The 57671-nt window shown below is 62.1% G+C and carries 53 protein-coding genes and 2 pseudogenes (1 of these 55 running past the window's edge); 26 read left to right on the top strand and 29 right to left on the bottom strand.

Going from position 1 to position 57671, the window contains the following annotated elements:
• From CH271_RS09080 to CH271_RS09050, 7 genes are all read left to right on the top strand, one after another.
• Positions 1 to 2027, top strand: the 3' portion of a protein-coding gene (locus CH271_RS09080) for an MMPL family transporter (RefSeq protein WP_052069823.1). It extends 175 nt beyond the left edge of the window; only the last 2027 of its 2202 coding nucleotides appear in the window; its start codon lies beyond the left edge, outside the window; it ends in the stop codon at positions 2025 to 2027.
• A 55-nt stretch (positions 2028 to 2082) separates the two neighbouring features.
• A complete protein-coding gene (locus CH271_RS09075; protein ID WP_015586115.1) occupies positions 2083 to 3165 on the top strand; it encodes an alpha/beta hydrolase in 1083 nt (360 codons plus the stop codon).
• Between the two features lie 271 nt (positions 3166 to 3436).
• On the top strand, positions 3437 to 4408 hold the full coding sequence (locus CH271_RS09070; protein ID WP_015586114.1) for a ScbA/BarX family gamma-butyrolactone biosynthesis protein: 972 nt from the start codon (positions 3437 to 3439) through the stop codon (positions 4406 to 4408).
• Between the two features lie 2 nt (positions 4409 to 4410).
• Positions 4411 to 5112: an HAD family hydrolase gene (locus tag CH271_RS09065; RefSeq protein ID WP_052047793.1), complete on the top strand. Its 702-nt coding sequence runs from the start codon at positions 4411 to 4413 to the stop codon at positions 5110 to 5112.
• Entirely contained in the window at positions 5109 to 6752 is a 1644-nt protein-coding gene (locus tag CH271_RS09060; protein WP_015586112.1) for an MFS transporter, read from the top strand. The genes CH271_RS09065 and CH271_RS09060 overlap by 4 nt, the downstream gene beginning before the upstream one ends.
• Positions 6749 to 8410, top strand: a complete 1662-nt coding sequence (locus tag CH271_RS09055) for an FAD-dependent monooxygenase (RefSeq protein WP_015586111.1) — start codon at positions 6749 to 6751, stop codon at positions 8408 to 8410. Before CH271_RS09060 ends, CH271_RS09055 begins: the two co-directional genes overlap by 4 nt.
• Positions 8407 to 9405, top strand: coding sequence for an aldo/keto reductase (locus CH271_RS09050; protein ID WP_015586110.1), 999 nt, complete (start codon positions 8407 to 8409; stop codon positions 9403 to 9405). The genes CH271_RS09055 and CH271_RS09050 overlap by 4 nt, the downstream gene beginning before the upstream one ends.
• An 842-nt stretch (positions 9406 to 10247) precedes the next feature.
• Here the strand turns inward: CH271_RS09050 and CH271_RS09040 are convergent.
• Together CH271_RS09040 and CH271_RS28770 are read right to left on the bottom strand one after the other, a co-directional pair.
• Complete coding sequence (locus CH271_RS09040; protein WP_139278538.1) at positions 10248 to 10715, bottom strand: hypothetical protein; 468 nt, start codon at positions 10713 to 10715, stop codon at positions 10248 to 10250.
• Between the two features lie 101 nt (positions 10716 to 10816).
• Positions 10817 to 10981 (bottom strand): hypothetical protein, encoded by a 165-nt coding sequence (locus CH271_RS28770; protein WP_155289035.1) that lies wholly within the window; start codon positions 10979 to 10981, stop codon positions 10817 to 10819.
• 307 nt (positions 10982 to 11288) lie between these two features.
• On the opposite strand from CH271_RS28770, the gene CH271_RS29240 reads away from it, so the two are divergent.
• Together CH271_RS29240 and CH271_RS29235 are read left to right on the top strand one after the other, a co-directional pair.
• Entirely contained in the window at positions 11289 to 11912 is a 624-nt protein-coding gene (locus CH271_RS29240; protein WP_230591901.1) for a hypothetical protein, read from the top strand.
• Positions 11913 to 11950: 38 nt separating this feature from the next.
• Positions 11951 to 12316: a histone-like nucleoid-structuring protein Lsr2 gene (locus CH271_RS29235; RefSeq protein ID WP_015586104.1), complete on the top strand. Its 366-nt coding sequence runs from the start codon at positions 11951 to 11953 to the stop codon at positions 12314 to 12316.
• A 351-nt stretch (positions 12317 to 12667) separates the two neighbouring features.
• Here CH271_RS29235 and CH271_RS29230 read toward each other — a convergent pair whose 3' ends face one another.
• Both CH271_RS29230 and CH271_RS29560 read right to left on the bottom strand, forming a co-directional pair.
• Positions 12668 to 13003 carry a hypothetical protein gene (locus tag CH271_RS29230; RefSeq protein ID WP_230596322.1) on the bottom strand — a complete coding sequence of 112 codons (336 nt, stop codon included), beginning with the start codon at positions 13001 to 13003 and terminating at the stop codon, positions 12668 to 12670.
• A gap of 75 nt (positions 13004 to 13078) precedes the next feature.
• Positions 13079 to 13297, bottom strand: a pseudogene (locus CH271_RS29560) (TetR family transcriptional regulator); the annotation flags it as partial.
• A 311-nt stretch (positions 13298 to 13608) separates the two neighbouring features.
• Between CH271_RS29560 and CH271_RS09025 the strand changes: the two are divergent.
• Positions 13609 to 14130, top strand: coding sequence for a hypothetical protein (locus CH271_RS09025; protein WP_015586102.1), 522 nt, complete (start codon positions 13609 to 13611; stop codon positions 14128 to 14130).
• 78 nt (positions 14131 to 14208) lie between these two features.
• Here CH271_RS09025 and CH271_RS09020 read toward each other — a convergent pair whose 3' ends face one another.
• From CH271_RS09020 to CH271_RS09005, 4 genes are all read right to left on the bottom strand, one after another.
• Positions 14209 to 15228, bottom strand: coding sequence for an ATP-binding protein (locus CH271_RS09020; protein ID WP_032364995.1), 1020 nt, complete (start codon positions 15226 to 15228; stop codon positions 14209 to 14211).
• Positions 15225 to 16295: an ATPase AAA gene (locus CH271_RS09015; RefSeq protein WP_015586100.1), complete on the bottom strand. Its 1071-nt coding sequence runs from the start codon at positions 16293 to 16295 to the stop codon at positions 15225 to 15227. The genes CH271_RS09020 and CH271_RS09015 overlap by 4 nt, the downstream gene beginning before the upstream one ends.
• A gap of 63 nt (positions 16296 to 16358) precedes the next feature.
• The gene (locus tag CH271_RS09010) at positions 16359 to 16988 is read right to left on the bottom strand and encodes an RES family NAD+ phosphorylase (protein WP_015586099.1); all 630 of its coding nucleotides are present in this window, start codon (positions 16986 to 16988) and stop codon (positions 16359 to 16361) included.
• Positions 16985 to 17488 carry a hypothetical protein gene (locus tag CH271_RS09005; RefSeq protein ID WP_015586098.1) on the bottom strand — a complete coding sequence of 168 codons (504 nt, stop codon included), beginning with the start codon at positions 17486 to 17488 and terminating at the stop codon, positions 16985 to 16987. The genes CH271_RS09010 and CH271_RS09005 overlap by 4 nt, the downstream gene beginning before the upstream one ends.
• A 313-nt stretch (positions 17489 to 17801) precedes the next feature.
• On the opposite strand from CH271_RS09005, the gene CH271_RS09000 reads away from it, so the two are divergent.
• On the top strand, positions 17802 to 18422 hold the full coding sequence (locus CH271_RS09000) for a hypothetical protein (protein WP_032364994.1): 621 nt from the start codon (positions 17802 to 17804) through the stop codon (positions 18420 to 18422).
• 21 nt (positions 18423 to 18443) lie between these two features.
• Here the strand turns inward: CH271_RS09000 and CH271_RS08995 are convergent, their stop codons facing one another.
• The 3 genes from CH271_RS08995 to CH271_RS08985 all read right to left on the bottom strand — a co-directional run bounded on the left by CH271_RS08995 (position 18444) and on the right by CH271_RS08985 (position 19726).
• The gene (locus CH271_RS08995; protein ID WP_371828030.1) at positions 18444 to 18692 is read right to left on the bottom strand and encodes a type II toxin-antitoxin system RelE family toxin; all 249 of its coding nucleotides are present in this window, start codon (positions 18690 to 18692) and stop codon (positions 18444 to 18446) included.
• A 26-nt stretch (positions 18693 to 18718) separates the two neighbouring features.
• The gene (locus CH271_RS08990; RefSeq protein ID WP_230591632.1) at positions 18719 to 19006 is read right to left on the bottom strand and encodes a type II toxin-antitoxin system Phd/YefM family antitoxin; all 288 of its coding nucleotides are present in this window, start codon (positions 19004 to 19006) and stop codon (positions 18719 to 18721) included.
• 177 nt (positions 19007 to 19183) lie between these two features.
• Complete coding sequence (locus CH271_RS08985; protein WP_015586094.1) at positions 19184 to 19726, bottom strand: hypothetical protein; 543 nt, start codon at positions 19724 to 19726, stop codon at positions 19184 to 19186.
• A gap of 64 nt (positions 19727 to 19790) precedes the next feature.
• On the opposite strand from CH271_RS08985, the gene CH271_RS08980 reads away from it, so the two are divergent.
• Positions 19791 to 20090, top strand: coding sequence for a hypothetical protein (locus CH271_RS08980; RefSeq protein WP_015586093.1), 300 nt, complete (start codon positions 19791 to 19793; stop codon positions 20088 to 20090).
• A gap of 34 nt (positions 20091 to 20124) precedes the next feature.
• Here the strand turns inward: CH271_RS08980 and CH271_RS08975 are convergent, their stop codons facing one another.
• Complete coding sequence (locus CH271_RS08975) at positions 20125 to 21753, bottom strand: hypothetical protein (RefSeq protein WP_052049375.1); 1629 nt, start codon at positions 21751 to 21753, stop codon at positions 20125 to 20127.
• 110 nt (positions 21754 to 21863) lie between these two features.
• Here CH271_RS08975 and CH271_RS08970 point away from each other — a divergent pair.
• Both CH271_RS08970 and bcmE read left to right on the top strand, forming a co-directional pair.
• Positions 21864 to 22570, top strand: a pseudogene (locus CH271_RS08970) (transposase); the annotation flags it as partial.
• 241 nt (positions 22571 to 22811) lie between these two features.
• Positions 22812 to 24080: a thiamine pyridinylase gene (bcmE, locus tag CH271_RS08965; protein ID WP_032364993.1), complete on the top strand. Its 1269-nt coding sequence runs from the start codon at positions 22812 to 22814 to the stop codon at positions 24078 to 24080.
• Between the two features lie 636 nt (positions 24081 to 24716).
• Here the strand turns inward: bcmE and CH271_RS08960 are convergent.
• The 15 genes from CH271_RS08960 to CH271_RS08890 form a co-directional block, all read right to left on the bottom strand.
• Positions 24717 to 24905 (bottom strand): hypothetical protein, encoded by a 189-nt coding sequence (locus CH271_RS08960; RefSeq protein WP_015586087.1) that lies wholly within the window; start codon positions 24903 to 24905, stop codon positions 24717 to 24719.
• A gap of 9 nt (positions 24906 to 24914) precedes the next feature.
• Positions 24915 to 25535: a hypothetical protein gene (locus CH271_RS08955; RefSeq protein WP_015586086.1), complete on the bottom strand. Its 621-nt coding sequence runs from the start codon at positions 25533 to 25535 to the stop codon at positions 24915 to 24917.
• A gap of 55 nt (positions 25536 to 25590) precedes the next feature.
• On the bottom strand, positions 25591 to 27105 hold the full coding sequence (locus CH271_RS08950; RefSeq protein ID WP_015586085.1) for a hypothetical protein: 1515 nt from the start codon (positions 27103 to 27105) through the stop codon (positions 25591 to 25593).
• 1060 nt (positions 27106 to 28165) lie between these two features.
• Positions 28166 to 28789: a hypothetical protein gene (locus CH271_RS08945; RefSeq protein ID WP_015586083.1), complete on the bottom strand. Its 624-nt coding sequence runs from the start codon at positions 28787 to 28789 to the stop codon at positions 28166 to 28168.
• A 115-nt stretch (positions 28790 to 28904) separates the two neighbouring features.
• Entirely contained in the window at positions 28905 to 32567 is a 3663-nt protein-coding gene (locus CH271_RS29495) for a LysM peptidoglycan-binding domain-containing protein (RefSeq protein ID WP_015586082.1), read from the bottom strand.
• Positions 32568 to 32691: 124 nt separating this feature from the next.
• Positions 32692 to 33159: a pilus assembly protein TadG-related protein gene (locus tag CH271_RS08935; RefSeq protein ID WP_015586080.1), complete on the bottom strand. Its 468-nt coding sequence runs from the start codon at positions 33157 to 33159 to the stop codon at positions 32692 to 32694.
• Positions 33159 to 33617 (bottom strand): TadE family protein, encoded by a 459-nt coding sequence (locus tag CH271_RS08930; protein WP_015586079.1) that lies wholly within the window; start codon positions 33615 to 33617, stop codon positions 33159 to 33161. Before CH271_RS08930 ends, CH271_RS08935 begins: the two co-directional genes overlap by 1 nt.
• A complete protein-coding gene (locus CH271_RS08925; RefSeq protein WP_015586078.1) occupies positions 33614 to 34039 on the bottom strand; it encodes a type II secretion system protein in 426 nt (141 codons plus the stop codon). Before CH271_RS08925 ends, CH271_RS08930 begins: the two co-directional genes overlap by 4 nt.
• Positions 34040 to 34077: 38 nt before the next feature.
• Positions 34078 to 34308: a hypothetical protein gene (locus CH271_RS08920; protein WP_015586077.1), complete on the bottom strand. Its 231-nt coding sequence runs from the start codon at positions 34306 to 34308 to the stop codon at positions 34078 to 34080.
• Positions 34309 to 34477: 169 nt separating this feature from the next.
• Positions 34478 to 35401: a type II secretion system F family protein gene (locus tag CH271_RS08915; protein ID WP_032364991.1), complete on the bottom strand. Its 924-nt coding sequence runs from the start codon at positions 35399 to 35401 to the stop codon at positions 34478 to 34480.
• Positions 35398 to 36276, bottom strand: a complete 879-nt coding sequence (locus tag CH271_RS08910) for a type II secretion system F family protein (RefSeq protein WP_052047795.1) — start codon at positions 36274 to 36276, stop codon at positions 35398 to 35400. Before CH271_RS08910 ends, CH271_RS08915 begins: the two co-directional genes overlap by 4 nt.
• Entirely contained in the window at positions 36276 to 37298 is a 1023-nt protein-coding gene (locus tag CH271_RS29210) for a CpaF/VirB11 family protein (protein WP_254924256.1), read from the bottom strand. Before CH271_RS29210 ends, CH271_RS08910 begins: the two co-directional genes overlap by 1 nt.
• Before the next feature lie 638 nt (positions 37299 to 37936).
• Positions 37937 to 38761 (bottom strand): hypothetical protein, encoded by an 825-nt coding sequence (locus CH271_RS29205; protein WP_015586073.1) that lies wholly within the window; start codon positions 38759 to 38761, stop codon positions 37937 to 37939.
• A 3-nt stretch (positions 38762 to 38764) separates the two neighbouring features.
• On the bottom strand, positions 38765 to 39313 hold the full coding sequence (locus CH271_RS08895) for an SAF domain-containing protein (protein WP_230591630.1): 549 nt from the start codon (positions 39311 to 39313) through the stop codon (positions 38765 to 38767).
• Positions 39314 to 39481: 168 nt separating this feature from the next.
• Entirely contained in the window at positions 39482 to 40042 is a 561-nt protein-coding gene (locus CH271_RS08890; protein WP_139278540.1) for a hypothetical protein, read from the bottom strand.
• Between the two features lie 689 nt (positions 40043 to 40731).
• On the opposite strand from CH271_RS08890, the gene CH271_RS08885 reads away from it, so the two are divergent.
• The 10 genes from CH271_RS08885 (at position 40732) to CH271_RS08845 (ending at position 53298) form a co-directional block, all read left to right on the top strand.
• Positions 40732 to 41430 carry a hypothetical protein gene (locus CH271_RS08885; RefSeq protein ID WP_015586069.1) on the top strand — a complete coding sequence of 233 codons (699 nt, stop codon included), beginning with the start codon at positions 40732 to 40734 and terminating at the stop codon, positions 41428 to 41430.
• Positions 41431 to 42307: 877 nt separating this feature from the next.
• Entirely contained in the window at positions 42308 to 43222 is a 915-nt protein-coding gene (locus tag CH271_RS08880) for a ParA family protein (RefSeq protein ID WP_015586067.1), read from the top strand.
• Entirely contained in the window at positions 43219 to 43938 is a 720-nt protein-coding gene (locus CH271_RS08875) for a hypothetical protein (RefSeq protein ID WP_032364990.1), read from the top strand. Before CH271_RS08880 ends, CH271_RS08875 begins: the two co-directional genes overlap by 4 nt.
• A 460-nt stretch (positions 43939 to 44398) precedes the next feature.
• The gene (locus CH271_RS28765) at positions 44399 to 44569 is read left to right on the top strand and encodes a hypothetical protein (RefSeq protein ID WP_015586065.1); all 171 of its coding nucleotides are present in this window, start codon (positions 44399 to 44401) and stop codon (positions 44567 to 44569) included.
• 223 nt (positions 44570 to 44792) lie between these two features.
• The gene (locus CH271_RS08870) at positions 44793 to 50165 is read left to right on the top strand and encodes a telomere-binding protein (RefSeq protein ID WP_032364989.1); all 5373 of its coding nucleotides are present in this window, start codon (positions 44793 to 44795) and stop codon (positions 50163 to 50165) included.
• Between the two features lie 3 nt (positions 50166 to 50168).
• Positions 50169 to 50819, top strand: coding sequence for a helix-turn-helix domain-containing protein (locus CH271_RS08865; protein ID WP_015586063.1), 651 nt, complete (start codon positions 50169 to 50171; stop codon positions 50817 to 50819).
• Between the two features lie 103 nt (positions 50820 to 50922).
• Positions 50923 to 51048, top strand: a complete 126-nt coding sequence (locus tag CH271_RS29200; protein ID WP_254924250.1) for a hypothetical protein — start codon at positions 50923 to 50925, stop codon at positions 51046 to 51048.
• A gap of 6 nt (positions 51049 to 51054) precedes the next feature.
• Positions 51055 to 51693, top strand: a complete 639-nt coding sequence (locus tag CH271_RS08855; protein ID WP_015586061.1) for a hypothetical protein — start codon at positions 51055 to 51057, stop codon at positions 51691 to 51693.
• A 265-nt stretch (positions 51694 to 51958) separates the two neighbouring features.
• A complete protein-coding gene (locus CH271_RS08850) occupies positions 51959 to 52678 on the top strand; it encodes a CPBP family intramembrane glutamic endopeptidase (protein WP_032394817.1) in 720 nt (239 codons plus the stop codon).
• Positions 52678 to 53298, top strand: a complete 621-nt coding sequence (locus CH271_RS08845) for a DUF2637 domain-containing protein (RefSeq protein WP_015586059.1) — start codon at positions 52678 to 52680, stop codon at positions 53296 to 53298. The genes CH271_RS08850 and CH271_RS08845 overlap by 1 nt, the downstream gene beginning before the upstream one ends.
• A gap of 13 nt (positions 53299 to 53311) precedes the next feature.
• Here the strand turns inward: CH271_RS08845 and CH271_RS08840 are convergent, their stop codons facing one another.
• The gene (locus tag CH271_RS08840) at positions 53312 to 54313 is read right to left on the bottom strand and encodes a hypothetical protein (protein WP_072692241.1); all 1002 of its coding nucleotides are present in this window, start codon (positions 54311 to 54313) and stop codon (positions 53312 to 53314) included.
• 40 nt (positions 54314 to 54353) lie between these two features.
• Positions 54354 to 54881, bottom strand: a complete 528-nt coding sequence (locus CH271_RS08835; RefSeq protein ID WP_015586057.1) for a hypothetical protein — start codon at positions 54879 to 54881, stop codon at positions 54354 to 54356.
• A gap of 287 nt (positions 54882 to 55168) precedes the next feature.
• Between CH271_RS08835 and CH271_RS08830 the strand changes: the two genes are divergently transcribed.
• Together CH271_RS08830 and CH271_RS08825 are read left to right on the top strand one after the other, a co-directional pair.
• Complete coding sequence (locus CH271_RS08830) at positions 55169 to 56092, top strand: DNA processing protein DprA (protein WP_052047799.1); 924 nt, start codon at positions 55169 to 55171, stop codon at positions 56090 to 56092.
• Between the two features lie 352 nt (positions 56093 to 56444).
• Positions 56445 to 57440 (top strand): DUF4192 family protein, encoded by a 996-nt coding sequence (locus CH271_RS08825; protein WP_015586055.1) that lies wholly within the window; start codon positions 56445 to 56447, stop codon positions 57438 to 57440.
• The last annotated feature ends 231 nt before the right edge of the window (positions 57441 to 57671 follow it).

The following is a 57671-nucleotide window of genomic DNA, read 5'->3' as shown; positions in this document are numbered from 1 at the left end:
AGACCGGCACACCCAACATCACCATCCTCGTCACCGCGAAGACCGGCGACGTCGACAGCTCGGCCGTCGCCGCGGACGGGTTACGTCTGACCGAGTTCGTCGACACCTTCCCCGGCATCGACGACACATGGTCCTACTGGACCGAAGAGGTTCCGACCCTCGCCGCCGGGGACGGCAGCTCGGCGCTGATCCAGGCGTGGGCACCGGGCGACGCCACCGAAATCCGGCAACAGGTCCTTCCCGCTCTCGACGAGGCACTCAGCCGGTCGGCTACCTCGAACATCGACATCGCTCTCGGCGGCAGCGACGAGGTGTTCCGCTCCGTCGCAGAACAATCCAGGACCGACTTTCTCCGAGCAGAGCTGATCATCGCCCCGCTGGTGATCGCACTGTTGTGGGCCGTCCTACGGCGGCTCCGTCTCGCCGCAGTGGTCTTCGCAACCGGACTGTTCTCCGTCGTCGGCACCCTGGCCATCATGCGCGTGGTGGCAGCCTTCACCGAAGTATCGACCTTCGCGGCGAACATCGCGCTGGTGATGGGCATTGCACTCGGCGTCGATTACGGACTGTTCCTGATCTACCGCTTCCGAGAGGAAGCCCGCCGCACCGCTGACCTGACGTTGGCCGTGCAGCGAGCAGCGCAGGCAGCCGGACGCACCATCATGTTCTCCGGCGCCACCGTCGCCGCGTCACTGGCCGTTCTGCTGGTCTTCCCGTTCCCGTTCCTGGCCTCGTTCGCCTACGCCGGGATAGCCGTCGTCGCCACCGCCGTGCTCGCCGCTACGGTCGTACTCCCGGCCGCATTGGTGCTGCTCGGGCACCGCGCCTTACGGCGCAAGGAACCGGACACCGACGGAAGTACCGTGTGGCGGCGGATCACCGTGGCCACGACCGGCCGACCTGCAGTGTTCGCGATCGCCGGTGTGGTGATCTTGATACTGCTCGGAGCGCCGGTACTAGGCGTTCGGTTCGGCGCACCGGACGATCGCATCCTGCCGCAGTCGGTTCCGGTCCGCGCCCTGTACGACACCATCCGCGACGACTACGCCAGCGAGGATGCAGACGCAATTCTGCTCGTCGCACCGACCATCGCACCGGACGGCCTCGCTCGGTACGCCTCCGATCTCGCAGCACTGCCCCAGGTGCTACGAGTGGACAGCGCACTGGGCACCGTCGAACCCGACAGGGCGCTCACTGCTCCACCGAACGGCGCCGTCCGTTTCACTCCCGACACCGCAGGCAGCTACCTCTCGGTGGTACCGACTCGCGAATCACTGGACGACAGAGCCGGATTCGTCTCCGCGGTACGGTCGGTGGAGCCTCCCGGCCAGGTACTCGTCGGCGGCTCACCCGCGATGCTCGACGACTACACCGACGGCGTCACCGCCCGGCTCCCGCTCGTGGCCGTGCTCATTGCACTGATCACCTTCGCCATTCTGTTCGTGATGACCGGATCGATCATCGCCCCCATCAAAGCCACCATTCTGAATCTGCTGTCACTGACGGTCATGTTCGGTGTCCTGGTGTGGGGTTTTCAGAACGGCAATCTTGCTGGGCTGCTGGGTTTCACCCCTACCGGTGCCATCGAGCCGAGCATCCCCATCCTGATGTTCTGCATCGCCTACGGCCTGTCGATGGACTACGAAGTCTTCCTGCTCTCGCGCATCAAAGAAGAATTCGACCGTACCGGAGACAATCGCCAATCCATCATCGATGGCATCTCACGCTCCGCACCCGTCGTCACCGCAGCAGCTCTCATCCTGGCCGCATCCTTCGCCACCTACGCCACTTCCGGGGTGACCTTCCTTCAGCAACTCGGAATCGGCATGGCACTGGCGGTCCTGATCGACGCCACCGTCATCCGAGCGATCCTCGTCCCCTCCATCATGGCCCTGACCGGCCGCTGGAACTGGTGGGCACCGCGCCCACTGGCACGCCTGCACCAGCTCATCGGCATCACCGATGCTCCACGCGTCGATACACCTGGTACCGAAGTCGACCCTGGAAGACCCAAAACCCCTGTATGAGCACTGCACTCGCACGCTCCCAGCCACCACATCCCCGCCCCGATCGGAGTACCCCATGCTCGACAGCCGCCATCACCCCCTCTCACGGCTCCTCGCCGCGATTGCGATAACCGTCGCGTCGACCGCCATCTTTCTCGGTGGAACGGCCATCGCCTCCGCGCAGCCGACCCGATCGGACGTGATCGACGTACCGGTGTCCTTCACAGTCCGCAACACCAACGACACAGCCGTCCCGTGCACCGCCGACGGCGGAACCTACACCATCCGTGGCCATCTCACCGCTCCCGCAGAGGGTTTCGGCAACGCCATCACCCTCTACGAACACGGCATCGCAGCCGGCGAATGGTACTGGCGTCTTCCAGTCGAGGGATACCACCACACCTACGAAATGGCCGCTCGCGGACAGACCTCACTGACGATCGACAGACTCGGATACGACACGAGCGACGCTCCGGCAGGCGGGGCCATGTGCGTGGGGTCCCAAGCAACGATGGCCCATCAGATCGTCCAAGCGCTGCGTACCGGCACCTATCAATGGGATGCATCCGGAACGGCCCCCACCTTCGGGCACATCACCCTCGCCGGCCAGTCGAACGGCGGGCAGATCGTCCAGATCGAGGCCTACACCTTCGACGACGTCGACGCTCTCGTCGTCATGGACTGGGCCGATCGCGGACTGACACCCGAGGCCTACGTCAGATTCTTCGCCGCCACACCACGCTGCCTCACCGGAGGCTCGGCATCGGAAAACAATCCCGCCGCCAAGGGCTACACCTTTTACGACCAAGGAACCACTGAATTCGTGACAGGAAACTATGCCGATACCGAACAACAAGTAATCGATACAGCAGCGCCCTATCAGAACCAACACCCGTGCGGCGACATGCTTTCACAAGGCCCCGGAATTCTTCTCGACCTGGCCAAAATGTCGAGCATAGACATTCCAGTTCTCGGCCTCTACGGACAGGACGACGCACGCGTGCAATTCGGTGACGAACATATTGCATCGTTCACCGGAACATCGGACAGAAAGGCGATCACGATTCCTCACGCAGGCCATTACATGGGCCACGCACGGAACGCCGCCATCGTCTTCGACTCGCTCGACCAGTGGCTCGACGCCCGACAACCCCACTGACCGCATCAGATCGGCATCAAATAGCTGAACGCACTATTGCGAGCCTGTGCACTTAACCGTGTGCACAGGCTCACAATAGTGCTCGAATTACTGGCGGTATATCTGCGCTCGAACTGAAATTATATTGTTACGGGAATCACTTTCCGAACATTTGGAATTAACGTGAAAAGAATTGACTTATCGAAAACGTGGCGCTGTACTTGAAACCACGTACCGATCGGTGCGTTTCGCACAAAGCAGAAAATCTGCGACCACCTTCCTGGGGGAAGAAATGACTGTCACCACACCACCGTTCGATATCGCCAGTGAACTGACATTCGATCGCACTGTGCCGCGAAGCCTCGTCCACCGCGCAGCTGTCAGCGAGGTCTTCCTCACCGACGCTGCTGCGACGGGCGAGAACCGATTCGTCGTCGCCGCGCAGCTACCGCGAGGGCATGCCCTCTACAGCGACCGACTCGACGACCGGTACGACCCCATGATCCTCGTGGAGGCATGCAGGCAGGCCTCGATCCTGATCAGTCACCAGTTCTACGGAGTACCCAAGGACTGGGCGTTCGTCTTCCGCAAGGCCTCGGTGTCGGTGACCGACCTCGCTGCCCTCCAGGTCGGGGAAACACCGGGCCGGTTGGTCATCCGAGTCGAATTCGAGAAGCGGTTCCACGTCGAGGGGTACCTGACCGGGGCAGTCGGTAGGTACCAGACCGTTCTCGACGGCGTGCCTGTCGGCGAATTCGTCGGATCCCTGAGCTTCATGCCCAAGCAGATGTTCGCCGAGATGCGCGCGGCCGGGCGGGCAGCGAAGAACACCCCCGATCAGCCGTATACCTCTGCCGCCGTTCCGCTTCCGCCTGCACGCGTTGCCCGGCGGGACTCGAAGAACGTCGTCATCGCCTCCACCGGCACCGAACACCCCGACACGACGTACGAGGTCGTCGTCGACAACAACCACCCGTCGCTCTCCGATCACAAGGTCGACCACGTCTCGGGGATGCTCTTGACCGAAGCGTGCAGGCAGGCATCGGTGTGCGCCGTCCTCGACACCCACTCACTGCCGGAATCGTCGGTCGGTTCCCCGGTGCGCTACGACATCCAGTTCCTCGACTTCGCCGAACACGAGCTTCCTGTCTACTGCCGCTTGATCGACACCGCACCCACCGAGTCCGGGACTGGGATCGTCGCATCTTTCGAACTCGTCCAGGGTGACGTCGTCATCGTCCGCTCGCAGGTCGAGGTGGGATGACGATGTCCGACAACAGTATCGACACCGGTCCCCTCGTTCTCGTCGTCGACTACGGCGGCGTCCTGACCAACCCCATCGCCGACACCATCGCGGCGTTCACCGAGTACATGTCCGTGCAACCGGAGGACCTGATGGGTGCCCTGTTCACCGCGCACGATGACCCGGACGAAACGATCATGGCCCCGCTCGAACGCGGCGAAATCACCGAAGCGGCCTTCCTCGACCGAGTCGGATCGGCACTGGAAACCATGACCGGACGCGCTATCGACCTGTCACAGTTCCGGCCGGCATGGTTCTCCGGCCGGGTCCCCAACTCGGAACTTCTCGACTACTTGCACACGCTGAAATCCGAAGGACGAACTCTGGGACTGTTGACCAACAACGTCCGAGAATGGGAACCCGAGTGGCGAGGAATCGTCCCCACAGGCCTGTTCAGCGTCGAGGTCGTCTCCGCGAACGAAGGTGTCCGCAAACCCGAACCCGAAATCTACCGCCGGACGACCGAACGACTCGGCGTCCCTGCCGCTCGATGCCTGTTCGTCGACGACGACCTACGCAATTGCCAAGCCGCCCGAGCGCACGGAATGCAGATACATCACTTCACCGACACCGCGGGAGCCATCGAGGCAATCGACGCCTGGTTCGGACGCCAGCAGCCGGCCGCGCAACCCACCGCGGACGCGCTCCTCGAGGAGTCCGCATGAGCACCCCCGAACCGCTGCAGTCGGCCCCCGAACGCTGGTGGACGCTGACAGCGGTCTGCCTCGGAACATTCATGCTGTTCTTGGACCTCACCGTCGTCAACGTCGCACTGCCCGCGATACAACGAGACCTCTCGGCCAGCTTCGAGCAGTTGCAATGGGTGATCGACGCCTACGCCCTGGCACTGGCCGCGTTTCTGCTCACCGCCGGCTCGATCGCGGACAGACTGGGCCGCACCCGGATCTTCGCCGTCGGCGCGCTGGCCTTCACCCTCGCGTCCGTGGCTTGCGGTCTCGCTGGGTCAGCAACTCTGCTCAACGCAGCACGTGGAGTTCAAGGCCTCGGCGCGGCCATCATGTACGCCGTCGGCCCAGCGATGATCGCAGCGACGTTCCACGGCCGCCAACGAGGAACCGCCTTCGGCATCTTCGGGGCCACCTCGGGCATCGCCATCGCTGCGGGACCGTTGATCGGAGGCATCCTCACCGAAGTGGACTGGCGATGGGTGTTCTACCTCAATATCCCTGTGGGACTGATCATTCTGGCCGTCGTCGCTCTGAAAGTCCGGGACCACCAGACATCGACCGCGCGCCGCGGTCTCGACCCCCTCGGTCTGGCACTGTTCTCCGCAGGTCTGTTCGCGTTGATCTTTGCAATCATCCGGGCACCCGTCGTGGGATGGACCGACCCACGTACCGCGGTAGCGTTGGCGGTCGGTGTGCTCGCCCTCCTCGGCTTCGCTGTGGTCGAGCGCCGCGTCCGCAATCCCATGCTCGACATGGTCCTGTTCGGAAACCGTTCCTTCAACGGCCTGTCCGCGGCAACGTTTGCGATCAACTTCGCCGTCACGGCCACCATCTTGTTCTCGGTGCTGTGGATGCAAGGCGTGCTGGGCTACTCGGCTATCGAGACCGGATTGAGGTTCCTGCCGCTTACCGGCGTCCTGCTGATATCCGGTGCCGTGGGCGGAATACTGAGCGCCCGGATCTCGACATCGATTCTGATCGGAATCTCGCTGTTGTGCACAGGAATCGGGTTTCTGTTGTTTCGATTCGCGGACGTCGGTGACAGCTGGACGGCGTTGTTACCGGGGTTTGTGATCGCGGGACTCGGTATGGGACTACACAATCCACCCCGTGCGAGCGCGGCAGTGGCTCTCGTTCGGGCCGAAGACTCAGGGATGGGAGCTGGGATCAACGAGACATTCCAGCAGGTCGGTGCGGCATTGGGCGTGGCGGTACTCGGAGCTTTGGCTCATCGCACCATCGAATCCGAACTCGACACCGCGTACGGATCCGCCCTGACTCCGGCCCAGCTCGACGCCACCGTCGACGCCGTGGCCTCCGGGGCCGTCGCGGCGCTGCAAGAGACCGGGCAGGACGTTGGGGTGGCAGCAGAAATCGCGTTCATCTCGGCGCTGCATCAGGTCACGACGATCGCGGGAATCGTCACCCTCATCGGTGCGATCGCGGCATTCACCCTCATCAGACGCAAGGACTTCCTCGTCGACCCCGCGGCAGCAGACCCGCACGCAGCGGCCTCTCCCCTACCCCGCGACGCGCCGTCCACCGGATACGAGGACGTGATCTCGGCCGAACAATCCAGCCTCGCCCCGCCTCGCCCGTCAGGAGTCCGGACATGACCGAGCACACCGTCCTCATCGTCGGCGCGGGCCCCACAGGTCTGACGCTTGCTTGCGAGCTCGCCCGCAGGAACGTCGACCACATGATTATCGACGGCAAGTCGGGGCCCTCGACCGAACCGAAAGCCCTCGTACTCTGGAGTGCCGCCCAGGAGAGCCTGCGCATCCTCGGTGTCGATCCCGCGGTATTCGATGCCGGCGTCACTCTCGACCGAGCGTCGTACTGGTCGAAAGGGTCACAGATCGGCCACGTCGACTTCACCGGCCTCGACCAGCCCGGCCTGCACAAACCCCTGTCCCTTCCGCAGCCCCTCGTCGAGGCAGCTCTCCTCGAGCTCTACCAGGCGCTGGGAGGTACGGTCCGCTGGCGGCACAAGTTCCTCGGTGCCCTCGATCCGGACCCTGCCGGGCCCAGCGACGGGGCGAGGGCGTCATTGGTCGGTCCGAGCGGAATCCGCTTCACCACAACAGCAGAGTGGATCGTGGGCACCGACGGTGCACACAGCACCGTGCGGAAAACAGCGGCCATCGACTTCGACGGCGACAGCTACGACGACGCTTTTCTGCTGGTGGACGGCACCCTAGAAACCGATGGGTCGGTCGGGGAGGCTCAGTACCATCTCCACCCGGACGGGGTGACGGTCGTCGTCCCGCTCCCAGGTGGTGGACACCGGGTATTTCTCGGACACCGTCAGTCCGCTTCCCCTGCGCTCATACCGCCGACTCAGATCACCGATCGCGCCAACATCATGCTCGGCCAACGCGGCCTCGGCCGCTTCCGGGTCAGTAATGTGCTTTGGCAGAGCGACTTTCGAGTACACCGGAGACTGTCCTCGCGCTACGTGTCGGGCCGATTCATCCTTGCCGGCGACGCTGCACATATTCACAGTCCTGCGGGAGGTCAAGGTATGAACACCGGAATACAGGACGCGGCGAATCTCGCGTGGAAACTTGCAGCAGTAGCGGTCGACGGAGCCGATGCAGCACTACTCGAAACATATGAACTCGAACGACGACCCGTCGCAGAATCGGTCGCCGCGATGACCGATCTTCAGACGAAACTGTGGACAACTCGTGCTGCCGTTTCGCGGTGGATCCGCGACCGAATCCTCGGAATCCTCTCGGCGACAGGGCTCCTCACCCGGCGTGTCGTTCCTCAACTGGCGCAGATCGATACGGCCTACGGCCCGTCAGTGGCCCGCGGGGGCGGGCGCGGTCGAACCATCTCGCCGGGCAAGTTCCTGCCCCCGCATCCCGTCCAGTTCGACGGAGAGGTCGACAAGTTGCTGCCCGACCTCCTCGATGACCGACGAGTCCTGGCGCTGGCCACCATCACCAGTATCGACGAACTCCGGGCCTTACATGCCATCCTCGACTCGTGGGGGTCGCGGCTGCACGTCGTGGTCGTGGTCCACTCCCCCACCACACTTCTGAGCGCAACTCCCACCGTGATCGACACCCACGAGATCGTTTCGAGCGAGCTCGGACAGGGCGGTGTCGCTGTCGTGCGTCCCGACCGCATAGTGGGCATGACCGGCTCGCTGCAGAACCCTGCAGCCATACGGACCTACCTCACCGCAGTGGCCGGACCCGCGGACACACAGGCAGTCGAACGCGGTCGACCCGAAACGAGCGCCTCCAAGGAGACAGCATCATGACCGACTTCCCACACGTGAACCTCGGAACAGGCCTCGAAGTATCCGCACTCGGATTCGGCGGCATGGCATTGACCTCGATGTACGGCGAATCCGACCCCGACCAAGCACTGAAGACCCTGCATCACGCCGTCAACCTCGGCATCGACTTCATCGACACCGCAGATGTGTACGGCCTCGGGACCAACGAGGAACTGATCGGCAGACTCCTCGCCGACCGTCGCGACGAGGTCACCGTCGCCACCAAATTCGGTATCGATACCTCCGTAACCGAACCCGGCCGCAGAAGCCGCGGAGACAGGGCTTACGTCCGCCAGTGCATCGACAACAGCCTGCGTCGCCTCGACGTGGACGTCGTCGACCTCTACTACCTTCACCGGGTCGACCCACACATCCCGATCGACGACACCATCGGAGCGATGGCCGAGCTCATCGCCGACGGAAAAGTCCGGCACATCGGAGTATCGGAAGTAACCGCCCCCGAACTAGAACGAGCGCACCGGACCCATCCGCTCGCCGCGGTCCAGTCCGAATGGAGCTTGTTCAGCCGCGACGTCGAGAACGCCATCGTCCCGACCGCAGCTCGACTCGGCATCGGATTCGTTCCCTACTCCCCACTGGGACGCGGAATGCTCACCGGAAAAGTGAAACAGGAACAGCTCGGCGACAACGACTTTCGGCGGTATCTACCCCGCTTTCAACTCGACGCATTCGAAACGAACACCGACGCCCTCGCCCCATTGACAGACATCGCGTCACAGCACGGATCCACGCCCGCCCAGATCGCATTGGCGTGGCTACGGGTGAAAGGTACACAGTTCGCGCTGCCCGTCGTTCCGATACCCGGCACTCGGAATGCGGATCGGGTCACCGAAAACGCGGGCTCGGTGCACATCGAACTCACCGCGGACCAGCTCGCCGTCCTCGACACCCTCGCCGACGCCGTCACCGGAACCCGAGCACCCGACATGAGTTGGGTATCAGCCGGCCGCGAATGACACGGGCACAACTGCACGGCACAGCCGCATTCCCGCCCCGTCGATCAGATCGACGGGCGGGAATTGTGCCGCCGGGAACCGGAGCGTCACTGCGCCGAAATGCCCGAATTGCGATGACTCCAACTACGGCCACGACGAAAGCGCCAGTGGCCCAGGGGATCCACGCGGGGTTGGCTCCCAACACGCTTCCCGTGGTCAACAGAAGAGTGACCCACACGGTTGCGGCGACGATATTCAACACCGCGAACCTCGAGAACGACAACGAGGAACCCGCAGCGAGACGTGGCCCCAAGGTCCTCGCGCCTCCGACGAAATGCGTGGTCACTGTCCCGACGCGCGCATCCCCCGAAAACAACTGACGTGCCCGAGCAAGCACCCTGTTGATCAGGCGCGCAAAGCGGCCTGCGCCGGCGATATCAGCGCGACACGATCCACGCCTGATGGACCGAAAGGCCAGCTGAGCCCCTGCTGTCGACGAAGCGATCAGGACGATCGCCGTCACGACGGGATCAAGTTCGCCCAGCCCCACGAGAGCACCGACCGCCAGAACCGTGCCAGTACCCGGGAGGAGAAACCCGACGAGCAAGCCGGATTCCACCAAGAGGATTGCGGCAGCCACGAGCAGAACCATCGGAGCACACCAGGAAGCGATTGAGGCTATGACATCGATGAACAGATCCATCAGATCCCCACGTCCAACGGTGACGGCCGCTGCCATCAAATACGAGTATTAACTCGTAGAATACCATTCGTCTGGATTCGCCGCCTGCGATAGCGTGACTACCGAGACAGAACTGCGGGGCTCAGGTGTGGCCCAGCGCAATAAGCGGCTGCTTCAACACCTACTCGCCTCTGAGCGTTGCCGACACCGATTCCCGTCCGCTTCTGCGGTCGAACGCCGCGAAGCAATCGGCGACAGCGTGCGCCCGATCCAGCGCCGAAGGAAATTCCGCGAGCTGCACATTCCACAATTCGCAGCACACCTCCAGCCGCGGAATGTTGGTTGCGGGGATCCCATGGGCACCGGCGGTCAACGCCGCGATATCTGCGGGCAGGTGGTGCCAACGCGACCGGACACCATGCCGGTGAAAGACCTTGCTCAAAAATGCCGCATGGATCTCCGGATCTGCGCCGCCGAGCGTGTTTCCAGCCAACACATCACTGAGCGCCGCGAGCTCCGTTCCAATGGTCAACGCGTCATGCTGCGCCTTTTCCACCAGCCGTCGACGGTGGTATCCGCTGAGCTGCAGGAATGTTGAATCCGCCCGTTCGAGCTGTGCCGATGTCAAAGGCAGCGCGAGATCCCACACCCTCCCGGATGCACCGTCGATCGCGGCGAGCTCGAAGGCCTCGTGAGCCTCGAACGACGGCCCCGTGGTGTGGACGTCAACAACGACGAGCTGCCGGCCCCTCATCCCCGCAACTCCCCCTGCCACACCGAATCGATACACGGCACACCCACGCCGGCAGTATCGACGTCGAATTCGGTCATCACCGCGGCGAACCTGTCCACGACGTGTCCTACGGCGTCCCCGCTTCCGTCGACGTTCACATCTCCACCGCTCTTGTCTCGCATGATCATTCACCCCCACCGATAGGCCAAGGCCCCTGTTGGCTGTCTCTGTCGATGCACACTAGCGTCAGGACCGGACACCACGAACAGCTCGAATTCTCATCCGCAGGCCAACGGGTCTGCCGTTCAAACGGTTGTCAGCCCTAACTACCAGTGACATCGCCCCCCAACACGAGGACCATCAGAAGCGGCCTGGCCGCAACGACCAGCTCAGCGGGTTCGCGGTTGCACCTCAGGTATCTCCACCCGTCGATTTGAGTCAAGGACGACGAGTTACAGCGGGGGCATGTGCCTGCTGCGACGAACACTCGTGGAGGTTCAGATGGGCGAAATAAAATGCCGACCGTTAATCCTGATCAGGGGGTTCGGCGGCGTCGATGTCGCTGATGATCAGCGTAGTGCGTATCAGGGATACAACGACGGCACGGTCTACCCCACCAAGCGTGGTGACAACTACATCTACGAGGGCTTCCTGCTCCGCGCACTGAAAGCGAAGAGGTACCGCTACACAGACGCGACCAACGTTGTGGGCTACTACGCGCAGAATGTCGAAGGACCCGCCGACACGGGCGAATACGACCCCTCTGATGTAGGCGGCAGCGTTGTCATCGATCCGCGCACGGCCGCGCGCGTTCTCAACGAGGCCACTTCCGGGACGATATGGGTGTACCGATTTTACGACCTCTCGCCGCGGACCCTGGCCCGATACGCGGAAGGGCTGGTCCGCCTCATTTCCCTGATCGAACGGTCGTCAGAACAGCACAACCAGACATTCGACGGCGTCGACGTCATCGCCCGACTAGTAACTTGGGCTTCATCGCCGACCACGAATGGAGCGCTGCCCATAATCGCACTCTCTCGATCCTGCATCCGAACCACGCGCGCCGCACCCACAGTTGTCACGACCACGCAGACCCGTTATACGCTCACTTAGCTGTCTTCCATACATTTTTGCGAGAGGGTTTCTTCACTGTGGCCAAGCTAGAAACGATTCAATTGGTCGACGACATCGACGGATCGGTCATCGACGACTCCGGTGAAACGATCGAGTTCGCGGTCCAGGGCGTCGAGTACGTGATCGACTTGAAAGCAAAGAACGCCAGCGAGTTTCACAGAAAGCTCGACTACTACATCAAGCACGCCGCGCGGGTTGGCGGACGCAAACGTAAACCCTTCCCCGCAACCGCGTCGACGCCTTCGACAGCCGGGACACCGGCCAAGCGTGACCCGGCGCAGACTCGCGCAATTCGGCAGTGGGCGGCGGACAACGGTCACGAGATCGGCGATCGAGGCCGCATCCCCACCGACATCGAAGAGGCGTACAACGCCGCACACTGACAGCCCAGGAAACTCACCTGGCACGTCATCGAACGCCGGATCACCGACGCGCTCCGAACGATGTTGGTCACCGGCTCGACTACCCGAAAGGGCGATTCGGATGTGCGCACGATCGGCTCTGCGATCAGCGGGTGCAGCGGCGATACCCAGTCTGCTGCCGACTGACGTAACAGGCCCAAGGCAAAGACCGCGTCCGGTGTCCGGGCGACCACCCCTGAAGGGCTCACACACATCTCTCGTACGCCGACACCGGTGCCCCACGACAACGTGAGCTGGCCCGGCTCGTCGCCCACTACCGGCCGCGGGTAACCGGCGGAGATCAAGGCTTCCCGGAGTCCCCGCCACCGCTGTTCATACCGCCACTGCACCGGCAGCCGCGATCACGGGCCCCGTCAACCGCAGGACGGTGTCGAGATCGCCGCCGTCACCGAAGCCCCCCGGCCCGGCGGTGGTCGTCACGCCGCACACGATGGCCATGACAGCATCGGCAGTGTCCACCGATATCGTCGGCAGCCTGCCGTTGCTGGTCAGAAGGGCCAGGACCGCGGCCCTGAGAGGGTGGTAGGTCGCGGCCCGTGCGACGTCCTCGTAGTGGAGGTCGGTCCACAACACCGCTGCTGCCCTCAGAGACCAATACCGTTTCGCATGAGTGAAGTAGCCGCCGAGCAAGTCCTGAACATCGGCCACAGTGTCTCCTGTAGACGGGCGATGCGCCCGGAGGAACTCGCATTGTCGAGCAGCCTGGTCGACCACTGCATGAACAACAGCGTCCTTCGATGGGAAGTGGAAGTACATGCCCCCTTTGGTCACCCCTGCAGCCTGTATCAGGTCGTTGACCGTGACGCCGCTTCCCCCACATGCGATGGTTCGAGCCGCACCGGTAATCAACGCGTCACGGGTCCGTTGCGCACGTTTCTGCGGAGGACGCGCGCGATGCTCGGCATTCTCCCGCTCCGAAACCTTCTGATCGGCAACCGTCATGTCACACTCTCTCCGGTCCATCGCCACATAGGACTGCCTTCTACTCCGATTCGCACGCGCGGATCCGACCATCTGTCGGCGACCGAAGCACTACCGTCCCTAGGCGAGGAATTTCGCCATTCCAAAGTCGATCGGCTCCAACAGTCCACGATTATGCCTGCGGAGGTGGACACTTCGAGCACCGGCAAATATTCGGGAGTCGGAACATCTGCTGCCGCGTGAGGCGCAATAGGTACGGAAAAATCTCTCCTTTTTCACCACTCACGTTGCGTCAACCGACCCCAAGTTCTGGATCCGAATACTGTTACGAAATGGATATCAGTGGTGTGGCCTCGATTATCGGAGCTCTCGGTATCGGATCCTTTGCGGGCCAGTACCTGATCGGCAGTCAGCAACGCCGTCAACTGCGTAGCGAGGTTCTCCGGCACTTGGCGAGCACCGAACGCACCCGATGGGCAGGGTCGTCGTCCACTGATCCGTCGTTTCAGCACTTCAAGGACAGTGTCCGCGAGCTTGAGACGGCCGCGATCATTGCACGGGTTCCGCGACGGCCACTGCGTTTGTACATCCAACTGGCCACTGTGGCGCGCCTGACGAGCGACGACGACGTAAAGCAGAAAGACGGTCAGGAAGAAGCCGGGGGAATCAACACTGCGCTGGGGCGATGTGTGCGCTTGTCAGCAGCGCAGCTCAGTCGACTGATGTGGTCGCCGTGGCTCGCCAGAGCAGGCATGAAGCGACGGGTAAACGCGATCGAACGAGAAGCTCAAGGCCTCGACGCTGAGGTCCTCGATGCGGTGGACAGGGCCAAGCAGTTTCACACCTACTACTGAAGCTGCAAAGGGGTTGGTAAACCCGAATTGCAGTTCAGGCGATGCATTTTGCGAACTACCTACGCCGGTAGTCGTGTCCTAGCCTGCAGCGATCGCAGCGACGACGTGAGCTGCGGCGATGGTCTCACTTACTGCAGAACACGCTCGTACCAACGCATCCTGCAATACGACCAGCTCCCGGCGGACACTGCGACCGGCCCCGTAGTGGTCGAAGAGATGCTGGAGGGCGTCAGCGTCGATGACGTCGACCGCGCCGAGATTCGGATTTCCCGCGGCCTGGCGGGCCCGCCTACCGATGATCGACCCCAGCGCGGCTGAATTAGCTAAGGCGGGCAGGGTGATTCGCGTGTTCAGGTATTCGCGAGCCTGTTTGTAGTGGGGGCTGTCGATGTAGTCGTTATGGACGGCGACGACACATGCTGCCGGAAGTCGCTCGGCGATCATCCTCAGAGTCAAGCCGAAGAACATTGCGATCCGCGGCTCCGGATCGACGCCGATACCTGGACGACGTATCCACTGGTCCGTGTCATCGAGCACGAGCGTCGGAATCAAGCCACTGCGCGAAATCAGTTCCAGGACCCTGATGGCCTGATCCACGACATCCTCACCTTGCGATGGTTCGTTCACCACGCTGCCGAGCTCGATCGCGAGATTGCCGGCCAACCATGGGAGACCAACCGAGAATTTGACCGGTCGATGTGGGGAACCTCCACGCATTTCCCGAGCAATCTTCTGGACTGCCCGGTTCTCGTCGAGCTGTTTGGCGATGGTGTTGACCAACAGACGCGGGAATTCAGCCGGATCGGAGACGAGGGAGTCGGTCTGAAATCCCATCCTGATCCTCAGTGCTGCAACGTTTTCGGAGTGAAGAGCGTCCATCACGTACTCGGTGATCGAGGACTTACCCGAGCCACTGGCACCGATCAGAGCCACACGCTCACGCCGCCGAACAGCGTCCATGAAGCGCTGCTCGTAGTCACCACTCACGGGGCCAGTGAGGACGTCGAACGGCACATGGACCTGCCACATACGATCCGGATCCGGCGACGGGTCGAAGGCCTTCGAGTCCCGCAATTGACGCAGTAGGGCGTCACTCATTTCTGGTCCTCCGGATCAGCGTGTTCGGTCCGCAGCCATTCCGCCGGCGGAGTCAACTCGTACACCCGCCGCGGCCGCCCGGGACCTGACGAGACTTCGCTGCTCCGGACCAGCCCCTTCTCGTAAAGTTGCTTGAAGACTTGTACAGCACGAGGACGCGTCCACCCCAACGCGGCCAGCAAGTCTTCATCCGATGCGCTGACCGGGCCCCGCACCTTCATTTCGGCCGCCAGCATCGACGCTGGGCGACCCAAAGCCCAGAGCGCATTGTCTCTATCGGCGAGGGCCAGGTAGTTGTCCTCGTACGACCCGGGGTCCTGCAGGAATCCCCGCAGAGCACTTACCAGATCTCGGGGGTTTCGCCCTACCGCATCAGCGAGGGTGCTGGCTTGCGGTTCCATGTCGATTCCCGCGCGGCGAGTGATCAACTTGATGCTTTCCGTTCTCGAGAGCGGGGGTACGTCGACGATCTTCTCGAAGAATGCATCTGCAGGCGGAGTCAGGAGACCTTGACGGTCACTTTCACGCACCGACACCGCCCACAGGTATCCCGTCGCCCACACCTCATCGCGGTACCGCCCGAACAGTGCGTGCCCGGCCGATGCGGTGACGTCGTCGACGATGATCACCGGATACAGCCGCGTCCCAAGCGGAGCAGTGCCGTCGTCGCTTTCTGCTGCCCACCTCCGAAGCGTGGCGTCGATGAACTGCAGGCGAAAGTCACTCAATCGCCGCAGCAAGACGTCGGGCCCGTCACTGTCGACTGCCGGTTCGCCGGTGACCTGTTCTACGACGCGGGCGAGCACGTCACGGCCGTCCGAGATCCCCTCGACCCGAACGAAGCTCATCGGGAAGTCGCCTTCGCGGCGGGCACCGGTGAACGGCTCTCGGCTGTCGAGCTGCAGCTGTCTAAGCAGCGACGTTCGGCCTGTGCCGCGGTCCCCCGTCACCAGAACGTTGAGCTCAGCGTTCAATCCGTCCCATATCGCGGCGAGTTCGTCTCGCCGGCCGACGAACAGTTCGGCGTCGACGGAATTGTCGAGCAGAGGACGTGCGCTGATCTTCATGAGACTTACAGTACTTACTGTAAGTTTCGTTAGCAATACCTTGCGGGCGGTTGACCACGATCGCTACAACAGATCTGGTACGTCCAAGATCGCGACACCAGTTTCTTCACGCCACCGCTCCAGCAGGTCCGCTCGCTCAGACAGGGTGACCGTGGCCTGGACGGTATGACGATGCTCCTCGCCTGCCACCCCCGCTTGCCCGAACAGTGCAATGCACCGCCGGGCATGTTCGAGGTCGTGGCGGGCCCAGTACCGCAGACCCTCGAACCCGGCCTCCCGTAACGCGGCCGCCCACCGCTGCGTCAGCGGATAGTCGGCGGTAGTAAAGATTTCTGCCGTGACTCCGAGCGCGACACCGGTGTTCGCAGTCAGATCAGCGAGCCTGATATCAGCATCCAACGTGATCGTCGACGCTGCACGCGCATCGACCTCGTATCTCGGCACGACCTGTTGGCCACCGAAAATCTCCAGGAGAGTGACCACTTCGTCTTCGGCCAGGTAGCAAGTCCCATCAGGGGCTTCGAGGTCGAACCTGCCGCCGCCATTCGATGAGTACCACCACGGTCCCAGACTGGCCTGATGCGATCGAAACAGCTCGGCCCCAGCCGGGTAGACGCACGACGGAAATCGCTCCGCCAATTCACCGACGGGCTTGGGCTCGAACAGATGAACGACGGCGCGTTCAGCGCTCACGCCGCAAGCCGACTGACCGCAGCCCGGGCAGCGCGAGCAGCCGTAGGAACGTCCCCGTCGAGAAGTGCTTGCCGAGGTGTACGGCCGTCGAGCTCTGGCTGTTCGGTAGTCAGCCACGCGACCGCCAACCATCCACGCGGGTCCTGCCCCGCCCACACACGCAGCACCTCTTGGATGCCGAGAATCGGCTTCGCCGGTTGGGCATCGGTGAAGCCTGCGGCGGCGTAGCCGTATTTGCCGTTGCTGCCGGTCAACCGAAGAACGCGGTTCTCTTTCACAGCCTTGCTCAAGGCAGCACGCGTCCAACCCGCAACGTCGAGGGCCTGACTGGGGGTCAAGATTTCCCCTACGTGCTCACTCCACGCGCGACGCGCCTTGAGGCCGTTGACGATGCCGCCGAGGCCCGCTATTGCATACGCCAGATCACGCTCGTCCGGCGCGCCACTGGCCTCGACCAGCCGGTGCGCCATGACCTCGAAATCCTTCTCGACAGTGGACATACCCTGATCATCCCCGGCTGTTCGCGTCATGTCAACCATGTCAACCTGAATACAGGGATGTGATCGTTAGCGTGCGGGAAGTGTCGTACCTGGCCGGTACGGTCGGGACGCGAAACTCCTGCGACGGGGCAGAGAGTCGAGGTGGGTTGGGAGCGTCTAAATGTCACCGGTGAGCAAGAAACGCAAGGGTGCAGGCAAGGGGTCAGGGCGATCGCGTAGCGGTCCGGGAGCCGCTGCATTGCCAGAATGGGCGCAGCGGGCCGGGTACGTCACACCACCGGTAGCGGGGATCCGTCCCCCTGCGAATCCTGGCGTGACTGCACCGGCAGAAGTGCAGATCATCGACCGGCATTGCCAGATTTGGCAGGCCTACACCGAGGGCGGTTTTTCCGGCACCTGCATTGCTGCGGTGCGTTGCCTGATTCCGGCATTGCGTGACTACGGGATCGAGGCTGAGCCGTTGGTCGTGTACGGGCAGGTGGCGTGGTCGGACGAGCAGTGGGTGGAGCTGGGAAGCCGCACACCGAAATGGGAGTCGGACACATGGTGGACAGGACACCTAGTGTTGTGGATTCCGGCAATGGGCCGGATTGTCGATCCGACCGTCTACCAAGCAAACCGGCGCGGAATGCCGACAACGATCACTCGGGCTCTGGTCTTCTCGATCGGTTCACTAGATCTGATGGAGACAGCGGGAGTGAACAAGGATGGTGCCCTGGTGCAGTACGAACGAGTCATCGGCGCGGACATGAGTTGGTTCGATCGCGATCACGCCGATCGCGAGGCGATCGAAGATGCCCTCCGAATTCTGCGAAGCGCAGTATCCGACTCACTCGGCAGCAAGGCGGACCGAAAATCTGGTTGGATGGAGACCGCGACCCACCCACCATTGGTGGAAGCCTTACGCCTACGAGGCTTGATCTCCGCAACATAATCCGGTAGCTACGCAATCTTCTCAGCGGTAGGCATCTGACCGGTGTGAGATCGCGGTGACCTGCACGATGCGCTGCCCGGCGTCGATCAGATAGAGAACCCGGTAGGTGCCTCTGCGGGCGCTGTAGGCGGGCGAAAGCGGCGGGGCCAGGGGCTTCCCGACCCGCTGCGGATTCTCCAGCAATGCTCCGGTGATGAACTCGTACACCGCAGCGGCGACCTTCTCGGGAAGAGTGTGACTGATAGCGCGAGACGCTGATCGAGCAATCACAAGCCGATACGGCGCTTCAGGCTCACTCACGCGCGGGTAGACCGGCCAGCGACCCGCATGACCTCGGCCAACTCCTTCGCATCGAGACTGTCACCCTCAGGCAGCTCCGCCACGCCCCGAAGATGAGATGTCAGCAGTTCCTGATCCGATAGCACTGCAATGGTCTCCTGCAGCGCATCGAAATCGTCGGCAGCGAGCAACACAGCAGCCCGGTGCCCATTACGGGTGATCTCATACCGGGCGTGGGTTTGTTCTGCATCGTCCACAATCTTGGACAGACGCGCACGCGCATCCGCGACCGGCAAAGTAGTCATGTACATAATTAGAGCGCAAATAGTGCGAGGGTGCAATTGCCGTTCGACGCGACACAGCACTAACTGGTGACCAAAACCCGAAGTTCGCCCATCCGACTTCAGTGCGCGCGGTCAGCGGCGTGGGAATTTCACCACCGCTCTCGGACTCGCTGCAGCCGCCCGAACATGCCGTAGGTCCTAAGATGCATCGTCGAACGGCCCGAATGCCGCTTCGTCCCAATGCCGTTCGAGCGCCGCGTTCCATTCGTCGATATCCGACGCGGAGAACAGATGCATGTTGTGTTCGGTGAGCAAGAACCCGGTGTCGCGCCATGCTTGGAAGTAGGCGGGGTTCTCCCCTGCTTCGCGGGCCTTGTCGATCAGGGAGTCCACGTCCGCCAACAAGTTCTCCTCACTGATCTCCTGCGGCGTGTCAGCAGCTGGGTCGAAGAACAATGGATCGTTCGGCCCGAGATCTCGGCCGAACTTGTCCCGAAACGCCTGTCGCTGCTCTTCGAGAGAGTCGTTGAGCTCCGCACCACCCACCATGTCCTTGCTCCACGACAGAGTGCGCCCACCGTCGGCGTTGGTGCGCCGTTGCACGAACGAGGGATCACCGCTGCGCTCGAGCACCAGCGCAGCGTGCTGCTCACGTGAGACCCCTTGCTGTGCAAGTCGCTTTCGACGTTGCTGGACCTTGCGGGCGCGTTTGTCGCCGGCGGAGGTACGTTTCGATGTCATACCTCCACCGTCTCAGAGATTCTCCAGAACATCCGGTATTCGGCCGATTGCTAACCTTCACGCTATGAGCGCAATCAATCCGAGGGTGGCGTTCGCTGTACCGATGTTTCTCGAAGCGCTGGCCTTGATCGAGTTGGGCCAGCCTCAGCCCGCTGAAGTCCTGGAACATCCGAAGATGATGGCTACCACGATGCTTACTCTGCTCAGTCATGGCGACGACGCGATCTTGGATCTGGGAGATCTTGCGCTCGCGTCGCTTGCCAGGGCTGCGATCGCGCTCTGCGATGCTCCGACTGAATCGGGTGCTGTGGCGACCTACCAACACGCGTTAGACGCGTGGGGTGAGATCAATGCGAACCCATGATCAGAGCGAGACTGGAACAAAATGACCGGCACCATCACACTTGCGGGGGCGTCCTTCGGAACAGCTCGGACAAGCCCTGCAGAGCCATCGTAACCCGATCTACGATTGTCTCGAATTGTTTGTCCGGCTGAAGAGAATTCAGTCCTGCGGCCGACAGCGCAGTCGTAAATTTCGTGCCCTTCATGTGGGCCGAGCCTGCCGATCGGATTCCCTGAAGCTGGCGTAGGGGTCCGACGAGACCATTCGGGTCGGCACCCAAGTTCTCGACGAGTAGCTGTAGGCAGGCAAGCGAAGGACTATTCGTGTCCGCGCCCGAGGACTCTCGAAGAGTCTTGACATCGAGTGCATCCACGATCCCTTTCGACAGAACCATGACACCGTTGTCGCTTTGGCCTTCGGTTGGATTGGTACACAATGCCAAGGCATCGAACGCACGGAGGTCAGCCGGGCCGAGTTGCTTGTACAACGACTCACCGAAGTAGCCAGTGAACGCCTCGATGAGTTCTGCCTTAGCTCGTCTCAGCCGAGCAGGGTCAGGGCGTTCGTCCTCTACCCACTGGCCCGCTAGGTCCCGCACGCTACGTGTGATGGTTATTCCACCGTTCGGCGGGACGTTGTGTGTGAGCCAGTGCTCTCGCTCGGTCTCGGGTAGCCGGATGAGGTGTCCCAGCCACACCTGGACGAGGTTGGCACCGTTGATGTCGACATCGATGGCCCACCGACCGTGGCACGAGACATCGGTCCGCAGCACCGTGTAGCGGTCTGGGTTGTCGCGGTATCGGGTCAGAACATCCGTGTCGAAGAAGACTGGGGTGAGGTAGTTCGCTTCATCGCGCTCGCAACTCAAACGAACCTCGTCGCCGGTCGAGGGGTCGATGTCAACGATGAACGATTGAAACCGCTCAGGCCTTTGCAGATCGTCGGGGTGCTCGCCAGCGGACGCGAACGGCAAAACTGCCTGTTTCCCAACCAACTGCGCTACGAAACCAGGCCCCCGATACGCGTCCCACGCCGTGTAGGCGAACGCTGCGTCTTTGGTGCGAATCTCAAGGTCGATCCGAGCTTCATGCACGCTGTCGTCAGCCCGAGAATGGGCGTGCTGGATCACCAGGCTCATGCTCCGGGCCGCGAGATACTTTCGGAGGTGCCGTGCATTGACTCGAACCTCGTATTCACCAGGATTCGGTCTGACGATCTCGACGACCTCCTCATCGCGGCCCGCGTGATTAGTTCGATACATTGTCTCGTTCGATCGCGTGATCAGGCCCAACCACCATACGAACGACGGCGTGAATTCGATAACGGGTTCTGTGGTTGCCGATGGCACCCAGGACACGTTGACGAACAGATGAAGGTCGTAGCCATCAGGGTTGGAGGTCAAGCCGTCGCGGAAGGCCGGGAGGCGATCAGAGCTGTAACTGGGCTCGCCGAGGTCGTTGATGGACCAATCGGTAGTGGCGAGGAATTTGCGCTGGTCCGATGTCGCCACCAGAAGAGGTTGAAGCGAGCTGTACTTGATTCCGCTCCCTCGATTCCGTAGAACCGAGATCCACTCGGTCGGCTCCGCCTGGATCTCCGAGAGGTAGCTCCTCAGCTGGAGAATCGTGGGCAAAGCCTCATAGCGCTCAAGTGAGCCGGAATTCGGCAGTGGATCGGTCAGCACCCCCTTGATCGTACGGAGGGCAGGCGACCGGGCTGAGAGTCGACTTAGAATGGGCCACCCGTGCTCGCCCGGATGACTAGGGCTGAGCTGCGACATCCAGTCTCGCCAGCGGGAAAATCATGGTCCGCGGCGACTCCGCCTACGGCAACAGCCGCGTCGTACGCGCCTGCATCAAGTTCTCGTTCGTACTGATCAAGAACCGAATCGTCCAACGAGCGATCGCCTCCATCCCTGACACCGCGTGGACGCCCGTGCGCTACCCGGGAGCGGTCCGCGACCCCGACACCGACGGCTGGATCTCCGACGCCGAGGTCGCCGAAACATCGTTCACCGCTTTCTCTTCCACCGCGTATCCTGTTTCTGCACGGTTGATCGTGCGGCGGGTCAAAGACGCCCGCTACCGCGATGCATTGTTTCCGGTGTGGCGGTATCACCCGTTTTTTACCAACAGCACCCTGCCGACGACGACCGCAGATGTCGTCCACCGTGCACACGCGGTCATCGAGACTGTGTTCTCGGATCTGATCGACGGACCGCTCGCGCACATGCCGTCAGGATCGTTTGGCGCGAGCTCTGCCTGGGTGCAGTGCGCAGCGATCGCCCACAACCTGCTGCGCGCCGCCGGAACCGTCTCCGGCGGGCGTCACGCGAAAGCTCGCGGAATAACGCTACGGCGCAAATCGTCAACATTGCCGCGCGTTTCGTGCGGCCACAACGCACACCCACACTGCACCTGCCGCGACACTGGCCGTGGCTCGATGCGTGGCTTCAATTATGGCGCAACATCATTGGCATCAGCCCACCCACACCCGCCTGATCCTCACCCGACCCGCCGACTCGGCCCGAGCAACGACAATCGTGGAAATGCTGGGTAGACCAGCGGACGAAACACGCCCAACCAGTCCCGACCCCACAATTCGGTCATCGACCACAGTGGGTCACCTCAGTCCGTGGATCGAGGGTAAGTAAATGTGATCCTTGCCACTTTCGGAAAATCATGCGACTGTATGAGGCAATCGCCGTTCCCCTGCAGACAGTGTGATGACGGGAAGTGTGCAGTGACCAGTACCGAGTTCGGACGCAGTTTGAACAAGGATTCCGGCCCCACCAACCAGCCACCTCCAGCCAGCGACGCATCCACGTTGAACGTCGCCTTGTACCCGTACACGCCCGAACCGAAATGGTTCGAGTCCACCATCAGAGCCGCGTGGCACAGCGTCCAACCGGATGTCGCTCTCAATTTCGTCTACACCTACGACTGTTACAAAGGCGATCCGCCGTCCACTGTGGACGTTTTTGCCTACGACTGCATCTTCGCTGATCACATGCGTCAGTTCTGTGTCGAGTTCGATATCGACGGCACCGCAGACTTTTACCCGTGGTCTCTCGCATCGCTGAAAACGGAATCCTCGGAGTATCAAGGAATACCGTATTTAGGGTGCATGCAAATTTTGATTCGCCGTCTCACTGACGCAGCACTGGGTGCGCCGGGGATGACTGTCGAAGAATTACACAAAATCCTCGGCGACGGGGATCCGAAAGCAGTCTGGCCCGCGCAGGGTCAAGGCATGCTGTTGGATTTTACTGGGGGAACGACCGTCGCGTGCATGTACGAGCAGGCCGTCATGGAGGAGTCGGGCCAGTTTCCGCTCACTCCCGCCCTTCCCCCCTGTCCAGGACTCGATCAGCAAGGCCTCGCCGACATGCAGGTGCTGCGAAACATCGCCGGGTACGCCCAGGCGACATATCCCGACTCGGGCTACGACCGAATCACGAAATGGAACCAGCGGATCGGTCGAGCCTTCGTAGGCTTGACCGAAATCTTCCACTTCATCGACAACGTCGACGCCTCGACCTATTCAGTCATGCCGCTGAGCTCCGAACCTATCGAAAAAGTGGGGATACCGCTTTATACCGACGCACTTTCCGTCAATGTGGCCATCGCCCAGGAAAAGCGAGCAACGGCTATCCAGCTCGTGAAGTTGATTGCATCGACCAACGTGATGCTCGAGTGCATGTCCCCAACAGGAAAGAAACCGCAATACCTGGTGCCCACCCGGCAATCGCTGATGAATCAGCTCCTGGCCCGGCAACCCAATTCGGCGGTGTACAACATCATGCGCAACATCATTTCCAACGACATGGCCCATCCATTTCGACTTGGGGCCGATTCCCGTACCTGGCTCGACTCGACCAAAGGCTGCATCAAAACTGAAATCCTCGGGCCACCCCCCGCTGGCGTTGCGGAGCATGTCGGCGAAGACAGCGCCGTGTTCAACGACCCCGCGTACGCTTCCACACCTGCAGGGCTACTTCGCCGCCCGTGACAGGAGTCCGTCGCAAAGTCGTAAGCAATGGCTGGTTGTGCCACGTTTGGTCCTCGCCGTTCGGACACGCGGCAATGGAGTATCGCTATGAGATCCATACATGCGGTCCGGTTGCCCACACCACCGCTGTCTGAGTGTCGCGGGGTTTGCGTCGAAATTCGTCGAACACCGTGCAAGCTTTTGGCTAAGGGATTACCCTGCCGAGTTTCACCCGATGCTCGACTACTACATCGAGCACTCGACGCGGGTCGGTGGCCGCATCGTAAGCCCTCCCCCGCTGCTGCATCGATCACCACAGCTGCCCAGGTAACGGCCAAGCGTGATCGGGAGCAGACACAGTCGACGCTGCAGATCGGCGACCTGGACGAACACGTTTGGCACCGTCTGCTAGCCCAATTTTGGATCATCTACGACACAGCGCAAAGGCGTGCGCGCGAAATTAGTGCTCGCGGCGGACAGCGGACCGCACATTTTGAGGTGCAGCCCCCGCAGTGATGCTGCGGATAGCTCTCTCGTTGGGTGCTGCCCGAACAATGGTGCGATCACCCGCAGCCGATGTCGGGACCACCACCACAGGGCGCGCGCTGGCACGTGGAGCCGACGACCCCGCCGGCGGATTCTGATCTTTCGAGGCCGTCACGCCGACGCCCCCTGCTGCTTCTCTATCTGGCGTCGCACTTCGTCGATCGTGCGGGAACTGCCCTCGTAGTTGCCCACCAGCCGAGGATTGGGACGCAAGGCCACCTTGCGACGCCGCGACGCCGTCGCCGGGCTCGCCGAGCCCACCGGTCGATCAGGTTTCTGCTGCTCGTTCACCGTAGCCATGATGTCCTCCTACATCCGAATGATAGCCGTCACGAGCAACACCAGCACAGATCCAGCCAACAGACCCGTCGTGATCCGCAACCGCATCAGCTTGCTCCGAAGCCGCATCTCTGTCACCTGATAAATCGACACCAGTGTCGACGCGATCTCGAACCGGCCCGTCGTCTCATCGACTGTCGAATACTCCTCCAACACCACTTCCGGATTGAGCCCCGACGCGGTATTGGGTGCAATCACGAATGCCGCCATGATTGCCGCCGCACCGGCCAGGGCAGCACCCGCAACCTCCCACACACCGATCCCCGCGGGATTGCGCAACACGATCCCCACCAGAATGCCCGCGAATCCCAGCAGCACACCCCCGCGCTGATCGATGCTCGTCACTCGGCGTTCCTGAGAATCCAGCGTCCGTTCGATGCTCGCGTGCACCATCTCGATTGCCGCCGGATTCAGCTCGACACTCACCGGGTTGAGCTCGGACGCCATCTCTTCGCCAGCAGCGGAGTCCGGTGAAGCATTTTCGCGCCCACCCCGGTCGTTCGATTCCACTGCTAGCGCCCCCTTTTCGACATCAATTTCGGCTGCGCCGAACCTCGTCGGCCACACCGCACCCATCAGCCGGCGCACCATGACACTCACCGCAATATTGTCTCAGCACACCACCGGCAACGTGTGTGAACACCTCTCACTGCGTCCTGCGTCTTCGAGCGGATCGACGGAGCAGACGACGTCTCAGGTCATCAGGATCGGACATGATGTACATCAAGTACAGCAGCGGCAGGTACATCAGTGTCGCCGGCAGCCGGCCGTTGTGTTGCGCGAAAAGTCGGTCACGGACGGGATCAGGTTTGTCGAACCCGTGTGTAGTGTTCCTGCGCAAACGCATGAACTGACTCACTGCGTCATCGAGTGACAGGGATTTGTCCGCTCCACCGGGCAGCTTCAGAATTACCTTCTCCGACCTACGGTAATTCTTGATGAAGAACCCGTCCCCCACTTCGGTCAACGCTTCCACACCAAAAGCCGCGTACGGAAGCAGGACGGACTGAACATCAGCAGGCATACGTTCTCGAACTTGCTGCAGCGCTTTCGCCGCAACCGAGGGCTTGCACAGTGCCGTGAGATCCCATGAAAGCCAGGTCGCCTCGATCAGGTCCATTGCTGACCACATCAGAACTCCGGCTGCGTAGTCGTCGTGCAGCGATAGCAGCGTCGAGGTAACTCGTTGCAGAAGATCCGCAAATTCCATCAACCGGTTCTGCTGCGCATAGGGGAGGTAGTCACCGTCAGCATCTGCGAACAGGCATGGGTTCAGGAGATGCCCGAGAACAGAGTTCATCTGAGCAACCCACCAAGCGACGGCCGCACCCCACGCCTCCGGTGCCGGCGGCTCCTGCCGCTGGGGAAGGCGACCCACTGGTGATCGGGGAAGTACCTGATGCGCTTCGTACGGAACAGGAGACCTCCCGACAATATCTGTGCCGAGAGTGAAAATCACCGCACCCGACACCCTGTTCGCTTGAAACGCCCATACCCATGGAGACCGTGCGGCCAACAACGGACCGAGATGGCTCGCGGGAATCAAGACACTGCTCAGGATCGACGATCCCGACGCGAAAATGGTCTCATCGACGTCGATCGGCCCGCGTCGTATGTCGTCGAGAAGTTCGGGGTCCTGATTCAGACGTAACACGAAACCAGGAAACCTGATCCGACGGTGCGTGGCGTTGCCATAGCGAACAACGTGGACAGCATGCCGGTCGAACGGATGCTCGTCATCGTCGTCCGAAGTTCCGGCCAACTCCCTACTCGCGTCCTGTACTGCCGCGGACAAGGCTCGATCGCTGGCGGTGATGACAGGTAGCTGGAGTCCGTACAGGAACGATCCCACCGCACCCGCGCTCATCTGTCTGATCGCGCGAAGGCGCTCCTCAACGACTCGCCCATGGTCCAGCCTGGAGACGTAAGGGTCTTGCGGGAGGTCGACGAGCTCGTCATCGACGTCCGCTTCCGAACCCGACAGGGTGCGAACGGTCATAAAATCGACACAGTCCATGCTGGCAGCCGGCTCGGTTAACGCCCACACATCGGGCGCGGACGTGTGGGCGACCTCGAACCCCAACTCTTCCAGGTAGGCCTGCACTTGCCCCCCAGCCAATTCCGGTGGCATCGTGACGTTGACAGTCAACCGTTCAGGCATTCCACCAGCCTACAAACCGGTAAGCCTGGAGTGACTCAATTTCGCACCCGAGGAGCGGGGGCGCACGGCTCTAATTTGTGACCAGGACCTGCAGTTCACCAATCCGAACTTCAGTACGCGAAGTCAGCGGCGTGGGTATGACTCCACCGACCGTCCCGTTGGGTGTCGTCGCTGTCCACGTGACGAGCCAATTCGATGTCGCGGAGACCTTGAATGTCCCACCGGGCTCGGTAGTGGACGTCTTGTGATAAACGATATTGCCGCACGTCGGACTTGGAAGCCCTTGTGCAACATCGGTATACGGCGTGAAGGGCAGTAACGCACCTGGGCACACCGACGGCACGGATCCGTCCCCCCAATTGACGACCACGGACGTATTGACCCCTGTAGCAGAAACTATGACACCCGGTCCTGCTGCAGTTCTGGTCACGGGGCCGACTGTCGATTCCCGTGGGTCAGCGACCCAGAACCAGCCGGGTAGACCAACCAGGCCGACAGCACCTGTGTTTGCGGGGTTCGGGGTGATGCCTATTCCGGGCGGATCCAACTGCATTGCCGTAACCGCTTGGCCGACAACGGTCATAACGTCGACCACCGGAGGCGTAGCCGGCACCCCAACGTCCGGAATTTGAACACACGGACCGGCCGCTTCGCAGGACCATGTTGTGCCGTCATCATTAACGACGTTCACTGCCATCGGGGCACCACTATCAGCATTTCGAACAAGCGTCATATTGGCGGCGTCAGTCGACGGAACGAACTCGAGCGGCGGTCCGGACGGCGCGGCGCTCCCACCACCTCCCCCGCCCACAGCAGCTGGCGCGGATCCAGTCGTTCCACCCCCTGACGGCACACTCGTGTACGTACCTTCGACCACAACTGTCGAACCACCCAAGCCTCCGCCGAAGGCACCGCCAGTTCCGGTGCCGATCCCCGGCTGCGCAAATACTGGGTTCGCGTTGAACACTCCAACTAGAAGCACTGATGCGATAACCCCAAGCGGCTTACGCATGACCCACCGCCCTTATGGATTCCAGTTGCCTACTTGCCAAACCGTCGATCATGGTGCGTCGCATGGGGTACCCGAAGAAGTCACTGCATCGGAAACAATGCGCCAGCCTGATGAATCTGGCCACGCCACGTTCTCCAGAGTCGGCTTGCCCAGCTCCCGCCGGACTCGGTCAGGAGGGAGCACACTCGTGCCGTCCGGACGGATCTGGTCATAGTTCGAGCTGTCGATGCAGACTCGCAATGTTGCCGACGCTTCTTCCTTAATTGGGTTCCCGTCAGCATCCTTTGGTGCCTGCAGTTCCGTCACGAATGCATCTGCGACAGTCGCAGCACCCGTGGAGACAATTCCTTGAGATCGGCGCAGGTTCACGTTTGCCTTCAACTGATCGAGGATCTTTCCACTCGCAACAGAGTCCAGCATGTTGATGTCTACAGCAGGATCGCTCTCGACCTTCGCGAGAACGGCGAAGAACTCATTCACCTTTGCTGTTGCCTGCTCGGTCGCCTGTTGTTCCGGGGACTTTTCGACGCCCTCTGGTCCCGTGAGGACCGGCTGCGTGGTGGTCGTTACGGGGGTCGCCTCAATGTCACCGCTCCCGCATGCGACGCTGATGCTTGCAGCGGCTGCTACTGCGAGGATTGCCGCGCCTGTGCGACGTCGTGTGCTGATCATCGTGGACCCCCTACGTTGTTCTGTGCGTTGTACTGCGATAACGATAATGGTGCGGCTGTTTGGACCGTAACGTGCTTACCGGACACTTCAGACACCTCGATTGACGCGACTGCTATCAACTGGCTATTGCTCCGATCCGGTAGAGGGCGTTGCCGCCATTGTGGAATTGCGCGAGGGCGCGCAAGAGTTCGTCGGTTTCGGGTTCTGGGTCGACATCGATGTCGGCGAGGTTCGCGAGCAGTTGGTCGATCAGCTCCTGGGTCTTGCTGATCTCGTCGCTCCCGTGGGTAGCGATGATCGCCAGTCTCCAGAGACCTTCTCGGAACGGTTCGACGGTGACGCCGCGGTTTGCGGTGGTGAGCGCGGCGGAAAGATCTCCGGTCTTTATTTGTCTGGTGGCGAGCTCTTCGAGGGCATCCGCGAGGGTCGAGATCATGTGCTGCTGTAGGTTTCGTGCCCACCCGTAACGGTCTGACCGTGTCCCGGCGAATGGTTGATCGTTTACCAGTTCTGCAGCCGTCCGCAATTCCGCATCGGTGGCGGCGGCCGGAGTGGTGTCGATCAGTTGTTGCCAGTAGTCCCAGTCCGATCGGACATCGGGGTGCAGTCGGTAGCCGGTGCGGCCGGTGCGGTCGCCGTGCTTCGGAAATGCCTGCTCACCGTTCTCTGTCTCTCCCAACCAATTTCGCAGTCTCGAGAGGTAGTTCTGGCGTCGTGTCGCCTTCTTTTTCGGCTGATCCTCCAGAGGGAGTTTGTCGAAATTGTCTGCAGGCCAGATCTTTTTGTCGATGGAGTCGTGTTTGATTCCCGGGTGGATGGAGAGAAGAGCGGCGATCTCGGTTAGGAGTACTTCACGGCCGTCCTTGGGTGGCTCCCCGGTCGGGGTGGTGACTGCTGGTTTCCCGAGAAGATGGAGCCAGAGATGTCCCGGGGCCGGTACGTCACCAGCGACAGGAGCGATGGGTGGGGCCTGGTCGTCGTACCTGATCGCTTCTGGGGATGTCCACTGCGCGGCGTCCGGGCTGTAGGTCGGAACGTTTGTGACGTCGGGGGCGGTCTCCGATGCGGTAGTTCCGTTCAGCAGCAGCTGGTCGGTGGGGTCGATCGTGGTGACGGAGTCGAGGAAGGTCTCAGCGCTTTCGGCGTCGGTGAGGTGTGCGTCGATTTCGGCTGCAGCCCAGGGGTCGTGCATGGACGACTCTGTGGGGATAGCTGGCTGTGTGGCGGTCGCGAGGTAGGCGGTAATGCCTTCATATTGGTCCGGCTCGAGAAATGCTGGCTGGAATGCGAAGCCGCCGTCGGTGTCTCGTTTGACAAGGCTTGCGGTGTTGCGGTCGACGATGTCGAGTGTCCACGCGGCCTGGGTGTTCTCGCTGGCGGTGCTGGCGGTGCTGGCGGCAGCGAACGCCACGCGCGGTGTGGCGGCCAGGATCTGATCGAGTGATTGCTGTTGGTCGGCCGTCAACTGACTCGCGATGAGAACTACTTCGGGGGCGGTCATTTCGCTTGTGTCGTAGATCGAACGGGCCGCTGCAATGCTGTCGATGTGTTGTTCGACGAGGGTGTCTTGGTCACGTTCGGCTTGTCGGGCGAGTCTGGCCAGCACTTCGCCTGGTTGGTCGGTGTGCTCGATTCGACCGTTGCCGAACAGTTCGGGGAGCTCCTGTCCGAAACCGATCAGCGTCAGGTGCAGATTGTCGGCGAGCGGGGATTCGACGAGTTCGAGGGCCAGGGCCTGGAGAGTGCCGCGGGCGTGCTCTGGTGAAGCTGAGACGCCGAGGTAGCCGAGTTCTTCCAGGTTGAGAAGAACTTGGGTTCGGTCGTCTGTGGAACCGAGTGTCACGAGCGTGGGGTACGGGCTGATTGTGGTGGGTGCTGGGGCGATCCGGACGTCGGCGGGGAGGGTCCAGGTGCCGGTCTCTGATCTGAGCCACTGGTCCGGCAGTACGGAGTCATCAAGGATTACTAGCTCCACCGCATCGGGACCGATGAATGCGCCGAGTAATGCCGGCAGTGCGTTGCCCTGTGTCCGAGCGTGTTCGGCGATAGTCCTCAGTGCTTCGTCGAGCCGCGTGAGGACGTTGTTGTCCGCTGCAGAATGAATCTGTTCTTCCACAACTGCTGCAGCGCCCCAGGTTTGAGGGAGGGTCTCGCCTCTGCGGCGATCGTGCTGTTGACGGTGCCGGCGCAGCCCGAAGGCCCCAGCCAGTCCGATGGCCGCTAGGGCTGAGATACCGAGCCACAATGTGCTGTTCTGATCCTCGGAGACATCGCTTGGCTGCGCAGTGGCGGCGATATATACCGGGTCTGTCGTCGATGTATTCAGTGGGATCTGGGTGGCTGGCTGAGTCGGGGCGGGAGCTGCAGCAGGACTGGGTGACGACGTCTGCGCTGGAGCAGGCATTTGAGCGGGTGCCGGCCCGGGTGCCACAACATCTGCGCCCGCGGACTCAGCAGCAGGTTCGGAAGCTGCCACCGGGGCGGGAGCCTCTGCTGGCTCAGGGGCGGCCACCGGAGCAGGCGCTGGCTCAGGAACCGCCGACGGGGCGGGGGCCTCTGCCTGCTCAGGGGCTGCTGGAGCAGGCGCTGGCTCAGGAGCCGCCGCTGTCGGAGCAGGTAGCTGTGACGAAGCGCTGTTGAGTTCGATGCCGAAAATCTTCGCAGCGGCGGCGGCAGCGGCCTGCGCTTCTGCCTGAGCCTGTTCGTCACCGCCCGGAACCATCTCCGCTTGTTCCGGAACGTCGGTGCCACCCAGGAGAGGTGCAGCGGAGGACAGTTCAGGCGCTGCTGCGGGGGCCGGTTCAGGAGCGGCAGCCGGAGCCGGTTCGGGAGCGGCAGCGACCGGGGCCGGTTCAGGAGCGACGGTCGGTTCGGGCACAGCAGCAGGTACAGGAGCGGCAGCAACCGGGGCCGGGTCGGGGGAAGCAACCGGACCCGGTTCGGGCGTGACGGTCTCGGCGGTTTGATCGTTGACGGTGAGCTGCTGGCCGACGTGGATGATTGTCGACGGTGCAGTTCCGTCGGCGTTGATGATTTCTTTGTAGCGGTGTCCGTCACCCAGATGTTGCTCGGCGATGCTCCAGAGACTGTCGCCTTCTCGAACTGTGTAGGCCCCGTCGACGGTTGTGGGTGCGGCGGCGGGGAGCTGAAGTTTCCATCCTGGTTGCAGCCATCCGTCGACGGTCAGGACGTCGGCGTTGAGTTGCTTGATCTCGGTGTATCGAAAGCCATCGCCAAGGTGGCGTTCTGCGAGTTTCCATAGGCTGTCGCCCTGCTGCACCGTGATGGTTTCCCCGTTGATGGGGCGGGCGGGGGCTTCTGCTGGATGCGGTTGGCTTTGTTGCGTTACTTGGATCGGTGCCGAGTGGGCAGGGGCGTCGAAGAGCGGTAGTGCTGTGGCGGTGAGGGGTTGGGCTGTGGCGGTGCCCGCTGTTACCAGCATGAGCGCTCCGCCTATGAGAACGGAGGCGCTTCGCTGCTGGAAGCCGAGGCCTCGGAGTTGAGGTGCTTTGATGCCGCGTAGTGCTGCGACGAGTTCGATGACGGTGCTGAAGGTGAAGGTGGCCCAGGCGAGCCAGCCGATCCAGGTCACGAATCCGAGGAAGAGTGATCCGTCGTCTTGGGTGGTCAGAGCTGTTTTGATCTGGTCGAGATCGGGCAGCGTCGTCGGTATTGGGTTGCCGCGGAATGTCCACAGTGCGAGCGGAATTCCGACGACGAGGACGAGTAGGACGATCAGGTAGAGCAAACCAGTCAAGCGCCGTCGGATGGTGGTCATGCGGGTGTCCTTTCCGATGGCTGCAGGGTGGCCGGGGTCGTGCAGCGTTGCGCCGCGAGCTGTCGAATCACGTCCTCCGTCTTCTCGTGGAGTTCTGCGACTCGTCTGCTCTGCGGTCGATTGGTCATGGTGTGCCGGGGATTCCGAGGTTGGTGCGGTTCAGGTTGACGGTGGCTGTTCCGATGATCTGCTGTGGCCCGACGCCGATCAAACCGAGGACACGGGGTTGGTAGGTCGTTGTGGTGGTGATCAGCAGTGTTGTCGGTCCGGTCTGCACGACGACGCCGGGGATTCCTGCTGCGGCAAGGTATTTGGTGGCTTTGGCTTGGGCTGTCAGCGGGTTGACGACGACGTTGGTACCGCGGACTGCGAGTGGTTCGATGATGGCTTGTCCTGCCCCGCGGGCTGCTTCTTCAGCGACTTGCTCGGCGCGCTGCTTGGCGTAAACTTTGCCGCCGCCGTCGACGACGAGACCCATCATGATCAGCAACGCCATGGCTGTGATGACGCTCCACATGGCGATGGTTCCGGCGTCGTTGTGCGCGTCTCGCCGTGTGCAGGCGGCCACCGCCCGGCGTAGTGCTTCGGTCATCAGGCGCGCTCCCGGTAGGTGTCGACGGGTGAAGTCGCGGTTGCTGTGATGGTCCGTGAGCCCATGACTTGCGGGAATCCGAGTGCGTCGAGGGAGATGACGCACGTGACGGTGGCCGAGACGGAAGCCGTGACGCCGGGGCGAGTTCTGAATCCGCCGAGGTCGGTGTTGACGTTGAGAGCGGAACAGGTGAGCCCTCGTGCTGCCAGGTCGTTTCGCGCGGCTGCTTGCGCATCGGGGGCTGCGGAGAACGCCGTTCGCGCGATGGAGGCGGTACGCGCGGCCTCGTTCGCGGCGTGGACTACTTTCTGGTGCGCTTGCGCGAGAACGCCGAAGGTGACGATCAGTGCGATCAGGAACAGTGTGGCGGGGGCGACGATGACAGTCTGCAGGGCCGATCCTCGGTCGTCGGCTCTGGCTGCGGCTGCCAGCTGGCGCAGTTTGTTCGCGGTGTTCATCTGGTTCCTGGGGCAGTGACTCGTTCAACGGGAAGCGTCTCGCTGACATTGATGTCGAGGGAGAAGAAGGGGATGAGGCGGATGGGTTGTCCGGTGATCTGGACAGTTGCTTCTCGCAAGCCTCGGTTGACGACAATGACGGGTGCTCGAAGGGTCGTCGGGCCGGCGGTGGATGCGAAGGCGTAGCCCGCCGCTGTTCCGGCCGCAGCGCTGCCGAATTGCGATCGCGCTTGTCGTAGAGCTTCTTCACCGGTCGAAATCGCTACGGTCCGTGCGTGAGCGTAGAGAGCTGCCTGGATTGCGATGAGGAAGAGCAGTAGGACGACGCCGAATACCACGACTGTTTCGAGGGCTGCGCCGCGGTCGTCTCGACGTATGCGGGTGAGCCATTCGCGTAGTGGTACATGTGTGTCGGTGAGCAACGCTGGTCCTCCCCTGTCTCGTTGGGCGAGTGGTGGGGTTACTGGATTCGGTTGAGGTAGCGCTGTGCAACCACGGTGATTCCGGCGACGATAGCGATGGCGAGGATGACGAGGCCGGCGGTGATGACGACGGTCTCCATGCTGTAGCCCTTGTCGCTTTTGCGTCCGCCGGCGCGCTCGGTCATCCGGGTATAGGAGAACAGTGCCAATGCGAACAGTGTTGCGGTGGTTGCTGCGATCCGGTTTGCGATTGTGCGCGATGCTGCCATGTGACGTTTCCCTTCGATATGTAAAAGCCCTGGTTATGACGGTTCTGGATGCCGGTCAGACTATCGCCAAGACCGGACACTTCGAGCAGGTGAAGTGCACGGATCGGTGTTTGCACAGCTCAAACTTGGTAGTTGATCGTTGAATGACAACGCATTCGGGTTGTTCGGTCTAGACGCCGCCCATGATGTTCACTCCGGCCGGCACGATCAGCATGATCATGAACAGCACGGCCAAGGTGCCGAGAGGTGCGTCCATCTTCTTCGTTTTGGCTCCTGCTTCGCCTTGTTCTTTCGAGAGCAGGGCACTGCGGAGCGCTCCGGCCCGCGCGGCAAGAGTGTCGGCCACGCTCGCTCCCTGGTCGCCGGTATAGGTCATGATGTCCGCGAGATCTCCCAACTCCGGCAGCGCCAGTTCGGCTGCAAGATTGGACAGAGCAGCCCATGGTGCCTGTCCGGCGAGGGACGCTTTCTGAAGCTCGGCATCCAGACGTAGAAACACCCAGCTATCGCCCACTGCGGCAGCGCGTTCGAGACTTTGGAATGCAGCGACGCCGCCACTTCGGTTCAACGAAACGAAGTCGATGAACGCCGCCAATGCTCGGGTGAATTCGAGTCGGGCACTAGCGGCGCGAGTCTTGACGTCGGCGTCGGGCGCGAAGAATCCCACCAGCGCCAGGACGAGGGAACCGGCTACGGGAAAAGTCAGGGGCACTGCCATGCCGAACAGCGCCAGGAGTGCGATCGAAATCGGCGCGATGATCAGACCTATTGCAGCGGAAAGGATTTTGTCTCCGATGAACTTTTGTGGAGTTTCTCGGAGGATCGCCAGGTCCGCGGTCGGGATCCTGAACCACGCCTGCGATCGCAGCCGCGGGTAGAAGCGGGCACCGACCTTGTAGGACAGGGCATCCGAACCGGTGAGGTCGTCACCGCCGCGGGTGTCGACGGTGTACGGGTCCGGGGCTGCACCGGACAGTCGTTCCATGGCATCGCCGAGTGCTGGGTCGGCCGGCAGTATGCGGAGAACGAGGAGGATCAAGCCGAGAGCGGCGAGAGCGGCAAGGGCGATCGCCCAGAGCTCGAAGTTGTTCATACTGCGCTCCTCTCACGTGCGGTGTTTGCTGCGTCGCGGTCCTTGGTGCCGATGAACCTGGGGTATTTCACTGGCAAGGTGTATCGCTTCATCCACCCGAGCACCAGGCCGAAACCGATGAATTCGAGGAACAGAACGGGCTGGAGGAGGGGCTGTTTGTACGGGTCCATGTAGTTGGTGAACAGGAACAACCCAACGATGACAACGACGGTGATGACGGTGACCCCGCGAGCGGTCGTGCGGGGCCCTTGCCGTTCCGCTTCGGCCGTTCTGCGGTTGCGCACGTTCTCTGCCACCGATTCTGAAAGTCGCTTCAAGGCTGCGGTGAGTCCGGAGCCGCGCAGGCGAGCTGCCTGCCGCAGTGCACCGACCACGTAGTCGCCGGTGGAATCGTCGAGATCGTCTGCGAACCGAAGCAACGCTTCGTCGATCGACACATTGCCACGCAGGCGCGTGATGAGGCTCGTAATTTCCGGACGCAATGCTTGAGGCATTCCCCTGTGCGTTGCGATGATGGCCTGTTCGAGGCCGGATCCTGCTGCGAGCACTCCAGTCAGGTTGCGCACCCATTCTTCGAGGGCATTGAGGCGTTCGATGTCGTCGGCGGCGGCTGACGATCCGAGTAGGTAGGGGACGCCTACTGCTGCGATCGGAATGATGGGGAAGAGTACGAACCATCCACTGAGGAGCCATGCAGCAAGGCCGACGGCAGTTCCGATGGCGAGGAGTAATTTTGTCCGCCGGGCAATCCGCGCACGTGAGGTGCGGTGGCGTGTCGGCGCAGTCGGGTCGCGGCGATCGCGAATTCCGTTGGCAAAAAACCACATCCCGGCGGCAAAGACAAGGACGATACCGACGGCCGTGAACGTGTACATCAGAGCCCACCACCTGTGATCGTGTTGATGGGGATTTGGTTCGGACTGAAACCGCCTGCGTAGAGCTTGCGGAGCAAAGCTGGGGGCAAAGTTCCGTATTCGCCGGTCCCGCCCGGCTTTCCTTCGTAAATTTTGGTTACTGCGGGCATGGCGTTTTCGCCGGCCTCGATATGGATGACCTCGCTGACGAATCGGACCTGACGCCTCTCGCCGGTGTCGGTAAATTCGTAGTCCGTCTGCAGCTGAATGATCAGATTGATGTGGTGTGCCACTTGGCGGTAGGCGTACTCGACCGGCACTCCTGCTTCGAGGGCGCAGGTGACGAGGCGGTCGATCGCGCCGGCGGCATGCTCGGCGTGCGTGGTACTCAGGGAGCCTTTGGCCATCTGCATTGCTTTGAACATGTCGATGATCTCGCCGCCGGCTACCTCTCCGACGATGACACGGTCGAGCTGCATTCGCACGAACTGGTAAAGGATGTCGGACAGCGTCGTCGCGCCGCGTAGCGCTCCGGTCAGCTCGTTTCGTTCGCCGCCGCCGGTGATTGCCTCGGCTGCAACAACATACGGTCTGCGACCGTCGAGTTTGTCGAGGAACAGTTCGTACTCTGTCTCTGCTGTGCCGATCCGTGTTTGCAGGGGAAGGCAGTTGGCGAGCGCACGAAGGTTGGTTGTTTTACCTGATCCCATGGGCCCGGAGATCACGATGGAGGCACCACCGATGACTGCGGCGCTGAGGATCTCGGACAACAGTTGGGGCATAACACCCATTTCGACCATCTTGTCGATGGTCACATCCTTGTGGCGGTGCATGCGGATGGCGATACTGGGATGGCGGACCGAGTAGCCCATCGCGGACAAGCGGATGTCGCCGGGCAGATTGAGGCGGAGGTTGGGGTTGACCTGCGAGAACGGTCGTCCACCACCGGGTGCGCGCTGCGCGAGGTTGGTGAGCCAGTCGTAGAGCTCTTCGTCGCTGTCCGCGATCGGCGGTCGTGCCTGCAGACTCCCGTCGGGGTACATCACAATGACGCTGTCGCCGTTGATGAGGATGTTCTCGACGTTCGGGTCGTCGACGAGCGGCTGAAGTGGGCCGAGTCCGAACAGCGTGTCGAAGACCGCTTTGACCAGCGTCTGTTCCTCTTGGACGCTCAGCTGTTCGTGACCGGTGTCGATCGCGGACTGCACTTCTTTGCTGACGAGATCTATGACGATCTGCCTGCCCGACTCACGCTCCTCGTCCGGGGTCATGGCAGTGACGCCCAGCTCAGGGTTGAGGGCCTGATCTGCTCGTTGGGTCTTACGGAGAGAGAGGATTTCGGATGCTTCTTTGGTCAGTTGCTTGACCAATTGGTGGTTGGTCCTCGCGACGTCCGACCGCTCAGCTGGAAATGGTGATGGCGATGTGAACGGGACCGTCTCGAGTCGCTCGGGTTCCGGGTGGGAGTGGCGACCGTCCTTGCCGGCTGCGGCGAGCAGACCTGCAGATGAGGAGCCGTATTGCCCGCTCCTGTAACGAGTTATCTCGTTGTCGCCATCGTCGAGGATGATCGGATCGGCGGCAAACATCGGTAGGTCGGGTAGGGCTGGTCGCTCGTCGTAGTCGAAGTCGGGGGCGTTGTTGGTCATGCGGGTGTTCTCCCTTTGGCCTTGTCGGCTCGTTACGCGGGCTGTGAGCTGTATGGCGAGTTGGCGATCCATACGGGCTGGTGCGTTTCGTGGAAGCGCTCGATCTTTTGCCAGGTTCCGTCGATTGCGCGTAGATAGCTTGATCGACGTCGCCGCCAATTACTGAGCGAGGCACCTTCGGAAAAAACTTGCGCGTGTACCGGTGATTCGGGAAGGACTGCGATGACGTCGAGGCCGGTCGCCGCGGCGGTCTCGGCTGCGCTGTAGGGCTCGGTACCCCTGACAATGAGGCCGATGCTGGCCGGCGACTTCGTATTCTCCAGATGCTGCTGTAGTGGGCCCAAGCCAGCACGAACCGCTGCCACTGCGGTCCTGGTCGGTCTGAGCATTATGGCGATAACGTCACTGTGACGGATCAGGTCTTGATGTCCGGACCGTAGATTGAGGCGACCGGCGTCGACGAGCAGGTCACCGCCGCCCTGTTTCGACAACAACGCCAGATGTGCCCCCAACGGGCCCCACGTCGACTTCATCGATTCCGTTTGAGCTGCATTGACCAGGCCGGGGACGAACCATCCTTGCGCCTTGGTCGGCTCCTCTGGATCGAACGGCCCGATTCTAACTATTTGGTGCTGGAAGGCTGGGCCTATTCGGCCGTGCCTGTTCGGCTCGACCAGTTGGATGATCGATCGGTCGTGCCGGCGGCGCGCGTGAAAGTACCCGGCCAGCGTCGGGGACGATCCGATCGGATCGGCCTCGATGTACAGCAGCTTGCGGGAGTCTGCGGTGAGAGCGATGCCCAGGCCGGTCGTCGAGACGCCTGGCGAGCCGGAGATCGAGGTCAGGGTGACGAGCATGGCTCAGCGCTCCCGGGAGTCGAGGACGATGGCGACGCGGTTGGTGGCGGCTCGGGCGGCGATCCAGCTGGCCTCGTCTTTCTTGACCAGAACGTCCACTGTCGTCTGTCCGGTCTCGGGGATGTCCTTCACGGCAACGACCTGTGCGTTCGCGGTGACCGGACCCTGCACCGGGGAATCGTCTTGATCTCGGGGAGTGTCGACGATCCGGACGTTGTCGCCTGCGAGCAGTGGCTCTGCGGGAAGTTTGCCGATTGCGACGGTGATGCCGACCAAAGTGTTGTCCCCGCTGGGGATTACGGCGTTGGTGAACGACGATGGGTTCAGTGCCGATCCGCTCAGGAGCGGAACTGCTGCGCTCTGGCCCACGACCGATGCTTTGTCTGTGGCAGGAACGGTCGCGATGGTCGCATCGCTGTTGACCTCTGCGGTTTTGAGGTCGTCGGTGGTGATCGTCTCCCCCTGTGGCACGTCGCGGGCGAGCACCAGAATTGTCGTGGTGGCGCGCATGGCGTTCACCAAAAAGACCGCTCCTACGATTGCGACGGTCATCAAGGCGACTCCCGCGATCCAGTACGACCGTCGACGGCGCACTTTGGTGGTGGATACGACTTCGGTGAAGTCATGGCCCGGCTTAGGAGATGCCTCTCTTGCGCTGCGCGGCTCCCCCACTGTGGCGGTCGATGTCTTTTCTTTGAGATTGCCGAACATGGGCATAGCTCAGTCACTTTCCGTTTGTGTCGTGGCGTCGAGGCCGAGATGTGCTTTGAGGGCAGTTCCGATGAGGTGGCTGCGGGAACGGGCCTTGAACTGGTCTTTCAGTTGATCGATGATCACCCAGTCATCGGCGTACAACCCGACCGTGACTCCCTTCTTCTCCGCCTTACCCTCAGACGGCTTCCCACCTACTCCCCTGGCGCGGAACAGACCTCCGCCGACCTTGCCTCCCGGAAACAGAAGGCTTTCGAGATCGCTGTGGACATCCTCGATAGCAGTGATGACCACCTCGCCGTGGGTTCTCCCTGTCCGTTTGCTCTCCTTCGCCAGACCGTGTGCAACCCCGACAGCAAGATGAACCGTCGACGGCACAATCGTGTCGTCGTGCCCCAATTCAGCTGCACCAGAGGATGTCTCCTCCTCGTTTGAACTCAACTGCACCACCTCCGCTGACATAGCACTTATCGATCCGGCCGGCGGCGGTGGCATGAAGGCTGCCCCGAGCGACTGTCGCGCAGGCGGAGATGTCGGCACGTTCGCACTCTCAGCGCTGTCGGTCCTCACTCACGATCCTTCCGATGTCCCCGTGTACCTGAGTCGCAGGCTTGAGTGCGACGTACGAGATATACCGGGTCTCCCGGACACCGCGAACAGCGTCGATCCGAACCGAACCCTGCAAAACGAACCCCGTGTTCGTCCCGCAAGAGGACCCCATCCCCTCCCCACCAGGACAAAGGCTATCTCCACCTCAACAACAGTGGTGATCAACACGCGGTACATAACATTTCAGTAACAAGGTAGTCGATCGCGCACTCGTTCAGTTCCGAAGCAAACGCGGCGCGGCACCGACCCCTGACGGTCCGTGCCGCAAGCAATGTCCTCTGCAACTTCTACGGGCCGTTGACTGACTCTCAACCGAACTGCACTCGGCGCTGCCTCTTGACTCCAAGACAAGTTGGATTATGATCACTGCCACGTGATCACAACACGATTTTGTTATCGTTTGACACTCATGTCGGACTGATGTGGTTCTCGTGACTCAGTGCTATTTGATTTGATGGCTTTCATGTGTGTCCACAATCTGCCGCCAATGTTTCTTCAACGCAGCGTCGTTCACCGACGATCTTGAACCGATCGCCATGCAGAGCTCACCAGGAAAACCACCACATCTACCTCTTCGGCCGTGGGCACAGTCATAGAACTGATGCCAGAGGGGTGGTGACACACCACCATTTACCTGCAACCATTGAACGATGAGCTTCTCCGACACCGCCACCGCGCCAGGCAGCGGCGTCGCAGCCCGAACGCTCGACGACCTACGATGGCACCGCGAGTTCCATCGTCAGTCCCAGTTTCGCTGGTGGGACACCGAGGCCGCGCTCGTTGCCACCGAATTCACTCGTGGACAGGACCAGTTCCACACAGTGCACGACCTGGCACAACTGGAGCGATGTCGGCTAGCGCTCGCCGACTACACCACGACCTGCCAGCGAGCCCTGGGCCGCGCCCTCAAACAGTCACAACACGTTCTCGACACGCAGAGCTGGACTTTCGCGACTGATGCGCTCCTGCTGTTGCCGTGGACATGCGAGCAGAGCAGCTACCTTGCGACCTGGGCCGACCCGCACGATCCGACAGCTCTGAGCAACCCTCAAGTCCGGCGCATTCAACGTTCCTGTGAGCGCATGATGTTCGGAAATCCCCTCATTCTTAGTTGGGAATTGAGCCACCTGTGGAGCCTCTACCGAGCCGCCGAGACACTGCTCGAAGACACCCTTGTAGATCTCACCGTTGAACTCTCAGAATCAGTCCCTGACGCCACCCTGCTGTGGGCCACCCAAATGGCGTCGAAGATCGGTCTGGAACAACGGATAGCCGAACAGCGAACGACCCGCGGAGAGCCTGGCGATCCCCGCCGCCGACTGCGTCAGAGCTATTCGGATCTACGCTGATTGGAACGCGAACAGTCCCCCGTTGACCTGGCGTCTTATGTGAAATTCGTGCCAGGCTCGCGTCGAACTACGTAGCAATCCTCGCACTCCCCTACCGATACCTCTCCCCTCAACACTTCGCTTGAGCCTTCGCGAAGCCAGCAGAGCCTGCGGATTGGGAGTCGCGGCCATGATCGCAGCTCGAATCGCACGCTGATTCGCACATATCGACGCTTTGTTGATCCGACATAACTACCCACTCTCGATCCCGTTCATCATCCCAGTGCTCTGCTCCCCTACCTCCGTTACCGTCTACCGGGCAATCATCCCAACACAATGGGCGTAGCACTTCGTAGTACTCCTCGCACAGTAAAGCGTTGGTTTCATCGCGTACTAAACCGCGTGTTTGAGGGCGTACAAATACGCTTGTTACACCGTTGGTTAATACGCGTAATACTACGCATGCAATACCGGGTATAACTCCGCACGTCAACACGCGGGTTAATTACCGTTTTGGTCAGCACATCAATGCCCGTGTTTCTTCACGTGTTAACAAGGGTGTTGATATGCGACTTAACGTGCGTATTGGTACGCTGTTACTAGGGCGCAGCACTACATGTTTTATTGCGCGTGTTTTGCCGCGTAAGAGTGCGAGCATTGATACGCATGGTGTTACGCGACTTAGACCGTGTTGACTGACGTGCGTGACTGGGCGTACTCTCGCGCACACAACCACGCACGACAACCTGCGCATCCGCCCGCACAAGAGCGTGCGGGACAAGTCGAGCCGCTCGCACGTACCGATTCGGCACCGTGAACGCCTCCCGGTCACGCTTCTCCACGGCAGCGCTCGAATAGATGCACGCGGATCCAGGACTCTGGAAGGAAGGTTCTATCGATGGCAATATCAAATTCCCTCGCAGTCACCCAAGGTAAAGGGGGAGTGGGCAAGACGACGGTTGTTGCCAACCTCGCAGGCCTGTTCGCCGCTGCCGGCTACCGTGTTCTCGTCGGGGAGTTCGACCCTCAGGGCAACCTGGCCCGCGATTTCGGTTACGAAAAGCAGTCCGGTGAAGAACTTCTGATGTCGTTGATGTCAGGCGGACAACCCCCGATCATCAAAGACGTCCGACCCGGTCTAGACGTCATTCCCGCTGGTCCTGCGCTCGTCGACGTTGCTGGCATGATGCTCTCCAGGCTCAGCCGCGGGGGCGAATCGCTGGGGCAGATCCTCCACAAAGTCCTTGCCCCGATCGTTCCCGACTACGACATTGTTCTCTTCGATACCCCGCCAGGCGACGTGATCATCGGTGATGCGGTGCTGTACTGCACGTCGTCCGTTCTCATCCCTACTCGCGCCGACGATGGCAGCCTCGACGGCCTCGACCGCGTCGCCGAGCGCTTCGCGCGTGCCCGGGAGCACAATCCGCAACTGAGATTGGCTGGCATGCTTCTGTTTGCGGTCGGCAGTAGGTCACAACGGCTCCAGGACCAGGTGAGGGAAAGTATTACGCAAGCCATTCCTGACACCATTGCCCCCATCTTCGGCACGACAATCCGCTACATGGAGAGCGCCGCTGCCGACGCGCGGCGGCATGGGCTCCTAGCTCACGAACTCGAAGGCGCTACTGCTAGCGCAAAGAAGGCTCGGTTGAAAGCGCTGAGGGACAAGGTGAAACCACCCAGCCTTCTGCTCTCTCGGGATGCAACCGGGTTGGCGGATGACTACGAGGCCCTAGCAGCTGAGGTCTTGCAACGCTTGGCCGAGCTTGCTGCCGAAGCCGATCACGCAGAAGAGGTAGCACCCGCATGAGCACCACTGATCGCAAGAAGCGACCCAGCCTGGCGGACCAATTCGACAAGCCCGCTCCCCGTGGATCTGGCCTCGCCAACATTTTCCCTCGCAATGGAACGGGTTCCCTCGCCAGGCCTGCCGCAGTGGAACCACGCTCGACCGACGTGGCTGCCGAAAGAGCCGTCGACGAGCCGCACGTACAGGCTCCGGACGTGACATCTGCACCGGATGCTCCTGTAGCACCTGCACCAGAGCCTCCGACCGAGGTTGCTACATCTGCCTCGCCCTCCGGGGGCAGCACTGCCGCAACCGAGGACGTAGCCACCACACCCGAAACCGGGGCCGACACCGCTACAGCGGAGCCGTTGGCTGCGATTGTCGGTGATGAAGATGTGCGCCCGATCGCGGTCTACGTTCCCGCGACGGTCAAAGAGGCCTGGAAGACGCGATCTCAGCGGGAGAAGAAGTCCTACGGCGAGATCGTCGAGGATGCCTTCGCCGCGCACACCCCGGAAACCTTGGTTCGCCTCTTCGCCCCTCGCGCCGTCGAATCGCCACGCGGTGGCATGCCGCGTCTGGCCCGCCCGAAGGTCGCGAGCGGGGGAGTGGAGGTGCGTCCACATCTGTGGGTAGCCCAGACCCGATGGATAGACGAGCAGGTAGAAGCAAGTCCGCTCATCCCCTCACGAAGCGCGCTGATTGCTGCGGTCGTTGAGGACTATCTGATCTCTTGATCCGCCGGGCCAGAGCGTCTTGCTCCTGGCTCCCCACCGTGCTCCCCACCATGCTCCCCACTCCGGTGGGGAGCGTTTTTTTGCCTTTGAGCTGCCCTTATCTCCATGCTCCCCATGCTCCCCACATAAAAGAGCCAAGGTCACGCGTATATCGATGAAGGGGCTTGCGCAGCGGGTCGGTTCGACGAGCTGGGGTGTTCGTCGTGTCCGGTGCCGCAGAGACAATGTCGAGAGATTTCGCCACTTCTGTCACAGAGGTAGATCGAGACGGATCTACCTGTCATGTGTGGTGCGAGGGCGGGTACGGACGAGGTGCGGAGGAACATGTGAACGTGGCACGACAGGCAGGCGACACACCGGATGTCGCGGCCTCCCTGTTTCTGTTACCGAATCCGTTTAATGTGATCGCATGGCTGGAAGCAAACCTGGGAGAGAGTCGAAGGGCCCTCGCATACCCGCAATGGTGCGCACGCCCGACACGCAGTATGCGCATTACAAAAACGAGGCCGACGCCCTTGGCCTCGACCTCAGCGACTACTACGTCTATGTCATGGCGCTGCACCATGATCTACCCATGCCGCATTACATCCAAGATCGAATCGATCCCGCACAGTACAAGCTGGGCGCGTGATGACCTACCCCTAGACAGTGAAAAACCCCCCTCGTGCTTGGCGGCGAGAAGGGGGGTCTTCCGGATTCACAAGTGAGCGAATCGCTCCGCTCCAACCACCCACCGGGAACAACCACGAACACGACAGGAGGTGTATTGACATCATAGCTCAGTACCCCTGCCTCGCCGTGATTTGCGCTCCGAACCCAGCGCGCGTCGTACATCTACGTGTCGGCGGTGAGTCGTGACGTCACCGACTCCCAACCGCGGCCACATGTGGTCGATGGACAACATCCGTCCACGCCTCGAGCAGCTCGGCGGCTTCAAAGCCACATCGAGTACCCAGTTTCAGGCGAGATGCCCCGTTCACGACGACCGTCACGCTTCGCTGTCTGTCACCTGGACTCCGGGCCACCACGGTTCTGGAATGGTGCTGCTGCGGTGCCATGGCTGCTCAGCGACGGCCGCAGAAATCGCCGAGCGTCTCGATATCGGTGTGTCCGATCTGTTCGACGAACCCTTGCCGAGTCGGGATCCGAGCGCACCGCGTGTCGGTAGATCCCCGCAGCAACGGGCAGCGGGCAAACGACGTGGGCGTCTGGGGCGTCTGCCTGCTCGGATTGCCGGTCCGATGCCGGAGCCCGAGGTCGAGCACTCTTGGTCGGAAGTTGCGCGCTATCCCTACACCGATGCCGACAGCGTATTGGTGCAGGAGGTCATCCGCGAGGAGTGCACCTCGTGCGGCGTCAAACACAAACGATTCCGGCAGTTGTTCGTCGGTCCGAATCGCACGTACGTCAAACGTAAGCCTGCGGTGTTCACTCCGGTCCTGTTCGCGATGCCGCAGCTGCAAGCGGCGCTGTCGGCCGGCCAGCCGGTGTGGCTGCTCGAGGGCGAAAAGGATGTCGAGACCGCGATGCGTCTCGGTCTGTGCGCGACCACGAATGCCCAGGGTGGCCTGAACTTTCCGCCACAGCTCGCCGAGGTGTTCGCCGGTGCCGCAGTGCGCGTTGTGCTCGATCGTGACGCCGCAGGATACGAGCGCGGCATCGAACTGGCGTCGCTGCTCGGCGCAGTTGATGCCGAGGTACAACTGCTGCTACCCGGCACAACAGATGACAAATCAGACTTCACAGATCACGTCGAGGCCCAGCTGTGGGATCCGGACGATATGTGGAACGGGTTGATTCCCGTCCATGTCGGTGAGGTTGCGGCACATGCTGCGCTGGCCAAGCTGCGCGGCAAGGCCGCCGAGGTCGAAAAGGCGGCTCAGGAAGCGGCTGCGCGTGCCGAGCGCGGGCGAGTATCAGGTCACCAGGATGAGTGCGCAGACGAGATCCGCCTCGCTGGGCGCTGGGCCGTCGAGGCGGAGCGCCTGTTCGAGCCGTTGAGCGAAGCCGTCGATGCGGTGCGTAGTTTCGCTGCCGCTGAGGGCACGAAGTGGTCGCAAGAAGCGGTCGATGCCGCTACCGCTGTGTGGCGTACTGCCCGCACGGCTGCCCGTGCCGCACACGATATTTCGCGCACTCCGATTCCACCGCTGCTGCACGACGAGGACGAGCACGACGCGGTGCCGCCGGCGACCGGATCCAGCCACATCGACGCCGGTGAATCGACACATCCGCTCCCTGACGGACCCCGACTGCACCTGGTCGGGGCGGCCACCCGCGGCGCTCAGATATCTGCACCGACGTATCGGGTCGTAGAGGGAAGCCTCGTCGAAATCGTCACCAACCGAGATGGCGAGCAGACCGCCAAAATGGTGCTCAGCATCGATGCTCGGATCGTGGAGATGGAATACCTCGAATCGCAGGACGACGGCCTCGACGTCGACGCACCGACCCTGCTCGGACGCGAAGATATCGTCGGGCAGCGGGAAGCCAATCCGCCGTCGCCCGAACAGCTTTCCGCTGTCGTCATCGGGTACACCCATCCCGATACGGGCGAGTTCATGCGTATGCGGGTGGACGCACAGGACTATCGGGACTGCACCTGGGCGGATTCTCTTCCCGGGCCGCCGACGTACGACTCCAAACCCTCTGGAATCGCCAAACTTCGCGACGCCCTGAAAGTGGCGGGTGGAGTGACGATTGCCCGGACGGTTCGATTCCGTTCCACCGGTTGGCGTAAGGACCGAAACGACGAGTGGTTCTACGTGCACGCGGGTGGCGCTATCAGTGCTGCCGGTGCCCGTGTTGCGCCGGTTCTGCTCAGTGGACCGCTCTCGCGTTACGACCTGCCGTGCCCGATCGCCGATGCACCTCGATTGCGTGATGCCTTCATGGTCGATTCGGGATCGATGCTGACGCGTCTGCCGGTGCGAATCGCTGCTCCGTTGCTCGGGCACGTCTTTCGCGCGGCCTTGGGACCCAACCCCTGGGTTCTTTCGCTCATTGGTTCGCCCGGTTCGTACAAGACCTCGATCGCGTCGATCGCGATGCATCACTTCGGTGAGCTGTGGGATCGTCGGCGGCCGGCATCGTCGATGTCAGGTAACGGTGACACTCTCAATGCGCTTCGCATCAAACTGAATTCGTCGAAAGATGCGCTGTACTGGGCCGATGATGTCGCTCCCACACGAGACTGGGGGGCTGCACAGAAAGCGCTCGAAGAGTTCGCGCGCATGGTCCACAACGGCGAACAACGGAGCCGTTCCAGTCGCGACGGGTTGAGCATCCTCGACGGCACCGCCCCCCGATCGTCCGCGATGGTGACCTCCGAGGTCATGCCTCGACCAGGGTCCGGCGCTCAGCGCATGTTGGTGGTGCCGTTGCAGTCCGACGAGATCGAACTCGACGAGCTGATTCGACTCGACAGTGAGCAGTCTCGACATGGACGCGCCCTGCTGATGGCCTCGTTCCTGCAGTGGTTGTGCCCCCGCCTCGAGGAACTGCGGGAAAAGGTCTTCAACGAGGGCGCGCACTACGCCGAGGGCTTACGTGAGCAGGGTGAGACCGTGCGCCAGGCCGAAGCGGTCGGTGCAGTGTGGGCAGGGTGGCAGGCGTTCACCGCTTTTCTGCTCGATGTCGGCGCGCTCGATGCCGATGAGGTCGAGCAAGTTCTCGACGTCGTCGACGGCGGATTGCACGACGCGGTCGTCGCTGCGGCCGATCCCGATCTGCCTTCACGTACCGGGGCGCGGGTGCGCGAGCTCCTTGCGCACGCACTGCGTACCGGGTTGGCCTACGTCGACGACGTTCGTACCGGTGAAGCACCCGACCGCCCGCTCGCCGGCCGGTTGGGGTGGCGACGGACGTTGGTCTCGGACTATCAGGACGTCAAGAAGTACCGCGAAGACGCACGCGGGATCCGGTTGGGGTACGTGCTCACCGACCCCGGACCACGCGACGGTGAAGCGCAGCTGTTGATCGAATCGACTGCCCTCGAACAGGTTCTGAAAGCCGCGGCATCGACGATGTCCGATGCTCCACAGATCGATCGAGGCACGGCGCTGCGGGCCCTCTACGACGAGGGAGTTCTGATCGCCGAGGAACGCGCAGGCAAGACACCCCGTTACACCGTCCAACGCACCATCCATTGTGAGGAACGGCGGCAGCGGATGACCGCTCTCCGTCTGTGGGCGATCCTCGGCGACGGCCCCGACGACGGTCAGATCGGCATCTTCGACGCTGATGGCGGACCCGACGATGCACCGGACGGTACGACACCGAGCGACGTTCCGGGTTCGACCTCCGCAGTGGCCGACCTCGCGACGTTGTTCTCGGTATCGAACAGCGACACCTCATCGACGACGGGCAGCTCTCGTGCCAACGACGCGGAAGCTACGTCTGACAACTCCGAACAGGAGGACATTCCAGTGGGAAGCTACCCCGATGCCGAGGGCCATATCGCTGTGGCAGAACATATTTCGCCGAGCGTCCCGTGCGTGAAGTGCGGAGTGGGCTCGGGCCTTCGCTTCGATGGCCACGTTCTGCACGCGCAGTGCTGGTTCGGAAGCACAGCTGCCTCCCGCGCTGCACTGGTTGCCGATACCGCAGCCGCAGCGAAGCCGCCTGCACCCGCCTCCACTGGCCCGCGGCCGTCGAACGAACCTGCTCGTCGAGCTGCTTCCGAGGCCGCCGAGTCGAGTGCTCCTACGGTTGCGCAACCCAGTGCGCCGCTCGAGACCACGCAGCCTCGGCGTTCAGCTCCCGCGAAGACCGCGGCCAACCCGTTCGCTGCCCCTGCCGCCGTCCTGGACGTCGATGGCATTTGGATGCCCGACGGAAGTCGAATCAATTTGCCACAGAACATCTCTCACGTCGGTCATGTCGCCGCGCTGGTGCAGGAGCTGCGTCTGGGCACTCAGACTTCGTCGTGGCAGAGCGAACCGGGACAGATCTGGGTGACCGCGGCGATGACCGAGAAGTTCGGGGTGGATCTGAGCACGCTGAGCGACGATCCGTCGCAGCGACGCAAAGACGTCGGCGAGGCCACTGCCGGCACAGCGTTCGTCACAGATGCAATCGCCGACGGTTGGACCCTGGGCAAGCCCGGTGACCGGCTCGGTGCGTGGACCCGTGTGTGGCGCACCCAGGGCGAGCACCGCGGTGTGTGGGTCGTCCTGGCTGCCGGCATGAACGCCGATCCACGCGATATCCCTATTCTCGGAGACCGACCGTCCCCGAGCAAACTCGCGCGTCGATTGTCGCTGTTCGCCAGCGCGTTGAAGATGCCGTGGGTGATCACCCCGCAGTCCACAGGTTTCGACCTGATGATCTCGACTCGATTCAAGGACCGCGAGCGGATGTTCGGGGCACAGACTCCCGTCGGCCCGGCCACCATCAGCTCCCTCGAGGACGATTACGCATGGTCCCGCAAACCGACCAGCGACGAGACATCGATGATCTACGTCCACGCGTACGACCGAGGAGGCTCGCATGCTGCGGGAATCGCCGGTTTGGAGATGCCGATCGGATCGGCCACTCATCATCCAGACGGGCGAGCGTTCGACAAGAAGCTGCCGGGCTATTGGCGGGTAGAGGTTCCCGAGGCAGGGGACTGGCGCATCCCACATCCATTGATGCCTCTCGGCGGCCGGCCGGGCCTGCTGTGGGTGACCACACCGAGTCTGCAGGTCGCCGGAGAACTCGGCTACGAGCTCGAACCTGTCGAGGCCTACGTGTGGAACGAACATGGCCGAGTACTCGATCCGTGGTACGAGCGAATCCGGGACGCACGAACAGCTTTGGACGTCGACGACGTCGACGCTCAGTTGGCCAGAGATCTGCTCAAGGGCGTCTACACGCGCACGATCGGCCAGATGGGGTCCTCGGTTCATATGACCGGACGAGCAGGTTTCTCGCCTGAGCGACGCCATCACATCATCGCCAAAGCGCGGGCGAACATCACTCGTCGCATCGTCAAGATCGGCACCGTCTCCGACCGGTGGCCGGTGGCCATCACGAACGACACGGTTCTCTACACCAGCAACGATCCGGATCCGATCGCGTCCTGGCCTGGGGAGGACAAGCAGCTCGGTCGAGGGTTCGGCCAATACAAGTGGGAGGGCTCCGCTCGACTCGGCGATCATCTCGAGTTCCTCGTCGGTGGCCGCTACAAGGGCAAGGAAGCGCTGACGATGAACTGGGATGCCACGACAGGCAAGGGGGAATAGCCAATGGCCGGGCGCAAGCATGCTGGCTTCAAAGAGAACCTGGAAGCAGACGAACGCCGACGCAGCTCACTGTTCCAGGGCTTGACGGGCAGGCGTGGTGCCGATGTCTCCGGCAAGGCCGGCACCACCCCTGACATGCGTGGGATGCTCCTCGCCGCGTACGGCCCGGGCACTCGGGGCGGGGTGAACACTGCCGCAGCTGCGCGCGATCTCGGAGTCTCACGTCGTACGGTGGAACGCTGGGTTGCCGCCGAGGGACGCCAGCGAATCTCGAAGCCGAAGGCCGAGACTCTGAGCAAGCTCACCACCAAGTCGCGGCAGGCAGCGACGACGCAACAGGGCCGGCGCGCCGCCATCAAAGCTGTCCGAGAGAGCAAACAGGGCAAGTCGATCGCCAAATACGGTGCGCGCGTACAGATCAAGGGCCGACAAGGCGTCGCCGGTGGGGGAGGGTTCTACATTCGCAATCGTTCCATCCAGATCCCCCCGGATCAGAGTGGTATGTCGCCATCCGATGTCGAGTCGATGTGGTCGGCGTACGAACGCGGCGGCGACAAAGCGCTCTCGAAGTGGCTCAGCGGCTACGCCAGCGATCGGTACGTCGACGGATGGACCTTCGAGAGCATCGACAACATCTCCATCGACCCGGTCTGACCATAAGAGTCTGCGAGTTCAGGTGTTCGGAGTGTCCGGTGCAACCGCTACGGTATCGGTGGAATCGCGCACGGCAGCGCTCTGCAGGAGGGATCAGAAAGACATGTTCGAGACCAAGTCTCAGCAGTGGAAGACCCGCGTCGTTTCTGCGTTGGCGGGTCTGATCCTCGTCAGCATGGCTGTGCAGGCCAAAATGGGATACGGCGTCTTTCTCGGACCACTCCATTAGAGCGACATGAACCCGAAGCGGCCGCGGTGGACCAAACGACAGCTCGAGGTCGCATTCACCGCGTGCTACGGCCCCTTGGTCAACGGTGGTGTCGATATCGACTATGTCGCAGCGGCATTCGGGGTGACTCGCCGTACCGTTCAGCGTTGGCTGCAGGGCTCACCTCGCGCTCGAGCGGCCATTCCCGTCCGCCGGTTGCAGCAACTTCAATTTCCCCTTCCTGAAATCCGACGTGTCGAACAGCAGACCCTCGACAATGCACGAACTGTCTTGACCGGGCTCGATCTTCCCCGTGGCCGCGGTGTCCGCAAGGAATGGCGAGAGCGACGATGGCTGGACCCCCATGTCGTGGCGATCCTCCGTCCCCACGGCTCTCCGGACCTGCGGCAGGTAGCGATCGCCAGAGGCGCACCACGCCCCGTCGCGGCACTACATAAGCGGGGCCCGCTCGATGACTTCGTCACCGTTCCCACCCGTTTCCACGCCGACGCCCTCGTCGGTGAACTGCTCGACCGCGTCGGCCCATGGCGGCTCTATCCGGACGACCGTGTCGTCGAGCTCGGCCGAACCCGCGTGTGGGCCGCATGGGCACCACCGATCGACCTACCCGCTATTGCCCGCGGTGCGGGCCTACTCGACAACTGATCAGCCTCGACCGCCGTACCCACGCTCAGTACTCGTATCCGCACCCATGACTGTCCTGTGTCGCCGCGACGAGAGAATGTCAAAGAAAGAGTGAATCGCGATGAATCGCAACAACAACTGGAACTCAAGCCTGTATATCGCTGCTGTTCCGCTCGGGCTTGCTGCCGCCTACCTAGTCGTGTGTTGGCCTTTCGAGGCATTAGTCTCGGTTCAGAGGCATCTCGGTACCGGATCCGAGGTAGTCACCGAGTCGACCCCGCCGACGATGCCCGGCGCTCAAATTGGCTTCCTAATTCTCTTCTTCGCCGCAGTTGCCGGTCTCGCTCTCGTCGCGGCGGTGCGCCGGTTCATCGAACCGAACGAGACCGAACCGAACAGCTTCCCTGGGACGTGGCGAGCGCGGACGCTGATGAGTGCAGGATTGTTCCCCATCGGCCTGTGCATGGCCTCGTTGCTGTCCCCCGAGGATGCCGAAAACCTTTCGCGCACCAGTGACTACGGCAACCCGGCACAATGGTGGAACAGTGCGCACCTTCTCGTCGCCGGCTTGGCCGAGGAACCGTTCTTCAGTGCGCTTCCGGTCTTGTTGCTCTTCGGGGTCGTCGGACTGGTCTGGCGCGTCCAGCCGTGGATGCTCGGCATCGTCATCGCGAGCTCAGCTCTGTTTCGAGCCTCCATCCATCTGTACCAGGGAACAGGGCAAGCGTTGTCGGCGTTCGTATGGGGCGCTGTGGCCGTCTACGTCTACTATCGACTCCGCAGTCTCACGGGACTCGTTCTGGCCCATACAGCTTGGAATGCATTCGTCATTGCGAACAATGGTGACTACACCGCGGCTCAGATAGTGATCGGCGGGTGTATCGCATTCACCGCCCTGTGGTCGATTTACCGACTGTCGAACACACCCACCCTCAAGCACGCCGATCTAGCACGCCCGACGGCAGCGGCCGGCCACTTTTCGATCACCACCAGCGAAGGACATTGATGAGGAATCTGACAACCATCAAACGTTGCGCGGTGATCGGCAATGCGGTGATCGGTATCAGCGCCTTCACAAAGAGCGGAATATCGTTGTGGCAGCTCGCTACTGCCAGCGGATACCCGGCAACACTGGGATGGGTTCTGCCACTGGTGCTCGACGGAATGGTAATCCTCGCAACACTCATGCTCGTCGTCGACGCCTCACACCGCTGGTTCGCGTGGGCCTTGCTGATTCTCGGGTCGATCGCATCGACGGCCGGCAACATCGTGCACGTCTCGATGGTGGACTACAGCTCGACCTTCACCGTGGCCGCGCTGGCCGCTGCTGCGCCGCCGCTGGTGCTGCTGGTCACCACGCACCTGATGATCCAGCTGGTCCGACTCGAAGCATCAGCTGTAGACGACAGCACCGACCAGCGTCACTCGGCCCCGAACAGCTCCACAGAGGCCGAAACAGCCGTTCTGTGTGTCCACGTCCTGAAACTGGCCAGCGAAGGCCACGAGCACGCTGCAGTGGCCACCAAGACCGGGCTACCCATTGAGGTCGTCGACGCAGTCATCGCAGCCGCCGAGGACGAACTCCAGATCGGCTCTGAGGAGGATCGATACCTCGCCCCGGCATGAGTTCCCCGTCGGTCTACTTCATTCGCGAGCTCAGTTCGTCGAAGAATGCTGCGAGCATCGACGGCGCGTCGGGGCTCTCGAACTCTTTGCCCCCGAACCGATAGACCTCGTATCCCGCTAGCCGGAGACGTCGGTCTTCGGTGACCATCTCGGCGTACAGCTGCGTGCTGGCGCGGCCGTCTTCGTTGGCGTAGTGCTGACGACCGTCGACCTCGATGACGACGCGTTTTCTTGCACTGAAGAGCAGCAAGAAGTCCATGCGTTGGCGTTCGAGGGGACTGCTGCCCTTGCGTTGATACTTGGTGTACGGGTCGTAGTGGAGGTAGACCTGCGGGATCAGAGCGGGAATACCGAAGCCGTGCTCTCCGTATCGACGTGAGTAGACGTCCAAGACCATCCGCTCGGGTTCGTTCTTACCGAGGCTCTCTCGCAGCCGTTTGTACAGTGACCGCCCGACATCGCGATCGTCCGTGTCTGCCATTGCTTGGTGCTCACGCCACCACTGAATCAGCTCCTGAAAGGACAGGCCGGCCTCGGTTATCGGTCTGTCGTAGACCAGGCAGAACTCAGCATTCTTGGTGATCAGGATGTCGTTGCTGACCGCGTCGCGGAGCACCATCTCCGGTTTGGGACCATTGGCCGCGAAAATGAGGTTCTTTGCGGGAGAATCGACACCGCTGGAGCCCTTTTCGTACTCTGCGATCAGCACCGCGAGCCCGTGGTCCGCGACGTCGCATTCTGCAAGCACGCGACGCGCCAGTGCGACGAGCTGGGGGATCTCGAATCCTACGAGGTAACCATCGATCAGCGACCGCTTGGTGTCGGCCTCAACCGGGGTACCTGTACCTGCCCACGTCAGGTCGAGTTCGTCGGGTAGGACCACTTCGAGGGCGGCTCGCGAGAACCCATAGATCAAGGTGTCCTCGATCGCCGACCTGAGCGTTCTGGTCGACACGATCACCCGTCGCGGCGGCTCCTCCGAGAGGCCGGCCGCAAGTGAATCCCAGAAGCTCATCGGTCAGAGGCTCCGCGGGCGGCCATGTTGAGCGGAGCGCTTACCGGCGTCGATGGCCTGGATCCAAACGAACTTCGGCGAGAATCGCCCAGAGCTTGGCGTCGTCGCCGTCGTCTCGGTGATCGGCGATGGCCTGCACGAGGGTGTTGATGACCTCACGAGAGCGTGGATTGAATCCGGCAGCTCGCGCACCAGCCCAGGCCAGGGGGTCGTCGACCACCTTGTCGAGCCTGTCGAGGGCGTGGATACACAGGTCGTGGAACTTGCCGGCACGTTTGTATTGGGCGTCGTCGAGTTCGCCGGTATCGAGCGCTGCTGCTGCTTGCTCGACGTAGACATCGATGATCGCGTTTGCGCGATCGTTGAGCTGCGGATCGAAAGTGAGGGTGTTCCAGAATGCACGCCAATTGGCTGTATCGCCGGCGGTGTTCGAGCGCGGCAGGAGGTTGTCACGAATGATCGCAGCCAGTTCCGGGTCCGTCAGTTCGCTGATCGCTCGGGCGTCGGCGGAATTCGAGGGGAGCGGGGCCGGCGTCTTGCTTCGACGCCATGGCTCGGGCTCGGTCATGTGTGCAGCTTCCCTCTCGAACGTCGCGGTTGGTGCGTTTTTCGTCGGCGGCCCGTGAGATCTGCTCCGGTATTTGTATCACTCGAACAGGACACTTCGGTCTGCTCTTTTGGCCGCTTCGTGAACTTACCGCCCGGCGCACCCGCTGTCCCCGGCACCGGGTGCGCCGGGGACATTTTCGCTTGTCAGGTGCTGTTTTTGTCGGTGTGTCGGGGTAGGTTCGAGTTGTTCTGTTGATCGGGCGGACTGACCATCTGCCCTTGTGTTAGCCCTGGGAGGGTTTCGTCGTGAGCGGTGTGTCGAGCGAGAACGCGGTGTCGGGTAGCGAGATGGTGTGGCGTGAGCGTGTTGCGTGGGCGTATCTCGCTCACGTGGCGCGGGGGCAGGGCTCGTTGGTGCATCTGGCGGTGTCCTTATCGGGCGTGGAGGCTGCAGCCGAGGCTGTGCGGCATCGGGAGGTGTCGGAGGACTTGTTGCGTGCGACGGCTCGCTCGTGGGACTACTCAGGTGCCGAGGCAGACCTCGAGACGGCGGCAACGCTGGGAGCACGATTGGTCACTCCTGCGGACGCTGAGTGGCCGCAGCGGCTGCGGATGGCCGGATGGCTGGAGGGATCGACTCCGGTCGCTCTGTGGGTTCGTGGACAGGGCGCGCTGCCCGGTGCTGATGTGTCGGCGGTGGCGCTCACCGGCACCCGGGCTGCGACCGCTTACGGCGAGCATGTCGCGTCGGAATTTGCCGGGGATCTGGCGATGCGTGGGGTGGCGGTCCTGTCGGGCAGCGGGTTCGGGATCGAGGGAGCGGTGTTGCGGGCAGCGTTGGGGGTCGGTGCAGGACCGGTAGCGGTAATGCCGTGCGGCTTGGATCGGGCGTATCCGTCCGGTCACGCTCGGTTGCTCGAGCGCGTCGCGGAACAGGGTGTGGTGGTGAGCGAGTACTCGTTCGGTGCAGAGCCTCGACGAGAACGATTCAACGGGAGTGGCGCGCTGCTGGCGGCTCTCTCCGATGCGGTAGTGGTGCCCGAGGCCGGGTCACGCGGACGTGCACTGTCTGTGGCCAGGGAAGTGCACAGGCTCGGGCGGGCGGTGTACGCGGTACCAGGGCCGGTCACCTCCGCAGCGTCGAACGGATGCCATACGTTGATCATCGACGGTGTGGCGCGTCTTGCAATGTCGGCTGCTGGCGTGTGTGCTGATCCGAACGTCTCCTGATCGGCTCGACACCGATCCGAAAGTGTGGTCGGGTATGGACGTGAGCCCTAGATGGGCCTCGGAAGCCGACTCCGCTCCCGAGGAGTTAGAGCGAGAGCCTTTGTCGCTCTGATCCTTTCGCTTCTCCCTAGACGTTCGACAACAGGCTCGCCCAGCGAAACACATGGGCGGGCCTGTTGTCTTTCCCCACCGAGCCCCGGCGCACTCGGTGCGGTCCCCGGCACCGAGTGCGCCGGGGACCAAATGTGTTGCGCGTGAGCCGTTCTTGTCGGTGGTCTCGGCTAGATTGTGGGTGTTCTGTTGATCGGGCGGACTGACCATCTGCCCCTGTGCCCTGAAAGGGGTTTGTCCGATGTCCTCTGTTTTTCGTATCTCCTCACCCGCTGATGCTGTTGCCGTGGCCGTGATGCTGGTCCGCTACGTTCCCGAGAACGAAATGGTGGTGTTCACCCCAAACTCGACAGGCGGGGCCGTCATGGCCTGCCCGCTGGGGGAGGAAGCGCCGATCGGTGGTGCCCCGTTGCTGGTGCCCAGCGGTCACCCCGTGCGTGATCTATCCGGACCGCGCGTGGTGGTCGTGTTCGGCAGTGACACACACGCCGATGCGGCATCGATGGCCGTTCTCCACGAGTTCTCGGGCGATGACGTTGCTGTGTTCCAGTTCCACGAGGGACGTGCGCGCCGCTACTTGATGAACGGGGTACTGGCGGGACCGCACGAGGTCGGCGAGGCGGTCGACCTGACGGCTCACCCCTACGTGGTCGGAGCGTTGCTCGAGGGGCAGGTACGTCTGGCCTCTCGCGCCCAAATCCGCGCGGGCTTCGTTGCCGAACAGTTCGGTGCCGAACGCGCCGCGAGTGTGGTGGACATGATGCGGGCTGCACGCGGGGCGTTCCCGGCAGTAGGGCCGATCTCGGCCGCAGAGACCATCCACCGCGAGGTACTCGCCGGGTATCTCGATTCAGGCAACCGCGGAATCGAGATATCGGATTACCACGCTGCGATGCTCGCAGCCGCCGCCTCTGACGTGCGCGTGCGCGATGTGCTGTTCGTTCACTTCACCGAAGCCAACGCCGCAGTCCTCGGCGAACTGTGGCGGCAGGTTGGCGCGGTGTTGCCCGCCAGCGAGGCAGGCCCCGCCTTCGTCCTCGCTTCGCTGAGTTACTGGATCGGACGGGAGGCGGTGCCGGCGCGGGAGGCAATGAACGTTGCCCGTGGGCTCGCCCCCGATCATTCCTTGGGGCAGCTGCTCGAACGCGCATACAACGCGGGAATCAACCCGGCGCTGTGGGAGCAGATTCGGCCCGCTGCGCTCGATGCAGAATCCGAGCGATCCCGTAACGAATGACTTGAATGCGATTGATCCGAAACCGGTTTCGCTGAATACACCATGCATCGGCGAGCCGGTTTCGGTTCGACCGCCCTCGAAAAATTCTCGATTGCAAATTGCAAATTGAGCGCGATCGAATAACAGATGCAACCGCGAAGGCGCGCAGCGCTTCGACCGAGTCCGCGAGTTCTTCGGAACGGCTTGCCGTTTCGCCTGCAGCGGCGGGCGCGCAGCGCCCAGCCCCAGCCC

The sequence above is a fragment of the Rhodococcus sp. 05-340-2 genome, assembly GCF_002258915.1.
Taxonomy (GTDB): Bacteria; Actinomycetota; Actinomycetes; order Mycobacteriales; family Mycobacteriaceae; genus Rhodococcoides.
The sequence above is the reverse complement of the archived record's forward strand: the minus strand, read 5'-3'. Positions and strand labels throughout refer to the sequence as shown.

Coding starts and splice junctions, on each gene's coding strand:
- CH271_RS09075 (WP_015586115.1), top strand. CDS start 2,083: ATGCTCGACAGCCGCCATCACCCCCTCTCACGGCTCCTCGCCGCGATT.
- CH271_RS09070 (WP_015586114.1), top strand. CDS start 3,437: ATGACTGTCACCACACCACCGTTCGATATCGCCAGTGAACTGACATTC.
- CH271_RS09065 (WP_052047793.1), top strand. CDS start 4,411: ATGTCCGACAACAGTATCGACACCGGTCCCCTCGTTCTCGTCGTCGAC.
- CH271_RS09060 (WP_015586112.1), top strand. CDS start 5,109: ATGAGCACCCCCGAACCGCTGCAGTCGGCCCCCGAACGCTGGTGGACG.
- CH271_RS09055 (WP_015586111.1), top strand. CDS start 6,749: ATGACCGAGCACACCGTCCTCATCGTCGGCGCGGGCCCCACAGGTCTG.
- CH271_RS09050 (WP_015586110.1), top strand. CDS start 8,407: ATGACCGACTTCCCACACGTGAACCTCGGAACAGGCCTCGAAGTATCC.
- CH271_RS28770 (WP_155289035.1), bottom strand. CDS start 10,981: ATGCGAGACAAGAGCGGTGGAGATGTGAACGTCGACGGAAGCGGGGAC.
- CH271_RS09025 (WP_015586102.1), top strand. CDS start 13,609: ATGGATATCAGTGGTGTGGCCTCGATTATCGGAGCTCTCGGTATCGGA.
- CH271_RS09020 (WP_032364995.1), bottom strand. CDS start 15,228: ATGAGTGACGCCCTACTGCGTCAATTGCGGGACTCGAAGGCCTTCGAC.
- CH271_RS09015 (WP_015586100.1), bottom strand. CDS start 16,295: ATGAAGATCAGCGCACGTCCTCTGCTCGACAATTCCGTCGACGCCGAA.
- CH271_RS09005 (WP_015586098.1), bottom strand. CDS start 17,488: ATGTCCACTGTCGAGAAGGATTTCGAGGTCATGGCGCACCGGCTGGTC.
- CH271_RS08990 (WP_230591632.1), bottom strand. CDS start 19,006: ATGACTACTTTGCCGGTCGCGGATGCGCGTGCGCGTCTGTCCAAGATT.
- CH271_RS08985 (WP_015586094.1), bottom strand. CDS start 19,726: ATGACATCGAAACGTACCTCCGCCGGCGACAAACGCGCCCGCAAGGTC.
- CH271_RS08980 (WP_015586093.1), top strand. CDS start 19,791: ATGAGCGCAATCAATCCGAGGGTGGCGTTCGCTGTACCGATGTTTCTC.
- CH271_RS08960 (WP_015586087.1), bottom strand. CDS start 24,905: ATGGCTACGGTGAACGAGCAGCAGAAACCTGATCGACCGGTGGGCTCG.
- CH271_RS08955 (WP_015586086.1), bottom strand. CDS start 25,535: ATGGTGCGCCGGCTGATGGGTGCGGTGTGGCCGACGAGGTTCGGCGCA.
- CH271_RS08950 (WP_015586085.1), bottom strand. CDS start 27,105: ATGCCTGAACGGTTGACTGTCAACGTCACGATGCCACCGGAATTGGCT.
- CH271_RS08945 (WP_015586083.1), bottom strand. CDS start 28,789: ATGATCAGCACACGACGTCGCACAGGCGCGGCAATCCTCGCAGTAGCA.
- CH271_RS29495 (WP_015586082.1), bottom strand. CDS start 32,567: ATGACCACCATCCGACGGCGCTTGACTGGTTTGCTCTACCTGATCGTC.
- CH271_RS08935 (WP_015586080.1), bottom strand. CDS start 33,159: ATGACCGAAGCACTACGCCGGGCGGTGGCCGCCTGCACACGGCGAGAC.
- CH271_RS08930 (WP_015586079.1), bottom strand. CDS start 33,617: ATGAACACCGCGAACAAACTGCGCCAGCTGGCAGCCGCAGCCAGAGCC.
- CH271_RS08920 (WP_015586077.1), bottom strand. CDS start 34,308: ATGGCAGCATCGCGCACAATCGCAAACCGGATCGCAGCAACCACCGCA.
- CH271_RS08915 (WP_032364991.1), bottom strand. CDS start 35,401: ATGAACAACTTCGAGCTCTGGGCGATCGCCCTTGCCGCTCTCGCCGCT.
- CH271_RS08910 (WP_052047795.1), bottom strand. CDS start 36,276: ATGTACACGTTCACGGCCGTCGGTATCGTCCTTGTCTTTGCCGCCGGG.
- CH271_RS29210 (WP_254924256.1), bottom strand. CDS start 37,298: ATGTACCCCGACGGGAGTCTGCAGGCACGACCGCCGATCGCGGACAGC.
- CH271_RS29205 (WP_015586073.1), bottom strand. CDS start 38,761: ATGCTCGTCACCCTGACCTCGATCTCCGGCTCGCCAGGCGTCTCGACG.
- CH271_RS08895 (WP_230591630.1), bottom strand. CDS start 39,313: ATGACCGTCGCAATCGTAGGAGCGGTCTTTTTGGTGAACGCCATGCGC.
- CH271_RS08885 (WP_015586069.1), top strand. CDS start 40,732: ATGAGCTTCTCCGACACCGCCACCGCGCCAGGCAGCGGCGTCGCAGCC.
- CH271_RS08880 (WP_015586067.1), top strand. CDS start 42,308: ATGGCAATATCAAATTCCCTCGCAGTCACCCAAGGTAAAGGGGGAGTG.
- CH271_RS08875 (WP_032364990.1), top strand. CDS start 43,219: ATGAGCACCACTGATCGCAAGAAGCGACCCAGCCTGGCGGACCAATTC.
- CH271_RS28765 (WP_015586065.1), top strand. CDS start 44,399: ATGGTGCGCACGCCCGACACGCAGTATGCGCATTACAAAAACGAGGCC.
- CH271_RS08865 (WP_015586063.1), top strand. CDS start 50,169: ATGGCCGGGCGCAAGCATGCTGGCTTCAAAGAGAACCTGGAAGCAGAC.
- CH271_RS29200 (WP_254924250.1), top strand. CDS start 50,923: ATGTTCGAGACCAAGTCTCAGCAGTGGAAGACCCGCGTCGTTTCTGCG.
- CH271_RS08855 (WP_015586061.1), top strand. CDS start 51,055: ATGAACCCGAAGCGGCCGCGGTGGACCAAACGACAGCTCGAGGTCGCA.
- CH271_RS08850 (WP_032394817.1), top strand. CDS start 51,959: ATGCCCGGCGCTCAAATTGGCTTCCTAATTCTCTTCTTCGCCGCAGTT.
- CH271_RS08845 (WP_015586059.1), top strand. CDS start 52,678: ATGAGGAATCTGACAACCATCAAACGTTGCGCGGTGATCGGCAATGCG.
- CH271_RS08840 (WP_072692241.1), bottom strand. CDS start 54,313: ATGAGCTTCTGGGATTCACTTGCGGCCGGCCTCTCGGAGGAGCCGCCG.
- CH271_RS08835 (WP_015586057.1), bottom strand. CDS start 54,881: ATGACCGAGCCCGAGCCATGGCGTCGAAGCAAGACGCCGGCCCCGCTC.
- CH271_RS08825 (WP_015586055.1), top strand. CDS start 56,445: ATGTCCTCTGTTTTTCGTATCTCCTCACCCGCTGATGCTGTTGCCGTG.